Origin of the sequence: Shewanella sp. AS16, assembly GCF_021412365.1 — a bacterium.
In the GTDB taxonomy this organism is placed as follows: Bacteria; Pseudomonadota; Gammaproteobacteria; order Enterobacterales; family Shewanellaceae; genus Shewanella; species Shewanella salipaludis.
The window spans coordinates 114,371-162,777 of record NZ_JAKCLK010000007.1; the positions used below are offsets into that span (position 1 = coordinate 114,371).

At 55.7% G+C, this 48,407-nt stretch carries 44 protein-coding genes and 1 pseudogene (1 of these 45 cut by a window edge); 27 read left to right on the forward strand and 18 right to left on the reverse strand.

All coding sequences use genetic code 11. The features are described 5' to 3' along the window. Window positions 1–81: the end of a MerR family transcriptional regulator gene (locus tag LZP73_RS15650; protein ID WP_234235916.1), read on the forward strand. Its footprint begins 288 nt before the window's first position; 81 of the gene's 369 nt are visible here — the last part of the coding sequence; the start codon falls outside the window, past its left edge; the stop codon is at window positions 79–81. 482 nt (window positions 82–563) lie between these two features. On the opposite strand, the gene LZP73_RS15655 is transcribed toward LZP73_RS15650, so the two are convergent. The 5 genes from LZP73_RS15655 to LZP73_RS15675 all read right to left on the reverse strand — a co-directional run bounded on the left by LZP73_RS15655 (window position 564) and on the right by LZP73_RS15675 (window position 4,235). Next, window positions 564–995: a carboxymuconolactone decarboxylase family protein gene (locus LZP73_RS15655; RefSeq protein ID WP_234235917.1), complete on the reverse strand. Its 432-nt coding sequence runs from the start codon at window positions 993–995 to the stop codon at window positions 564–566. A 27-nt stretch (window positions 996–1,022) separates the two neighbouring features. Next, entirely contained in the window at window positions 1,023–1,643 is a 621-nt protein-coding gene (locus LZP73_RS15660) for an FMN-dependent NADH-azoreductase (protein ID WP_234235918.1), read from the reverse strand. Further along, window positions 1,640–2,086, reverse strand: a complete 447-nt coding sequence (locus LZP73_RS15665; RefSeq protein ID WP_234235919.1) for a GNAT family N-acetyltransferase — start codon at window positions 2,084–2,086, stop codon at window positions 1,640–1,642. Before LZP73_RS15665 ends, LZP73_RS15660 begins: the two co-directional genes overlap by 4 nt. Before the next feature lie 279 nt (window positions 2,087–2,365). Next, window positions 2,366–3,601, reverse strand: a complete 1,236-nt coding sequence (locus LZP73_RS15670) for a serine hydrolase domain-containing protein (protein WP_234235920.1) — start codon at window positions 3,599–3,601, stop codon at window positions 2,366–2,368. Between the two features lie 298 nt (window positions 3,602–3,899). Continuing rightward, a complete protein-coding gene (locus LZP73_RS15675) occupies window positions 3,900–4,235 on the reverse strand; it encodes a hypothetical protein (RefSeq protein WP_234235921.1) in 336 nt (111 codons plus the stop codon). Window positions 4,236–4,834: 599 nt separating this feature from the next. Here LZP73_RS15675 and LZP73_RS15680 point away from each other — a divergent pair. Continuing rightward, the gene (locus tag LZP73_RS15680) at window positions 4,835–5,182 is read left to right on the forward strand and encodes a hypothetical protein (protein ID WP_234235922.1); all 348 of its coding nucleotides are present in this window, start codon (window positions 4,835–4,837) and stop codon (window positions 5,180–5,182) included. Window positions 5,183–5,751: 569 nt separating this feature from the next. Here the strand turns inward: LZP73_RS15680 and LZP73_RS15685 are convergent. Beyond that, window positions 5,752–6,213: a hypothetical protein gene (locus tag LZP73_RS15685; RefSeq protein ID WP_234235923.1), complete on the reverse strand. Its 462-nt coding sequence runs from the start codon at window positions 6,211–6,213 to the stop codon at window positions 5,752–5,754. A 436-nt stretch (window positions 6,214–6,649) separates the two neighbouring features. On the opposite strand from LZP73_RS15685, the gene LZP73_RS15690 reads away from it, so the two are divergent. The 4 genes from LZP73_RS15690 to LZP73_RS15705 all read left to right on the forward strand — a co-directional run bounded on the left by LZP73_RS15690 (window position 6,650) and on the right by LZP73_RS15705 (window position 9,857). Next, window positions 6,650–7,174, forward strand: a complete 525-nt coding sequence (locus tag LZP73_RS15690; RefSeq protein WP_234235924.1) for a hypothetical protein — start codon at window positions 6,650–6,652, stop codon at window positions 7,172–7,174. Between the two features lie 168 nt (window positions 7,175–7,342). Continuing rightward, window positions 7,343–7,879, forward strand: a complete 537-nt coding sequence (locus LZP73_RS15695; RefSeq protein WP_234235925.1) for a GrpB family protein — start codon at window positions 7,343–7,345, stop codon at window positions 7,877–7,879. Window positions 7,880–8,145: 266 nt separating this feature from the next. Further along, window positions 8,146–8,826, forward strand: coding sequence for a hypothetical protein (locus LZP73_RS15700; RefSeq protein ID WP_234235926.1), 681 nt, complete (start codon window positions 8,146–8,148; stop codon window positions 8,824–8,826). 248 nt (window positions 8,827–9,074) lie between these two features. After that, window positions 9,075–9,857 (forward strand): TIGR01458 family HAD-type hydrolase, encoded by a 783-nt coding sequence (locus LZP73_RS15705; RefSeq protein WP_234235927.1) that lies wholly within the window; start codon window positions 9,075–9,077, stop codon window positions 9,855–9,857. A gap of 4 nt (window positions 9,858–9,861) precedes the next feature. Here the strand turns inward: LZP73_RS15705 and LZP73_RS15710 are convergent, their stop codons facing one another. After that, a complete protein-coding gene (locus tag LZP73_RS15710) occupies window positions 9,862–10,050 on the reverse strand; it encodes a hypothetical protein (RefSeq protein ID WP_234235928.1) in 189 nt (62 codons plus the stop codon). A gap of 70 nt (window positions 10,051–10,120) precedes the next feature. On the opposite strand from LZP73_RS15710, the gene LZP73_RS15715 reads away from it, so the two are divergent. After that, the gene (locus LZP73_RS15715; protein WP_234235929.1) at window positions 10,121–11,323 is read left to right on the forward strand and encodes a hypothetical protein; all 1,203 of its coding nucleotides are present in this window, start codon (window positions 10,121–10,123) and stop codon (window positions 11,321–11,323) included. Between the two features lie 177 nt (window positions 11,324–11,500). Here the strand turns inward: LZP73_RS15715 and LZP73_RS15720 are convergent, their stop codons facing one another. Further along, window positions 11,501–11,833 carry a DUF1840 domain-containing protein gene (locus LZP73_RS15720; RefSeq protein ID WP_326490359.1) on the reverse strand — a complete coding sequence of 111 codons (333 nt, stop codon included), beginning with the start codon at window positions 11,831–11,833 and terminating at the stop codon, window positions 11,501–11,503. Window positions 11,834–12,158: 325 nt separating this feature from the next. Here LZP73_RS15720 and LZP73_RS15725 point away from each other — a divergent pair, with 325 nt between their 5' ends. The 3 genes from LZP73_RS15725 to LZP73_RS15735 all read left to right on the forward strand — a co-directional run bounded on the left by LZP73_RS15725 (window position 12,159) and on the right by LZP73_RS15735 (window position 14,718). Then, window positions 12,159–13,646: a hypothetical protein gene (locus LZP73_RS15725; protein ID WP_234235930.1), complete on the forward strand. Its 1,488-nt coding sequence runs from the start codon at window positions 12,159–12,161 to the stop codon at window positions 13,644–13,646. 61 nt (window positions 13,647–13,707) lie between these two features. Then, window positions 13,708–13,947 (forward strand): RebB family R body protein, encoded by a 240-nt coding sequence (locus tag LZP73_RS15730; protein ID WP_234235931.1) that lies wholly within the window; start codon window positions 13,708–13,710, stop codon window positions 13,945–13,947. A gap of 81 nt (window positions 13,948–14,028) precedes the next feature. Beyond that, complete coding sequence (locus tag LZP73_RS15735; RefSeq protein ID WP_234235932.1) at window positions 14,029–14,718, forward strand: arginine N-succinyltransferase; 690 nt, start codon at window positions 14,029–14,031, stop codon at window positions 14,716–14,718. A gap of 54 nt (window positions 14,719–14,772) precedes the next feature. Here the strand turns inward: LZP73_RS15735 and pdxR are convergent, their stop codons facing one another. Beyond that, the gene (gene pdxR, locus LZP73_RS15740; RefSeq protein ID WP_234235933.1) at window positions 14,773–16,164 is read right to left on the reverse strand and encodes a MocR-like pyridoxine biosynthesis transcription factor PdxR; all 1,392 of its coding nucleotides are present in this window, start codon (window positions 16,162–16,164) and stop codon (window positions 14,773–14,775) included. Window positions 16,165–16,273: 109 nt separating this feature from the next. Here pdxR and LZP73_RS15745 point away from each other — a divergent pair, with 109 nt between their 5' ends. The 6 genes from LZP73_RS15745 (at window position 16,274) to LZP73_RS15770 (ending at window position 21,215) form a co-directional block, all read left to right on the forward strand. Then, on the forward strand, window positions 16,274–16,882 hold the full coding sequence (locus LZP73_RS15745; protein WP_234235934.1) for an FMN-dependent NADH-azoreductase: 609 nt from the start codon (window positions 16,274–16,276) through the stop codon (window positions 16,880–16,882). Window positions 16,883–16,917: 35 nt separating this feature from the next. Next, window positions 16,918–17,397, forward strand: a complete 480-nt coding sequence (locus tag LZP73_RS15750; RefSeq protein ID WP_234235935.1) for a carboxymuconolactone decarboxylase family protein — start codon at window positions 16,918–16,920, stop codon at window positions 17,395–17,397. A 95-nt stretch (window positions 17,398–17,492) separates the two neighbouring features. Beyond that, complete coding sequence (locus tag LZP73_RS15755) at window positions 17,493–18,410, forward strand: TlpA family protein disulfide reductase (RefSeq protein ID WP_234235936.1); 918 nt, start codon at window positions 17,493–17,495, stop codon at window positions 18,408–18,410. A gap of 253 nt (window positions 18,411–18,663) precedes the next feature. After that, window positions 18,664–19,098: a hypothetical protein gene (locus LZP73_RS15760; RefSeq protein WP_234235937.1), complete on the forward strand. Its 435-nt coding sequence runs from the start codon at window positions 18,664–18,666 to the stop codon at window positions 19,096–19,098. A 77-nt stretch (window positions 19,099–19,175) separates the two neighbouring features. Further along, window positions 19,176–20,516: an amidohydrolase gene (locus tag LZP73_RS15765; RefSeq protein WP_234235938.1), complete on the forward strand. Its 1,341-nt coding sequence runs from the start codon at window positions 19,176–19,178 to the stop codon at window positions 20,514–20,516. Between the two features lie 174 nt (window positions 20,517–20,690). Continuing rightward, on the forward strand, window positions 20,691–21,215 hold the full coding sequence (locus LZP73_RS15770; protein ID WP_234235939.1) for a DUF3087 family protein: 525 nt from the start codon (window positions 20,691–20,693) through the stop codon (window positions 21,213–21,215). 212 nt (window positions 21,216–21,427) lie between these two features. Here LZP73_RS15770 and fre read toward each other — a convergent pair whose 3' ends face one another. Continuing rightward, window positions 21,428–22,126, reverse strand: coding sequence for an NAD(P)H-flavin reductase (gene fre / locus LZP73_RS15775; RefSeq protein ID WP_234235940.1), 699 nt, complete (start codon window positions 22,124–22,126; stop codon window positions 21,428–21,430). 53 nt (window positions 22,127–22,179) lie between these two features. Then, window positions 22,180–23,661: a 4-hydroxy-3-polyprenylbenzoate decarboxylase gene (gene ubiD / locus LZP73_RS15780; RefSeq protein WP_234235941.1), complete on the reverse strand. Its 1,482-nt coding sequence runs from the start codon at window positions 23,659–23,661 to the stop codon at window positions 22,180–22,182. A 196-nt stretch (window positions 23,662–23,857) separates the two neighbouring features. Between ubiD and LZP73_RS15785 the strand changes: the two genes are divergently transcribed. Continuing rightward, complete coding sequence (locus LZP73_RS15785) at window positions 23,858–24,508, forward strand: hypothetical protein (RefSeq protein ID WP_234235942.1); 651 nt, start codon at window positions 23,858–23,860, stop codon at window positions 24,506–24,508. A gap of 9 nt (window positions 24,509–24,517) precedes the next feature. Here LZP73_RS15785 and LZP73_RS15790 read toward each other — a convergent pair whose 3' ends face one another. The 6 genes from LZP73_RS15790 to arfB form a co-directional block, all read right to left on the reverse strand. Then, window positions 24,518–25,348, reverse strand: coding sequence for a hydratase (locus tag LZP73_RS15790; protein WP_234235943.1), 831 nt, complete (start codon window positions 25,346–25,348; stop codon window positions 24,518–24,520). A gap of 49 nt (window positions 25,349–25,397) precedes the next feature. Further along, the gene (locus LZP73_RS15795) at window positions 25,398–26,063 is read right to left on the reverse strand and encodes an SDR family NAD(P)-dependent oxidoreductase (RefSeq protein WP_234235944.1); all 666 of its coding nucleotides are present in this window, start codon (window positions 26,061–26,063) and stop codon (window positions 25,398–25,400) included. Window positions 26,064–26,114: 51 nt separating this feature from the next. After that, window positions 26,115–27,467, reverse strand: coding sequence for an acetyl-CoA carboxylase biotin carboxylase subunit (gene accC, locus LZP73_RS15800; protein WP_234235945.1), 1,353 nt, complete (start codon window positions 27,465–27,467; stop codon window positions 26,115–26,117). 37 nt (window positions 27,468–27,504) lie between these two features. Further along, window positions 27,505–27,933, reverse strand: coding sequence for an acetyl-CoA carboxylase biotin carboxyl carrier protein (gene accB, locus LZP73_RS15805; protein WP_234235959.1), 429 nt, complete (start codon window positions 27,931–27,933; stop codon window positions 27,505–27,507). Between the two features lie 43 nt (window positions 27,934–27,976). After that, window positions 27,977–28,429 (reverse strand): type II 3-dehydroquinate dehydratase, encoded by a 453-nt coding sequence (aroQ, locus tag LZP73_RS15810; RefSeq protein WP_169565338.1) that lies wholly within the window; start codon window positions 28,427–28,429, stop codon window positions 27,977–27,979. A gap of 104 nt (window positions 28,430–28,533) precedes the next feature. Further along, the gene (gene arfB, locus LZP73_RS15815; RefSeq protein ID WP_169565398.1) at window positions 28,534–28,950 is read right to left on the reverse strand and encodes an alternative ribosome rescue aminoacyl-tRNA hydrolase ArfB; all 417 of its coding nucleotides are present in this window, start codon (window positions 28,948–28,950) and stop codon (window positions 28,534–28,536) included. A gap of 149 nt (window positions 28,951–29,099) precedes the next feature. Here arfB and LZP73_RS15820 point away from each other — a divergent pair, with 149 nt between their 5' ends. From LZP73_RS15820 to LZP73_RS15840, 5 genes are all read left to right on the forward strand, one after another. After that, on the forward strand, window positions 29,100–29,465 hold the full coding sequence (locus LZP73_RS15820) for an STAS/SEC14 domain-containing protein (RefSeq protein WP_234235947.1): 366 nt from the start codon (window positions 29,100–29,102) through the stop codon (window positions 29,463–29,465). A 93-nt stretch (window positions 29,466–29,558) separates the two neighbouring features. Further along, window positions 29,559–29,753 (forward strand): DUF3012 domain-containing protein, encoded by a 195-nt coding sequence (locus tag LZP73_RS15825; RefSeq protein WP_169565340.1) that lies wholly within the window; start codon window positions 29,559–29,561, stop codon window positions 29,751–29,753. Between the two features lie 90 nt (window positions 29,754–29,843). Next, window positions 29,844–30,221, forward strand: coding sequence for a hypothetical protein (locus LZP73_RS15830; RefSeq protein ID WP_234235960.1), 378 nt, complete (start codon window positions 29,844–29,846; stop codon window positions 30,219–30,221). A gap of 144 nt (window positions 30,222–30,365) precedes the next feature. Continuing rightward, window positions 30,366–31,478, forward strand: a complete 1,113-nt coding sequence (locus LZP73_RS15835) for an efflux RND transporter periplasmic adaptor subunit (protein ID WP_234235948.1) — start codon at window positions 30,366–30,368, stop codon at window positions 31,476–31,478. Between the two features lie 9 nt (window positions 31,479–31,487). Continuing rightward, entirely contained in the window at window positions 31,488–34,730 is a 3,243-nt protein-coding gene (locus tag LZP73_RS15840) for an efflux RND transporter permease subunit (RefSeq protein WP_234235949.1), read from the forward strand. Window positions 34,731–34,887: 157 nt separating this feature from the next. Here the strand turns inward: LZP73_RS15840 and LZP73_RS15845 are convergent, their stop codons facing one another. Further along, the gene (locus LZP73_RS15845) at window positions 34,888–35,448 is read right to left on the reverse strand and encodes a phosphatase domain-containing putative toxin (protein ID WP_234235950.1); all 561 of its coding nucleotides are present in this window, start codon (window positions 35,446–35,448) and stop codon (window positions 34,888–34,890) included. 84 nt (window positions 35,449–35,532) lie between these two features. On the opposite strand from LZP73_RS15845, the gene LZP73_RS15850 reads away from it, so the two are divergent. The 5 genes and pseudogenes from LZP73_RS15850 to LZP73_RS15870 all read left to right on the forward strand — a co-directional run. Further along, window positions 35,533–37,191 (forward strand): hypothetical protein, encoded by a 1,659-nt coding sequence (locus LZP73_RS15850; protein ID WP_234235951.1) that lies wholly within the window; start codon window positions 35,533–35,535, stop codon window positions 37,189–37,191. 247 nt (window positions 37,192–37,438) lie between these two features. Then, window positions 37,439–39,748: an isoamylase gene (locus LZP73_RS15855; RefSeq protein ID WP_234235952.1), complete on the forward strand. Its 2,310-nt coding sequence runs from the start codon at window positions 37,439–37,441 to the stop codon at window positions 39,746–39,748. 491 nt (window positions 39,749–40,239) lie between these two features. Then, entirely contained in the window at window positions 40,240–47,769 is a 7,530-nt protein-coding gene (locus tag LZP73_RS15860) for an RHS repeat-associated core domain-containing protein (protein ID WP_234235953.1), read from the forward strand. A gap of 8 nt (window positions 47,770–47,777) precedes the next feature. After that, on the forward strand, window positions 47,778–48,023 hold the full coding sequence (locus LZP73_RS15865) for a hypothetical protein (protein ID WP_234235954.1): 246 nt from the start codon (window positions 47,778–47,780) through the stop codon (window positions 48,021–48,023). Window positions 48,024–48,249: 226 nt separating this feature from the next. Continuing rightward, a pseudogene (locus tag LZP73_RS15870) lies at window positions 48,250–48,407 on the forward strand (transposase); the annotation flags it as partial.

Sequence of the window (48,407 nt, forward strand, 5' to 3'; positions counted from 1 at the left end):
GAGTTGGCATTGAAGGTGCTGCGTGCTGGCATTAACAATGCACTCGATAAAGTTGGTTTGCCGTGTGACGATGCTTTCTAAAGGCGTTGTTGAATAAAAAATGAAGAAAAATTAAGAAAAATGAAGAAAAATACAGGGTAAACATAACTTTTTGAACCGTATCTTCCTCGCCGTGCCGCTTGATTCTGGTCAAAGCCGCTCTCAGTCTTAAGCCTGGGGCGGCTCAATGTGGAGTTGAGCCGCCACTTATTGCTCCACTCATGAGCCAATCAGGCGCCATTCATGCTCCATCGATACGCGCCGTGTCTTGCCTGTGCTGATTTGCCTGTTGGGTGAGGGCTGTTTATTCGCTCAGGGCTGTTTGTTCGCTCAGGACTGTTTATTCGCTCAAGGCTGTCTATTCGCTCAAGGCTGTTTATTCGCTCAGGGCTGTCAGTTTACTGCCGAGTAGCTGGCTGCAAATGGCTTGGCGTATCCGGGGGGAGTTCGAATGAGCCACTTAACAAGTCGATGTTGATAGTTATGGTTAAATTCAAGGCTGTCCTAGCTGCTCTACCTAGCGCTTAGAGCTTCATACCCACCGCCAGCCGGTTAAAAGCATTCATCAAGGAGACTGCCAACGTCAGATCGGAAATCTCGACGTCGGAGAAGTGCGCTTTCAGAGGAGCGTACAGCTCGTCTGGCGCACCCTTCTCGCTGACGTAAGTGAGTACCTCGGCCCATGCAAGGGCAGCGCATTCACGAGCGTTAAACAGTTCGCTGACTCGCCAGCCTGCGAGGCAATCCAGCTTTTCTTGCGCCACCCCACACTCGCGCAGGGTCTGCGAATGCTTGCCCAGGCAAAATGAGCAGCCATTGATCTGCGAGACACGCAAATACACCAGTTCGAGTAATGGTAAGCCTAGCCGACTCTCGGCCAGCGCTGTGTTGGTGGCAAGCAGACCTTGATAGGCTGCAGGCGACAGAGATGAAAATGGCAGTCTGAGTTGGCTCATGGTGAAACTCCTGGGTAGAAAAAGTCATTAAGCGAAAACGAGGTTGTTGAACAGTGGCTCCGCTGACAATGCGATCCGGGCTTCTTCGACAGCGGCATGGACGACCTCTTCACCGAACACCAATCCCTGTAGATAGATGAACTGCAGGTCGAACAGGCCGAGGGTGTTAAACACCTGGCGCAGGTAAGGCGTTAGAAAATCGGGCTGGCGTGCCCGTTCGCCATGGTGAAAGCCGCCGGAACCCACCAATACATATACAGGTCGGTCCTTCAGCAGACCCACCTTGCCCTCTGGGCCGGAACTAAACGTCCGGTGAATACGCACGACATAGTCTATCCAGAGCTTAAGCGCGGCCGGAAGCGTGAAGTTGTGTATAGGAGTGGCAATGAGCAGGACATCGCTGCGATCCAACTCGTCGATCAGCCCTTCGGACACCTTGAACAGGGGTGAGTCGAATGGCGTGGTGGTGGTCAGAGCATGAGCATAGTCCATGCCCAGCGGTGGCAACGGATTCGCACCCAGATCGCGCTCAACCAGTTCGAGGTTTGGATAGCCTTGGCGCAGGGCGGTCACCAGTTCCAGTGCTAACAGGTTCGCATGGGAAACCTGCCCATGCGGGCTGGCATTGATCAACAGAACATTGTTCATGCCAGTTCCTCACCCTGAAGTTTCTGGGTGAAGTGCATACCACGGGCCAGCAACCCCTGACGAAAATAGAAGCGTTGGGCCAAGGGCTTATGCAGGCCGGTGTCCAAGACAAAGTGATCACATTGACGCTGCACAGCCTCATCACGCACTGCGCTCAACAGTCGTCCTCCCAAGCCGCTGCGTTGAAGATCCGGGCTCACGACCAGGTCATCGACGTAGATGAAACGTCCGTAGAGCAGGTTTTCCTGCTCGCGGTAACCCGCCAAGCCGACGATGCGGTCACCGTCCCACGCTGCGAGCAAACGGTAGTCTTGCTCGACCTGCCGAGCCAATTGCGCGACATAGACAGCCGAAGAGGTGATATGCGGCCGCAAGATACGCATTAGGTCGTAACTGGCCCCAAAGGCCTCTTCGCTATCGAGGTGTTGAAGTGTGTAAGGCATATCCGTCGTCTGCTAAAAAGAGATGGCCCACTTTAAAGCGGCGATGGCTTAAGCTGAAGGGCCAAAAAGTGCATAAATGACTAGGCCATGGGGACTCAAAATCGACGTTGAACGTCATGAGGCGCTATCACCCAAGGCGGCTCAATGTGGAGTTGAGCCGCCACTTATTGCTCCACTCATGAGTCAATCAGGCGCCATTCATGCTCCATCGATACGCGCCGTGTCCTGCCTGTGCGGACTTTCCCGTTTGTTGAGGACTGTTTATTCGCTCAGGGCTGTCTATTCGCTCAAGGCTGTCTGTTTACTGCCGAGTAGCTGGCTGCGAATGGCTTGGCGTATCCGGCTGTGAAGTTCGAAGACGCGGTTGATATCTTTGATATTCAGGGAGATGTTTTCCAGCATGACCAGATCCAGATGGTATTCGGGGTAGTGGAGTGACATGGACATATATCCAGGCAAGTAACCCGTGTGGCTGTACTCCACTATGCCATCGTCGCTGTTGATCCTGAGGCCATAGCCATAGCTCATATCCGGCCAGAGAAATTTAAATTTGATATGAGGGTGTGTCATGAGTTCATAGCTCTCTGGGCTGATAAGCTTTCCCGAGTGCAACTTATGCTGGAATGAGGCAAAAGTCGCTGCGGTTGCAATCAAGCCGCCGGCGGGGAGCAATGCTGCGTCAATGACCAGATCTGAAGGAGCCAGATTTGCCGAAGACAGGGCCGAAGGCGCCGGCACATCTGCTTCATCCAGGCCGACGGCGAGTGAAGCCAGTTTTCGTTGAAGGCTATCAAGACTGCCTGCTTGTGCATACAGTCCGTCTAGCTGGTTAGCCTGTGAAAATTGCGCAATCTGCTCGGCAAAGGGTAGTTGATTGACCTTTTCCAGTACCTGAGCCAACAGGGAATAGCCAAAGTTGGAGTATTCAAATCGACTCCCAGGGGCAAATTTATTGGCTTTGCCCAGTTCGTCGACGCCTGAGGTGTGGCTGAGAAGCTGATGCAGGGTAATTCTTTCATCATAGCGGTTGGGATTAAATGCAGTTGCACCTTGGTCCGCATTCGCCTCAATGCCATCGTCGAGCTTAGTTTTACCCGGTGTGGCATAGTCAAAGAGATAACTATTGAGTGAGCGACTCAAGTCGAGCTTGCCGGCGTCGACAGCCTGCAATATCAGGGTCGCTGTGATTTGTTTGGACAGGGATGCCATGACGAAGCTGGAATCTTTGCTGATCCCTTGGCCTTTTTGAAATTCGAGTAGGGGTGTGCCGTTCTCGAGCAAGATGACGCTGCCACTGAATGGCTGCAATGAATCATTTATCGCTGCTTTGATTGAGGCTTTGAGGTCTTGTGGTTTTGTGACCCTTTCAATGCTAGCTTTTTCTGGGGAGCTGCTGCTTTGTAACGCAGTGCTTGGTAACTTGGTGCTTGGTAACGAGGAGACATTGCCATAGCTATGACCGCTTGGTAATAACAAAAAACAGATCAGTACACTGGTGATTAGGCGAAGGCTCATGAGCTGTCCTTAACTTTATTCGCTATCGTGAAGGTAATTCTGTAAAGGTGCAAAGGGGCAAGCTTCTCGCACTCTATTCCGCGGGCAACCTATCTTTAGGGTTTGTAGTTGAATTGTAAAGGAAATTTTTCTCTAAAGCTGTGAGCGGTGAAACTGAGAATGAGCAGAACTTTCAGGGTGCAGCTGAACTATGGCTGTCGCACCCTCTTTCAAATCAACCGGGTCAATTTGAATTTTCCCTGTTCATTTACAGCAAAATCGCGGCCCGAAGGAGAGTCCATCGGGCCACTGACAGCTATTACTCGGCGACGCGTATCACCAGCTTGCCGAAGTTGTTACCCTGCAACAGGCCGATGAATGCCTCTGGGACCGACGCCAATCCGTCTGCTATATCTTCCCGATAGCGGATTTGACCCGATGCGATCCACGCCGCCATCTGGCGGTAAAATTCGGGGCGCTGATCGACGAATTCACGCTGAATAAAACCACGAATAAGCAGGCTGCGGCTGAGGACATCGCGCATGACGCCGTCCTTCGGTTCGGCGACGGGCGTGCTATCGATTTTGAAGTTTTCAAGTGTCGGTTTACCGTCAGGATGGCTTGCAAGAAGTATGCGTTGGTTACTTTCGTTCATGCTATGACCTTTCTACATCCCATTAAACAAAACGACCTTGGCTCGGCGACTATTGATAAGCCGCTAATTGCCGATTAATGCCGCGTCCACCGAACTCTATCACCTCAAATAATGTTCGGTCAGACCGAGTGAAAATATTATGAACAGCCAAAAATGAACATGAAAATTAATATGAATATCCATGATTAATCTAAGGTTTTAGCATTATTCTCTGTATCGGACTGGCTCGAAAAGAAACTGGACACCCGGCATCAATAGCTTGCCGTGGCAGCATACAAGGGCAACGGGACAGGCAGCTCTCAGGGAGCCATGCCTGTTCTGCCTTTTATTAAATGTGAAAAACGTGCGCGTTATTCTTGTTATATTTCAAAATTAGCAGTAAGGTCACACGGATAAACTAGGCTGATGATTTATGATAGGTTAGAGTCGTGAGCGTGCTCATTAATTTCCGGGCATGCGCCTTAGCGCCGAGCTACATTTTGATCTGTTTTATTTCACCAGCCAATACAGTTGCTTAACAATGTGCATTTTCAATGTTCCAATGAAGGGAACGCGCATGTACACTATACTGCTGTTATATTTTAAATTAGGAACCAAGAATGTTACATATTTCGAAATCTGTATTATCCTTCACCCTCTTAGTGTCTTCAACATCAGTGTTTGCTGATAGGATTAATGTTACGACAACTATAGATGCATTATACACATATTCAGAACAAGGTGCTTTTGATGGAGATGTAGCAATTAAAATATCTAATCCACCCGTTGGTTGTGAAGGTGGATTTTGGCTGAGGAGTGCAGATACAGCAGGGTATAAAAATATTACTTCTTTCTTGCTTTCAGCATATCATGCAAAATCAAAAGTTTCCTTAGGTGGTTTATCAAATGAAATATGGAAAGGGTCCGGTACAAATTACTGCCGTTTGGACCAAATATCATTAAATTAATATGTTAATTTATAGCGGGATTAACCATACAAGGGCAAAAACTGCGAGCTGTTCTTTTCGCTCCATTTTACCCCACTATTCTTAGCGTGGTAATTTTAGTGTTATTTCTAATCAAAGGATGTCGAGTGAAATACAAGATAATAGTCCCCACAATATTAACTTTAGGATTGATGTGTAATGTGGAAGCTGCCACGATATCTAATACTAATGTGTACTCAGTACAATCATATGCCAACGGAACTATCGGTATCGTAACAGACAAAAAACTACTAACCCCGCATCTTGTACAAGTACTGCTAAATATGTAATTTCAGGTACAGAGCAAGGTGTGAATTCAGTATTTAGTGTGTTTTTGACCGCAAAAGTATCTTCGAAAACTGTAACTATCTTTATTCATGATAGTTTATGCGCTTCAGGATACCCTATAATCACGAGTGTAGTTTTACTGTAAACATAACAAGTGACTGTGGTGTTCTGTCAAGCATACGAAAACGGGACAGACATCTCTCAGGGAGTGATGCCTGCCTTTCTATGCTGCGCGGTGTGAGTTTAATTCGTGCCTGGTGCTATTAGTTACAGGCGCACTTGGCGGATTGTTCGCAGGGCGGCGCCGCGGCGACGGCACAGACGCCACCTTTCTGACCCTGGGCGATACACCAGACATGGCAGTCGAAGGTATCAGGATGGCCAAGATCATCACTGTGGCTATGCAATTCATCCTTTCCCGGGTTGGATTCGACCAACAAGCCGCTGGGTAAGCAGGCTTCACCGAACATGCGACCGTTGGGCACGCCTTTTTCATCTGTGCCTATGTGGCAACCCGCGACACCCGGGGCAATCCCATCAGTGTCTTTCCACCAACTTCTTTGACCCTGAAGCCAATCGACGGGCTTAAATGCAAAGGTGCCTTTGGTGCCGGCCATTTCCCTGGCGCCGCTGGACGGTTCACCTATCTCGCCATGGGCGCGTACCTGACTTGCGAACAACAGGCAACAGGACACGAGTAAAACCAAGCCATTAATTTGTTTCATACTATCTCCTTATAGTCAGCGGGATTAAGCTTAGTCTCAGCGGCAGCTTCCGTCACTTTTTGTGCCCATGCCGAGCACCCACTGGCGATGAGGCGATCCTCTATGTGCCGTCTTTCTTTCGCTGGCCGCAGATTAATTCGCAATGGCTGGGTAAATTTGTCCTTTAGAGTGATGTGTACCGCGGTTGTTGCACACAGGAGAGCATTCAGCCCCGGGCTACTGCCGACAGCCTTTGAGGGCGCGACATAGAATATTGGGAACAGCTACCGCAAACGCCGCCACTACCCCTATAATTGGAATGAGAAACAACAGACTGGATTGCAAAGCATGCACTCCGGCGGTACGGATTAAAGCCAACTTGCTGGCACGGGGATACGCTTACGCTTATGTGGGCTTCTCCCGGCAGATACAGGGTTGACCTCAATGGATTATATGCGTGGATGACAAAAAATTTATGTTAAGTAGACTCCTCATTCTTTGTTTTATGTCGACATCGGTCTCAGCAGCTGTATCGGAAGATGGTAAGTTTGCTTCACTCATGGTGCAGGTTAATTTGACCAAATATGAACGTAAGAGTGGCTTATGTCATCAGCAGATGAGGAACTTTAAGCTTAGAGAAGAAGATAAAATACAACTTAAAGCTCTTCCTCATGAAGCCAGTGATGCTTTGGGTAAACTCCTTGATGATGCGCTTAATAGTTGCGCTCAACCAGAACTGTTTAATTTGTCAAAATCAATATTAGTACTGGAAGAGCAAAACAAACTTGATAATTCAACAGCCATAACCAGTCAGATAGAAGGGATCCGTAAACTTATTTTCTCAAAAAATATAATCGCGGAAGAACGTGCATATGATAACCTGCCAATAAGTCTAAAGGAAAAGTTGGAAAAAATTGAATTCTTAAAAAAGCCTTTCGATTTATTTGAGGTGATTGAACAGGCTTGGGATGCTCCCCAGTAAATAGTTAGAACAAGAGGTGTATTTTTTTGATTAAGTTAGCAATACAACAATTATTGCTAACCATTAAAATACGCCTATCAAGCTAAAACAGTACCGCGTGCACTGAAGCCGGCTACGCTCGGATGCTGCGGTGGCGCTACATGCTATAAATCAGCATTGGAGGCTCACTTGAGTCATCGCATCATCGAAGTCGTCGAGCATGATCCCGAATGGGCATCCAGGTTCGAGCAGGAAAAGCAGCTGTTACAAGCCGCCATAGGCGACTGTGCCCTCAAGATAGAGCATATAGGCAGTACGGCCGTCAGGGGGCTGGCTGCCAAGCCCGTGATCGATATCCTCATAGAGGTTGCCAACCTGGAGGAACTGGACCGCCACCAGGGGGCCATAGGATCCCTTGGTTATGTTGCACGGGGAGAGAATGGCATTGAGGGGCGTCGTTATTTTCAAAAAGGCGGGGAGCAACGCAGTCATCATCTCCATGCCTTCAGGCGTGGGGATGCGCATCTCATGCGCCACAGGGCCTTTCGAGACTATTTGATGGCACATCCTGATGTGGCCCAAGCGTATGGGACAATCAAACGAGTGGCTGCCATCGAATGTAAAAATGATATGACCGCCTATATGCAGCACAAGAATCGTTTTATTCAATATCACCAACAGCAAGCAATTGCATGCTATGACCCTATGGCTGGGGCGGATCTTTAACGCCGAATCCCTATGCGGAAAGCAGGTTTTATTTTTCAATAGATTGATAAATAATGAAAATGCCTTGATATCTTCATCTAATGCTCAGGAAAGGGCGCGGGGGAGTTCGATTAGGCTATGCTTCTCTTGAGCTGCAAACTGAGTGACACCAGGGGCAGCATTATCTCGGCAAGGTTTCTTCCTATGAGGCCTGCATAAGGATTTGGGCTAACCCGGTTTATGCCCGGCTGGCCCATAGATAACATTGAACTTTCAAGGATCCAGAAATGAGCATGCACTATAGAATCAACGTGACCAATAAGTCACCACAAATACAATCCTTCTTCTTCTTTCAGGCGCAGGGGCGCTATAAAGGCGATCCTACCGTCTATTCGAATTGCCTCTACCAGGCTTTACTACCACCCGGCCCTGGATCCGGTGCTGTACTCACGTTTGAGATAAATTCGCAGCCCTGCGCCGGAGCCCAAACACAAGTCAGCGCACCGACCCTGGGCCGCGCCTCCGGGAGTACTACAGCCTGTCAGCCGATTGATCTGGCCACAGCGTCGGGGGCCAACACCAATGACTGCACCTACCTGAGCGTCTCGCCACTGGGCTTAAGTACGCCAGAGCCGGCATCCGGGGTCCAAGCCGGGGCATTCCGTATCGTTGCGCCTGTCTATAATCCCAATAGTGTCGGCAATTTCAACATAGGCTTGGCAATGCAAGATACCGACGGCGGCCCGGCCATTATCTCGAACTTTGTGGTGGCACAACCTAATCAATCGATCGATTGTCAGCCTGTGTCGAGCTTCTACGTTCAGGTTGGCAATTATGCCCCGGGTCAAATATTCGACTTCGCCTCCGAGTCTATCTCAGCGGCAAGGTGCGACATGTCCATGGGGTATACCAGCTTCAATGTGGTCTACAATGTCGATGGCACTTGGGCAGTCATGCCCGCAAAGTAACCAACAGCCTTATCAGCTTACTCATGGTTCAACTTGCAGCCTGGTATCGATTCCCGATAGGCAAGTTGAGCCTGCGAGGCACTCGGTGCATGAATATTGGCGTGCAGCTCACTCGCTCCATCGACCTACCCCCCAGATTTAATACCGCCGCTGTGAGCCCCATTCCATGGCAGGTGCACGGGAGTTTAAACCTGCTTGGCCGGCGAGCCTATATACTCAAGAGACATGGGTTGTAGCGGGAGACGGGCATGTTCAAGGCGGTATTTGTTGATTTAAGCGGCGTGTTGTACGAAGGCAAGCGGGTGCTGCCGGGGGCGGTGGCAGCGGTGAACAGGCTGCAGCAAAGCCCATTGACAGTCAGGTTTGTCACTAATACCTCCAGAATGAACCGTGGGCAAATATTGCACGGATTGCAGGAGATGGGATTCAGCCTCGAATCTCGGCAGTTGTTTACGGCGCCGGATGCGGTCAAAGCGCTGGTTGAGGCCAACAACTGGCGTCCCTATTGTGTGGTACACAGCAACATCGAAGCCGAATTTTCGGCGTTGGACAGGCAAAATCCCAATGTGGTCATCATAGGGGATGCCGCCGAGGGCTTCAGCTATTCGAGCCTGGATCTCGCCTTCCAACTCTGCCAGGCCGGTGCGCCGTTAATTGGCATAGGTCGCAACCGTTATTTCAAGCTCGATGGCAGTTTACACTTGGATGCCGGCCCTTTTATCTATGCCATCGAATATGCCGCCTCGATCACTGCGCTGATAGTGGGAAAACCCTCCCCCGAGTTCTTCGCCCAGGTGATTGCCTCTACTTCGGCCAAGGCGAGCGAGATCTTGATGATAGGCGATGACATATTCGGCGATATCGAAGGCGCGATAAAAGCGGGAATGCAGGGATGTCTGGTTAAAACCGGCAAGTATCAGAGGGACGACGAAAGGTTAATTGGCGAACCTTGCCACTGTGTGGCTTCCATAGTGGAAGCCGTCGAATTGGCCCTCGGCGGGAGTTCACCGAAGCCAGTGTCGCATAGGTAGCGGCCTACAAGTGTGAGGCCTGTCCTTCTGCCATGAAGTCGAGGAAGGCCCTGACCCTGGCACTGCTCAGGCGCCGGCTGGCATGCAGCGCCCACACCTCCACCTCCTGGCCGGGCAAGCGGCCCCAGTCTGCCAGCCGGCCGCAATTCCGCAGGGCCTTGGGAAATTGGATGCTATGCTTGGATTTATCCATTTCGCGCCTTGTCCCTTGTTCCCAGTCCCTGAGGTTGCAGGCCAATGCGGCAACACGCTAAGGAGTCTCTATGCTCGACGCACGCACGGGTAAGCCATTATCGAGTGAGTCTGCAGAGGCCGCCGGGCTCTACCTGCAGGCAGTAGATCTCATCCTGGGATCTGAATCCGGCGCGGCCGCAGCCCTGGACCGGGCGCTCGAGCTGGACAAGGATTTTGCCATGGCCGCCGCGGCCCGCTATTACGTGGCGCTGGATGTCGGCGAGACAGATGCCGGGGTGTTTCGGGAATGGGCGGCACGGGCAGCATTGCAGGCAAGCGACTGGGAAGGTGAACATATAGAGGTGCTTATCGGCCTGATGGCGCCGACTGCGGCGGCCAGGGCAAGGGCGCTGAGCTACATAGAAACCATGCCTGGTGATCTGTTGGTGATATCCCAGCTGACGCGAAATATGTTTTTTTACGACGGTCCAGAGAAACTGCAAACAGTGCTGGCGGTATTCGAGTCCGTCGAAGCGACCTTAGCCCATGATTGGGCCTTCCTGGCGCGGCTGGGGTTTGCCGCCAGTGAAGCCGGACAGCGCCGGCGTGGGCGCGCGCTTATCGAGCGGGCCTTGGCTATTCGCCCCCAGGCACTCTACTCCATTCATGCGTTAGCGCACCTGCTCCATGATGAAGGCGCCGCCGCAGAGTCGGCGGCGCTGCTCTTGGACTGGCTCAAGCGCCATGAGGCCGGAGCCCGCAACGGGCAGATGTACGGCCATGTTCAATGGCACCTGGCCTTGTCCGAATGGCAGATGGGCGATCGCGACGCCGCCATGGCACGTTATCTGGCCTATTGTGCGCCGGCCACCACCACCTGTGGCCCCATTCTGACGCTGGCCGATTGCGGCGGTTTCCTGCTCAGGGATTACCTCAAGAGCGGCCAACCTAGGCCCCTGGGGAAGGATGTGCTGGATCACATAGAGACAGTCTGGAGCATGCTGGGCCATCCCTTCGTCGCACTCCATGTCGCCGCTCTCTATGCTTCCGCGGGCGATATCGCCGGACTCAAACGCTGTGAGGCTGGCATTGCTGCCGCAGCCGAAGGAGACAAGCTGGCTGTGTCACTCGCCCTGGTGTCTTCATTGCTGTATTACGTCAAGGGTGAGTATCTGCGCGCGGCGCAGACGCTGGCGGGCATTTCCCCCGGGGCGCGCATAGGTATCGGCGGCAGCAATGTCGAGCGCATACTGGTGGACTTGCTGGAGGCGAGTTGCCAGGCGCGCCGTTGAAAACTGTCTGGCCATTCAGAGCCAGAGCAAGCTTGGTTATGGCTTTGATTGTTAAGATGAGAGTCAGGGTTGTGATGGCTCGCAGCCATTGAGCCGTAGCAGAGTCCCGCCATGCCCTTGGGCGCGCTGTCGGCAATGTAGCTCTAGCTAAGTAAAAGCTGCTCAGGGTAAAAGTGGCTATTCCCACATCACGTTCGATGCCGACGCCGCGGCGGATTTCAGCAGTTCTATGAGCGGCAGCGCCCTATGCCTCAGACTCACCAGGGGTTCCTCGTCGTCTTCATCCGTTTCTGTCGGCGCCGGCGGAGCGCTCGGCTCATTTTCGATCGCCTTGGACAATCTTTGCAGCGCGGCGGGCACATCGGCCGCCAGTATTGCTCCCGGCACGGCGCCACTATGACCCATGATCTTCAAAAATGTGTGCGCTATGTCCCCAAACATGGTGATGTCTGAATAGTACTTAGTCTTGAAGGTGACCAGCATGTCGCGTTCCTCTTCTATGGGCCACATGGCCTAAGCCCGTGTGCCCAATCACTGTTTGTTGCTTTAGTTTCATTGTAGTCAGACGGGCGCCATTGTCGCTGGGCAGTGGCGCATGTCGGAGGAGAGCCTGTGGCGAGGATGCCCTGATGGTTACAGGTTTGGGTTAGCCATTTGAGCGAGGTTGATGCTGATGAACAGCCGTTTTTTATCCGGTCTCTGTTTGAGCGAAGGTCCCCCTATGCCAGGCGTATGTGCGCCGGCCTGTGAGGCGTAATGGAGTGTAATATCTGAAGTCGCATAAAAAGGTTAGGCTCTGGACTCAGGAAATAATCAGGATCCTATGGAGAGCCCCATGAGCAAAATCCATTTCGCCCTCGGTGCCGTGTCGGCATGTCTCTTGAGTCAGACCATAGCGGTAACTGTCTCGGCAAAAGAATTCATCCCCGCGAATGTAACGCACAGCTGCTATATAGCTAAAAGTGAGCTGGAGACCTGGTCCGGCGGCAAGGCGCTGCGGCCGGACAGTGTCTTTACCCCGGCAGACAGCGTGACATTTGATGATGCCACTGTGTGTGATTTTTACAAATGGTCATGGCAGATGTTTCTCTGGTTGACCTCGGCCGACAGCCGTTATGGCGCTGCCGAGGATCTGGTCTTCGATGGCCAGTTATTCTTCGATGTCGATGCAAACAGCGGTGAGGTCTTCGTGCAGGATTCGGATGTCGGCCTGCTGCGCGGCGGCAAGAGTGTCAGCACAGAACAGGCGGGCTCTCCCAGCGGAGTATTGCTGGCACAGGACGGTTCTCTGGTGTATTACACAGTGCATATCAACAATGTGTACGACGCCATGACCCGGCTGCAGGCCAAATACGCCTCCGGCCCGGCTTCCGCCAGCGGCGCGCTGTTCAACGAATTCCCCACTACCCAGAAGCAATTGGATGCCCTCGCCGCCGCGGCCGGGGTGGCAGCTTTTGCCGAAGGTCAGGCCTTGACCATGGAAACAAAGGTCTCCTGGGTCGAAATAGACAAGCGTGATAAAGACAAATATCTCACCATGATGGCCTCTATCCCGGATTACCGGAAAAGCGCGGCTAAACCCGACGACATCTGGACCTGGGACGGCAAAACCCAGAGACAGGCGCTGTTGGGGCTGGTTGGTTTCCATGTGGTCTCGCCGGTCAAGGGCCACCCCGAGCTGGTATGGGCCACGTTCGAGCACAGCGACAATTCCCCCAACAATGGTTTCTATTACACCCCCACGGACTCAGGCACGCCCGTGCTCTACTCCTCTTTCAACGACCAAGGCACCCTGGATAATGCCATGACCTTTTTCGCCAAGGGAGGCGCCCAAGGCGCGGCCAACAGCCAAATGGCCAGCCAATGCAGCCAGGATAGCGCGCACAAGTACAAGGTCGCCGCCTGTATCCAGGCCGAAGCCGGTGAAAACATAGCCCCAAGCGACACCTTTCGCGAATACGCCTGGGGCAGCTCGCCTGGGCTCGACGGACTGAACAACAACAACAACGACGTCTTGTCTGCCAATCTTGGGGTGCAGCAGAATCTGGCCAAAGGCGATGTGCGCAAAAACTATTCGCTGATAGGCGGTATCTGGACCAACGACGGCAGCATTCCTACCTACAGCAATGCACTCTATGATCCCCATCTGCGCGGCTCTGTGCATCTGGCCAACTCGACCCTGGAAACCTATACCCAGAGCGATAACTGCTTCAGCTGTCATGCCCTGTCCGATTCATCCGATATCGCTTATCCCGCCAATCCAGGGACAAATATCAGCCACATCTATGGTGAGATAGTGGACTATTACCAGAGCCGGCCCTGAGCCAAGGGCCCAGGGGCGTTACAAAAAGCGCGTTATTCAACCATGAATAGAGGAAGAGACCATGCCCGTTAATGTTAATTCACAAATTACAGATTCAGTCACTCAGGTAAATACCAAGGTTTTAGGTGAGACCCCGGCAATGGCCATGGGTAATCTGATGCTGGGCACGAGTCAGGCCCTTGGCTGTGATAGGCAATATCAGGGGCTGGCCCCGCCATCCGCCATCGCAGGGAGCTTGCCTGAGGACATAAGTCTGCCTGAGGAAGGGAGTCTGCCTGAGGTGAAAGTGTCGAAGCCCTAGGCCAGGCAATGAAGTCTTTGCCTTTACAGCGCCGGCCACAGTACCATTCAGTCAAGAAGCAGACTGAATAGAGGCGAGCCAATGCGGCAATTTCCTTCCAATCCGGGCCAGGTACAATCCAGACAAGGTGGTTTCAGTGGCGTGCAGTTGTTGCTGATGCTGTTGCTGACGGTGTTGCTCAGCGTCGGGGCGAGCTTTTTCGTTATCCGCACCTACATCTTTCCGGCGCCGCTGACGCCCGTGACCCTGAGCACCAAGGAGCAGCAACGGTTGGAGCATAAGCTGAGTCGATTGGGTTGGCAGGGGGATACAGGCCCGCGCGTCGCAGCCAATGCCGAAGAGGATTTTGCGCCCGAGGCCTACAGTGAATCGGATGCCGCCCGCCGGGTGACCTTCAGCGAGAAGGAGGTCAATGCCATGATAGGCCGCAGCCCAGATTTCGCCCACAGGGTCGCCATCGACTTTGCCGATAACCTCGCCAGCGCCAAGATTTTGCTGCCTATCCCTCAGGATTTCCCCATCATGGCGGGGCAGATCTTGCGGGTCAATGCCGGCCTGGACATACATCTGGATCGGAACCGCCGTCCCGTGGTGGCCCTGGTGGGGGTCAGCCTGATGGGGGTACCCATTCCCAATGCCTGGCTGGGCAACATGAAAAACGTCAACCTGGTCAGCGAGTTCGGCGATCGCGGTTTCTGGAATACCTTTGCCGATGGTGTCGATGACCTGCAGATCCGCGACGGCGAGCTGTATATCAAGCTGCGCCGGTAGGCCAGGGTCAAGAGCAAGACAGATACGGTCTGGCCACAGCCGAGCCACAGCGCGCTAGGCCGTCGCCAGCAACGCCATGGTTTCCCGGTAGGGCAGGGAGACGAGCCGCACCGCTTCCTGCTCCGAGGGCACATTGGTATAGCCCATGATTAAGCCGTAGCGGCGGCTGGTGCCGGTATACCAGGCCGATAAGGGGAACACCATCAGCCTATGTGCCTGCCAGAGGTTGGCGAGCCTGTCATCCTGGGTGCCTTGCTTCAGGTAGGCGATGATGTGCATGCCGCCATCCGTCTGCTCAAATTCAAACAGATCCGGGTAGACCCGCTGCAGGGCGTGATACAGCATCATCCTCCTGGCCTGGTACAGGGAGCGCATGGTTTTCAGGTGTTTGAAGAAATGCCCGTCGGACAAAAAGGCGGTCAGTATCTTCTGTGGCAACAGCGGCTGGCCGGTTTCCACTATCTCGCCTGTCTCGGTAAATTTGCCTACCAGACTCTTGGGGAGCACCAGATAACTGACGCGTATCGATGGCATTATGGTCTTGCTGAAGGTGCCGACATAGATGACCCGCTCCTGGGTATCCAGGCTTTTCAGCGCCGGCTGCACCTTGCGAGTGTAATGAAACTCGCCGTCATAGTCGTCTTCAAGGATCCAGGCGTTCTCGCTCTGGGCCCACTGCAACAAGCGGTTGCGCCGCGGCAGTGACAGGGTGACGGCCAGCGGGCTGTGATGGGACGGGGTGGTAATCACCAAGCGGGCATCGGCGTGATGGCGCAGCAGGAAGTCGACATCCAGCCCCTGGTCATCCACGGGCACATAGTGCAGGTTCTGCACCAGGCGTTTTAGCAGTTTCTGACCGAAGAAATAGCCGGGTTCTTCGAACAGCACCTTGTCCCTGGCGCCTGTCATGGCCTGGAGGATCAGCGCCAAGCTGTGTTTGTAACCACTGGTGATGAATACCTGTGCGGCGCTGCAGTTCAGGCCGCGGGAAATATTGACGTAATTGGCTATGGCTTCGCGCAGCGGCCCATAGCCCATGACAGGCGGGTTCATCATCTCTTCCGGGCGCATGGCACGTATCGCCTTGCCCGACAGCAGCAACCACTTCTTATGGGGAAAGGCGTCCAGCGCCGGAATGCCCAGCCGCAGGAAACCTGGGTTATCCCTCAGCTCGAGCAGCTCTTGCAGCTGCGGATCCTCCAGTGGTTGCGGCGCCTCTGGCGACGTTTTCCTGAACTTGAGATCCGGGTTGACCAGGGTGCCCCTGGCGCCGCGGCTGACCAGATACCCCTCGCCAATCAGAATGTCGTATGCCGCCTCCACGGTTTTCTTGGCTACCCCGAGATCCTGTGCCAGCACCCGGATAGAGGGCACCTTCTCGCCCGGTTTCAGACTTCCCGACAGAATGCTCTGGGTATAACGCTGGTATATGTCTTTATAGCCCACGCCTATGTCCTACCTTTTTTTCGCTTTTTTGTATCTTTTTAATATGGCATAGAAGCCTAGACTGGGCCACATAAACACAAGGCGCCGGCGCGGCGCACCGGAGTCGAGTATGAAACTGTTGCACCTTAGCGTCAGCCCGAATCTCGAAGGCTCATCCTCGAGAAAGGTCGCGGCCCGACTGCTAGCGCGATTGGCGGGCGCTTACCCCAGGCTGGAGGAAACCCTGTTGGATCTGTCGCAGCAGCCATTGCCGCATCTGGATGAGCTGACCACCAGTGCCTTTCTGACCCCGGTGGCACAACGCACGCCGGCGCAGCAACAGGCGGTGCAACTGTCCGATCTCATGGTCGACATGCTGCTGGACTGTGAGCTGCTGTTGCTGTCTTCACCCATGTGGAACCTGGGGTTGCCGTCGGTGTTGAAGGCCTGGTTCGATCATATTACCCGTGCCGGTCGCACCTTCGGCTTCACCGACCAGGGTATCAAGGTGGGACTGGTGCCGAACAAGAAGGTGTATCTGGTGGTCTCCAGTGGCGGTGTGTTCTCCAGCGGCCCCTGGGCACAGGATGACTGCTTCACCCCCTATGTCAGAAAGGCATTGGCCTACATAGGGATCACAGATCTGACCGTCATCCGGGTCGACGGTACCCATGACCCGCTCACCCGTGACACAGCCCTGTCGAAGGCGTTAGAGGCAGTAGATTCACTCAATTTATAAATGTTTTTTCACATGTACCAGCAGAGGATAAGACCATGAGCAACAGACTGAACCATTTCGTTACCGCCCCCAAGCTGACTCAGGCTCTGAGCGACGCCTCCATGGCAGGTTACAAGACCTCGATCGACCCGCTGATCAAGAGCCTGATAGACATCCGTGCCTCGCAGCTGAACGGCTGTGCCTTCTGTCTGGACATGCATGTGAAACAGGCAAAGATAAAAGGCGAGCGTGAATTGCGCCTGTATCATCTGGCCATCTGGCGTGAGTCGCCGCTGTTTACCGCCAAAGAGAAAGCGGCACTGGCGCTGACCGAGGCGCTGACCAAGCTGTCTGAAACAGGCGTCAGCGATGAGTTGTATCGTTCGACGCTGGCGCATTTCTCCGAAGTGGAGATCTCCGAGCTATGCTACCTGATAGGCATCATCAATATGTGGAACCGGCTGCAGCTAGTGTCGCTGGCGGAACCCGGCTCGGCGGATGCGGCCTTCGGTCTGGCCAAGGCAGATCTTAACTAGACTGATCTTAACCGGACTGGGGTAACAGTGGCAGGAATAACGACCCCAGGGGCGTTTTTCTGTTGCATCAAGTTGTTTTAACGAGAGGGAAAGTGATGATATTGAATCGATTATGCCTAGCTGTGTTGCTGCTGTTGTGCCTGTCTGTGCAGGCGAAGCCGCTGGATTACCTTGAGGTGCAACTGGGACAGTTAGACAGTAAGGACACTGTCAGCCTCGCCGACCTGGGTACAGGCAAGCCCACCTACATCAAGCTGTGGGCGACCTGGTGCCAGCCCTGTATGGCGCAGATGCCGCACTTCGAGGCGTTGCAGCAAGAGTTCAAGGATAAGCTGAACTTTGTCGCGGTCAATATCAACATCAATGAGAGCCGGGCACAGATAGATGAGGTGATCGCGCGCTATAAGCTGAGCATGCCAGTGTTGCTGGACAACGAGGGCCAGCTGGCGCAGGCGCTGGGGCTGGTGGGTACGCCCTACAGCGTGCTGGTTAACGGCGACGGTGAGCTGGTGTATACCAGCCACGAGTCCGATGCCAATCTCGAGCGCTTCCTCGGCATGCTGGCCAAGGGCCAGAAGCTGCACCCAGCCGCCACTGAGGCCATGGATGAAGCACAGCAACAGGCCCTGTTGGCTCCCTGGCTGCAGGGCGAGCGGTTGCTGTTCTTCACCGCCACCTGGTGCGACTGGTACCTGCTCGACACCAGACCCGAGATGGCGAAGCAATGCAAGCAGGCACAGGCTGGCTTGAACGGCTTGCAGCAACGGCTGGCCAACAGGTCCTGGCATGGTTTCGTCAATCACCTCTGGACCGACGGGCAGGCGTTGTCCGAGTTCAACCAACTCTATGCCATGCAAGTTCCCTTCAGTGTCGACAGCGGCGGGGTCTTGTTCACCGAGTTCAACATCAGGAGCATTCCGACGCTGCTCAGGTTAAAGGACGGCAAGGTCACGGCCCGCATCAGCGACTTCAGCGATCCCGAGGCCGTGATCAGGCAGTTGTCTGCCGAGTAAAGGCCTGGCCTGGAAGCGGGGGAAACAGGGTTAAAGCAGCATGGCCAAGTGACATCAAAATAACCTGGCCATGCCTATCGACTCTTGTTAGCCGGCATGCTGAGGCGCAGTTGTTTTTATACTGCCGGCCTTTCGCTGCCAACCAAGGTCTTTATTTATAAGTCAATTGTGTTTTTTTCGGACGAGGCATAACGTATGCTTGGTTTTAATGGCACAGATAAGTGACTTAGGGATGACAATGAATATACAGGGAATGAGACAGAATCTTGCTGTAACTACCGGCCGCACTACAGAAGCGAAGCAACAGCATGACATGGCGGGTCAATACGTTGAAGCCGGCGTCGGTGCAAAACCGCCAAGCTCGGGCAACCAGGCCAAAGTGAGCATCGACATGCACAACATATCGGCCAATGAATACAATGAACTGGTCAGATCCGGGATCACTGACTTGCCCGTGCCACTGGTGCTTCCCGGTGGACGTGTGCAGCTGGATGGTCAGCAATCGGAGATGGGCGAGGTCAAGACGGATTATATTGCCCAGATAACCCAGTCGATAGAATTTAAAAAAAGTATCGGAGATATCAGTGGCGTCGACTTCTTGATGAAGCGGCTGGCACAGGTCGAGGAGCTTCATGGCAAGGAATATACCCCCACCCAGGCCGGCACGGGCATAGATCAACTCGCCTGATCTAGTCAAAGCATGAGTCGCTTGCTTGTTAAGCCGGCTGTTGAACACCATTCGCTATTGAGAACAGGAAGATCCCCATGAGACTGACAAAAACCGCCGCACTGGCCCTGCCGTTTATCCTGGCAACGACCCCCTGGCTGACGTTCAACAGCCAGGCCGGCGAGCTCGATGCGTCTGTGACCCAGGCACTGCCGGCGCTGGAGCGGCTCTATCTGGACCTGCATCAACATCCCGAGCTGTCTTACCGGGAACAGGCCACGGGCAAGCGCATGGCCGGGGAGCTGAAGCAGCTGGGGTTTGAGGTGACAGAAGAGTTCGGCGGCCATGGGGTGGTGGGGATCTTCAACAACGGCGCCGGACCCGTGGTAATGATCCGTGCCGATATCGATGCCTTGCCTGTGACGGAGGAGACGGGCAAGCCCTATGCCTCGACCGTCACCGCTCTGGATGCCGACAACAAGCGCGTCGGCGTCATGCATGCCTGTGGCCACGACATACACATGACCAGTCTGATAGGCACGGCCCAGCAGTTGCTCAAGCATAGGGCGCAGTGGCAGGGCACCCTGATGCTGGTGGCCCAGCCCGCCGAGGAAGTGGGCGGCGGCGCCAAGGCCATGCTCAAGCAGGGGCTGTTCAGCCGTTTTCCTACGCCGGACCAGATACTGGGGCTGCATGTGAGTGCCGCCATTCCCGCCGGCAAGGTGGGCATAGTCTCGGGTTACGCCCTGGCCAACGTCGACTCGGTCGACATCAGCATCAAAGGCAAGGGCGGCCATGGCGCCTACCCCCAGCTCACCATAGATCCCGTGGTGCTCGCCGCCCGTACCGTGTTGGCGCTGCAGACCATTGCCAGCCGCGAGGTGTCGCCGCTGGAGCCCAATGTGGTGACTGTCGGCTCGATTCACGGCGGCGCCAAGCACAATATCATTTCCGATGAGGTCAAGTTGCAGCTCACCCTGCGCTCCTACAACCCCAAGGTGCGCGAACAGCAGATTGCCGCGATAAAACGCATCAGCAGGGGGATAGCCATCAGCGCCGGCCTGCCCGAGGAATTGATGCCTGTCGTCTATGTGCATGAGGATGAGACCATTCCCTCGACCTACAACGATCCCCTGCTGGCCGCCAGGGTCAAGGCCAGTATCGAGGCCGAGCTGGGCGCAGCCCAGGTGCTGGAGGTGCCGCCCGTGATGGCGGGGGAAGACTTCGGCCTCTACGGCCGTACCCAGGAGCAGCTGCCTATCACCCTTTTCTGGCTCGGCGGGGTCGCACCTGCGGCCTATGCGGCCAGCCAGGCCTCGGGTGAGAGCCTGCCCTCGCTGCATTCGAGCAAGTTCGCCCCGGATTACCCGCTCACCATAAGCACAGGGGTGCGCGCCATGAGCCGTAGCGCCATGGACCTGTTCAACGCCGCCCGTTAGCGACTGCACAGTGCCCTGCAAGGGGCGGCAGCTAAGACCCGTTGCGGCGAAATTGGGCGCTGGGTCACTGTGGCTGTGATGCTTGCCCCGGCGCTATAGGGTACACTGCCGGGCTTGAGCCAGCCGCTATCCCGGCGGCGTGTTTTTGTCCGTCAGCGAACCGAGAGCCGTAACATGAAATTGATATCGATAGATAAACAGCTGTATCGCAAGCGCACCAATAGGCTGCTGTTGGGGCTGGTGGCGAGCCTGAGCCTCTTGTCGCTCTCCTTTGGTGCCGCCCTTATCGCCGCCTTCGGCGCCGCGCCGGTCGCGGGCGAGCCGACCGGCAATTTCCACTGGAATTTGCTCGGGGTGATACTGGCGCTGCTGTTGCTCTCTTGTGTGCTGCACGGCCAGAGGAAACGCCCCTGGCTGAAGGAAGTCTATTATGTTTGGCAACTCAAGCAGTTGCATAACCGGATTTACCGCAAGTTGGCCAAGATCAAGCTCGCCGCCGCCAGACAGCAACCGCAGGCACTGATCATCCTCAGCTTCTACTATGCCAGCCTGAAACAGGTCTATCTGCTGGATAACAACACCCTGACACTCTCGACCCTGGAGCGGGACATGGCGACCCTGGCCGAGCTGATAAGGCAGCAGGACAGTGAAGTGTCGCCGGCCCTGTTTGAAGTCGGGATGCTGAAGTCTATCGGCTAGCGCCCGGGAGAGACGCCCGGCCATCCTCTGGCAAGTGGCTGGAGAGCCAAATTCTGCGCTGAGCATGCGCCCCGAGAATCCGCAGCTCTGGGCATTTACAGCGCTGCTGCTTTGGAACGCCATGGCGACGGCGGCTGAAAAACAACCCCGGCATAGACCGGGGTTTATTTTTGCCTGTCGCTGGCCGAAGAGCCGCTTGCAGCCCCGGGCTGCTATTTGATGAAGGCGAAGGCATCGCCATAGAGATGGGCTTCTTCGACGCCCATCTGGCGGAACATTTCCCTGGCGGCACCTACCATGTCGAAGCGGCCGGCGATATAGATGTCATAGCCGCTGAGGCCGATGAAGTCCTGCTTGAGTTGCGTCAGCAGGTTGGCCGTCTTGCCTTGCCATTCTTCGGAAGCCTGCTCGACCACAGGCACGAAATGCAGCCAAGGGTGGGCCTCATGCCAGTCGCGAGCCAGGCTCTCGTAATACATGGCATCTTGGGTGCGGCAACCCCAGTAGAGCAAGGTTTCTACCTTCTGCCCCAGGGCTATTTGCTGCTCGACCAGGCTCTTGATATAGGAGAAGCCTGTGCCGCCGGCGATCATCAGCCTGGGTCTGTGGCTGTCACTGCGCAGGAAAGCCTCGCCGCCCGGGGCTTCTATGTCGATATGGCTGCTATTCTGCAGGCGTTCGACCACCTGCATAGGGTAGCTCTCGTTGACGGCGGCGCCTATGTGCAGCTCCAGGGTATCCAGGTTGGGGGCAGAGGCGATAGAGAAGGGGCGCTTGTCATTTTCTCCCATGACGATGCATAGATATTGTCCCGCCTGGAAGTCGAGCGGGGTTTCGGGCTTAAGGATCACCCGGTAGACGGCGTCATTAAAGGGGGTAACTTTCTCAATCTGGCAACGTATGCTATTCATCTAACTTCCTTTTCACCTCTGTACTAAGCTTGCACTCTCTTAAGATAACGGGATTATAGGGTAGGGCTCTCGTCTATGCCTAATTGATCCCAAATCGCATCGATTTTTTGCTTAACCGCCTCATCCATGACTATGGTGGTGCCCCACTCGCGGTTGGTTTCGCCCTGCCACTTGTTGGTGGCATCCAGGCCCATCTTGGAGCCCAGCCCCGCCACGGGTGAGGCGAAGTCCAGATAGTCTATCGGGGTGTTGTCTATCATCACTGTATCCCGGCTCGGATCCATGCGGGTGGTGATGGCCCAGATCACGTCCTGCCAATCGCGACAGTTGACGTCCTCATCGACCACCACGATAAACTTGGTGTACATGAACTGGCGCAGGAAGGACCAGGCGCCCATCATGATCCGCTTGGCGTGCCCTGGGTACTGCTTGCGGATGGAGATCACCGCCATCCTGTAGGAGCAGCCCTCGGGTGGCAGGTAGAAGTCGACTATCTCGGGATATTGCTTGCGCAATATGGGCACGAACACTTCGTTGAGCGCCACCCCCAGCATGGCGGGTTCATCGGGCGGCCTGCCTGTGTAGGTGCTGTGGTAGATGGCATCTTTCCTGTGACTTATGTGGGTCACGGTAAACACGGGGAACTTGTCTGTCTCGTTGTAATAGCCTGTGTGATCCCCATAGGGGCCTTCCTCGGCCATTTCATCCGGATCTATGTAGCCTTCGAGAATGATCTCGCTGGTGGCCGGCACTGCGAGATCGCAGCTCAGCGCCTTGCAGACCTCGGTGCGTTCGCCCCTGAGCAGGCCGGCGAAGGCATATTCGCTCATGGAGTCCGGCACCGGGGTCACGGCGCCGAGAATGGTGACAGGATCGGCGCCCAGCGCCACCACCACTGGGTAACGCTCGCCCGGGTGCTGTTGCTTGAAGTCGGCAAAGTCCAGCGCCCCGCCCCTGTGGGACAACCAGCGCATGATGAGTTTATTCTTGCCGAGCAACTGTTGGCGATAGATGCCCAGATTCTGCCGCTTCTGCCGCGGTCCCTGGGTGATGGTCAGGCCCCAGGTAACCAAGGGGGCCACATCGCCGGGCCAGCAATGCTGGATCGGCAGCCGGGTGAGATCCACCTCATCGCCCGTCTTGACCACTTGCTGGCAAGGGGGATTGCGTACCGTCTTCACCGGCATGTTCAGTGCCTGTTTGAACAGAGGCAGCTTGGTAAAGGCATCCTTGAAGCCGCGCGGCGGCTCAGGCTCTTTCAGGAATGCCAGCAGTTCGCCCACTTCCCGCAGCGCCATGGGATCTTCCTTGCCCAGCGCCATGGCGACCCGCTTGGGGGTGCCGAACAGGTTGACCAACACGGGCATATCATGGCCCTTGGGATTTTCAAACAGCAAGGCGGGACCGCCGGCGCGCAGCACCCGATCTGCTATCTCTGTCATTTCCAGGTGAGGATCGACCGGATAGGCGATACGTCTCAGCTGACCATTGGCCTCCAGATGCTCGATAAAGCCGCGTAAATCCTTAAAGCTCATGGGGAAATAGCCTCTGTGATGAAAATCCATGAATGGCGCGCACTATAACATTATTCCCATTAAGGGTTAACCTATTCGCCTGTTCCCGCGCTTGGCCCAAAGGCCTGGGCGCCGCCCATGCCTTTGGCACGCGGGCGGGTTATACTCAAAATATGGGTTCCTGAAGTGTATGCCAAGCTGGGCAGGGCGGAGGCAGATGATGGCGAATGACGGTAAGGGTCTGTGGCTGAGCCTGGGTTTTTGCGCCTTGGTGCTGCCCTTGGCCGTAGAGGCCGGGTCACAGCAGGGCGCGCATCCAGGCAGTCAACATAAGCCAGGTCAACACCAGGCAAGTCAGCATCAGCCTGGACAGGGGCATAAGTGGCGCAGTCAACAAGGGCGGCAAGATCCGCAGCACCTGAGCCATGGGGATAGACACAGTGGGCACGGGCGGCACTTTGACTCCCACAGGCGACACGCCTGGTACCCCTGGGGCTTGGGTTGGAATAGCGGCTTGGGTTTGGGCTTGGGTTGGAATAGCGGCTGGGGCTGGGATGTCGGCTTGGGGTGGAATAGCGGCTGGGGATGGAATGCCGGCTTGGGCTGGCATGATGCCTGGGGCTACCCTTATTCAGGGATTGCTTTGTCTGTCCCCCTCAACTATGGCATGGCGCGGCCCGAGCCGGGTGCCGCGCCCAGGGCCCTGCCTGCGCGGGTGACCACCGGGGTGCAGCAGGCGCCGCCCGGCCTGAAGCGTTTGCCCGACAACGCCAGGGTGATACAGCAAGATGGCCACACCCTGTATGAGTGGCAGGGGGTGAGCTACCGTTTCGACTGGCAGACCCAGACCTACCAAAGCGTTAAATGAGCCGGCTTGTCAGCGAGTTCTGGTGGTGAAGCTCAGCTCGAAGCTGCCAAGTTCGCCGTAGCTCAGCCGCAGCCGGGTATCGAGCGGCAGCGCCAGTACCCCGGCGTAGGAGCCGGTGATCACCCTCTGTCCCGCCTGCAGGCCTATGCCCCTGGCCGACAAGAAGTTCACCAGCCAATAGAGCCCGGCCCTGGGATCCCCGTTGGGGTGCCTGGCGGCCTGGGTCCGTATGCCGGCGGCGTCCCCCTTGGCTGCATCGACACAGGCAACACCGAGTTCGAAGCGACCGAGAATCAGCCCGGCGGCGTCATTCAGCCTGGGTCCCAGCCAGAGCCCCTGGTTGACCAGGCCATCGGCCAGGGCGTCGAAGAAACCGGCTTGCACCGGATTTTGATAACGGCTCTGGATAAGCTCGAGTGCCAGCCGGGTCTCGGCTATGGCGGCATCTATCTCGGCCTCTGTATAGGGCTCAGGCCTGGGCGGCAGCTCGTGTCCCAGGATGAAGGCCAGTTCCGGCTCGACCCGCGCCAGCCCCTCGGCCGATGGCCAGAGTGGGCATGACTCGCCGCTGTGGCAGCTGCCGGCATAGATTGGGGCGACGACAGTCTTCAGCTGCATGGCATCATCCGTGCTCGGCAGCAGGCATTTCCAGCCGGCTATGGCATCCGAGTGTTCCCTGGCGTAGATGTCGGCCACGGCCTGCTGGATGGCGAAGCCGGAGTCGAAATCTTTCGGCCTCAAATGGGGCGGCAGCAGGGGGCCCGTGCTCCCCGAGTTGCGTCTGGCGGCGAGTATCCGGGCGGCCTCTGCCACCTCGGCTGTGTGAATGGCTTGTGACACTGAGTGCTCCTGAAAAAGCTGTGGGATTGCGGGATGAAAGGTGCTGGTATCAGCCCCGGCTGATGCCTATGTCCGAGATGTAGCCATGCTCGCTGCTCTGCAGCGCCTGTTTGAGCATGGTGGCGGCTTCGTCGGCGCTCATGAAGCCCGAGGTATCCAGGCTCTTGCCGCTGGTTTCCCAGAATTCGGTCGCCATGCCACCCGGATAGACGGCGATGAGCTTCATTGGGCTGCCCTTGAGTTCCAGGCGCATGGATTCGATGAAACCGCGTACCGCCCACTTGGCGGCGCAATAGGTAGATTCGCCCGCCTTGGCGACCTGGGCCGCCGTCGACATGACAACGACCAGCTTGAGCTGCTGCTCCTTATAACGCTGAACCAGCGCCTGGATCAGCAAGATGGTCGAGGTGACATTGTTGTCCAGTAAGGCTCGAATGGCATCTGGAGTTTGACTCTCGAGCGGCCCGAAATAGCCGCTGCCGGCACAGTGGATCACTGTCTTGGGGGGACGGGCCAGACCATCGAGCAGATCGCCAACCTGCACAGGATCTGTCAGCTCGGCGGCCTTGGCCTGTGTGCCGGCCGACAGCCCGTCGGCGACCCGGCGCAGACGTTCCCGGTTGCGCCCCGTGATGACGACCGCCTGGCCATCCTGGTCATAGTGCCTGGCCAATGCCGCACCCAGGCCACTGCTGGCTCCTGTGATTAATATCATGCTGTTTTCCTTGTTGATTATCCTGCATGCCGCGTGCCCAGCCCGCAGGTTCTAGCGGCTGGCCTCGAGCCCGAGCATGTGTTCCAAATAGTGAATGTTGCAGCCGCCGGCGATGAAGTTGTCATCCCGCATTATCTCCTGCTGCAGTCCTATGTTGGTTGCTATGCCGGTGATTTTCAGCTCGCTCAGTGCCTGGCGCATCTTGGCCAGGGCACTGGCCCTGTCGTCGCCATGGCAGATGAGCTTGCCGATCAGCGAGTCATAATGGGGCGGCACCCGGTAACCCGCATACAGCTGTGAGTCCCAACGTACCCCGTTGCCGCCCGGGGCATTGAAGCTGCGGATCTGCCCGGGGGAGGGCAAAAAGCTGTGTCCCGCTTCGGCGTTGATCCTGCATTCAATCGCATGGCCGCGGATCTGTATGTCCGCCTGGCTGAGGCTCAGCGGCTCGCCCGAGGCTATCCTGAGTTGTTGCTTGAGCAGATCCACCCCGGTGATCATCTCGGTCAGCGGATGCTCGACCTGAATGCGGGTATTGACCTCGATAAAATAAAATTCCCCATCCTGGTAGAGGAATTCGAAGGTGCCCACGCCGCGGTAGCCAACCTCCAGGCAGGCCCGGACGCAGCGCTCGCCCAGGTCGCGGCGTTGCCGCTCATCTATGCCGGGGGCCGGCGCCTCCTCTGTGACCTTCTGCTGCTGTCTCTGCATGGAGCAATCGCGCTCGCCCAGGTAGATGGCCTTGCCCTGGCCATCGGCCAGCAGCTGGAACTCGATATGCCGCGGTTGCTGCAGAAATTTTTCCATGTAGACGACCGGGTTGTTGAAGGCCGCCGCAGCCTCGGCTTGGGTCAGTGCTATCGCCTGCAACAGCTCGGCTTCTTCCCATACCTGGCGCATGCCCTTGCCACCGCCGCCCCCTGCGGCCTTGATGATGACCGGATAGCCCAGGCGGCGGGCCAGCGCCAAATTGGCCTCGGCGTCGGTACCCAGGGCAGCGTCCGAGCCGGGCAGCGTCGGCACGCCGGCTTGCCTCATCAGCGCCAGGGCCGAGACCTTGTCGCCCAGCAGGCGTATGACCTCACTGCCTGGGCCTATGAAGTTGAGGCCGCAGCGCTCGACCAGCTCGGCGAAGTCGGCATCTTCGGCCAGGAAGCCGTAACCCGGATGTATGGCATCGGCGCCACTGAGATCTGCGACCGAGATGATGGCATTTGCCTTGAGGTAACTGTCTTTGGCGGCCGGCGGACCTATGCAGTAGCTTTCGTCCGCCAGGGCCACATGCGGCAGCGTCTTGTCGGCGCTGGAGTAGAGGGCGACCGTCTGTATCCCCAGCTCGCGGCAGGCTCGCAGAATACGCAGTGCGATTTCGCCGCGGTTGGCTATCACCACTTTCTTCAGCATGGACTCAGCCTCCTCCCCGGCCGGCATTCGGCCCGGGTTATTCCAGGATGAACAGGGGTTGGTCGAACTCGACCGCTTCGCCGCTCTGCACCAGTATCGCCTTGACCGTGCCGGCGGCGTCGGCCTGGATCTGATTCATCATCTTCATCGCCTCTATTATGCCCAGGGTGTCACCCTTGCCGACCTTCTGGCCCACTTCGACGAATGCCTTGGCCTCTGGGCTCGGCGCCAGGTGGAAGGTGCCGACCATGGGTGCCAGCACCCTGTGGCCGGATGGCATGGGCGTCGCAGGCCGGCGTTGCTCGTCCGCCTCCTCCTTGCCGTCCTTGTCGCCTGTGACCGCTACCGGCTTGAGGCCATTGCCGCTGCGGATCCGAATCGAGTCTTCGCCTTCGGTGATCTCCAGCTCGGCAATGCCGGATTCCTGTACCAATTCTATGAGTTTCTTTACTTTACGTATGTCCATCGTCATCGATGCTTTCCTTGTGCGGCAAAATGCCTGCCTGCTTTCAGGCCGGCGCTTGGGTCTTGAGATGGGCCAGTGCCGCATCCAGCGCATACTGGTAGCCCCTGGCGCCCAGGCCACAGATCACTCCTATTGCCTTGTCGGAGAAATAGGAGTGCTGCCGGAATGGCTCGCGGGCATGCACATTCGACAGATGCACTTCTATGAAGGGCAGGGCGACGCCGAGCAAGGCATCTCTCAGGGCTACGCTGGTGTGGGTGAAGGCCGCCGGATTGATGATCACGAAATCGGCCTGGGTAGCATGAATGGCGTCGATCAACTCATGCTCGGCATTGGACTGGATATGTTCCAGGCTGGCACCGGCCGCCGTCGCCGCCTGTTGCAGTTCGGCCACTATCTGCGCCAGGGTGTGATGGCCATAATGGCCCGGCTCGCGGCGCCCGAGCAGGTTGAGATTGGGGCCGTTGACTAAGAGTATCTTGGCTTGGCTATTCATGTTCGATTTCCTTTCAAAACCTATTCGTTGGCTGATGTGGCGCTGTCTTTGATTGCCACAAGACCCGCCCCTCTGTCGCGTCCCGGACTCAGTGCCGCTGGCCTTCAGTCATGGGATTTCTGTTGGCGCATGGCCTTGGTGGCCCCTCTTTGCTTCTTGCTCTCCAGTCGTCTGAGCTGGCTGCCGCGGGTCGCCTTGGTGGCGAGGCGTTTCTTTTGCACTTCGCCGACGCTGGCCACCAGGGCGATAAATTGCTCCAGCGCCGTCTGGCGGTTGGCATCCTGGCTGCGACTGGCCTGGCATTTGATGATGATCTTGCCGCTCTTGGTGATCCTGTGATCTGCCTTCTGCAGCAGCCGGGTCTGGTAAAACTCGGGCAGAGACGAGCCCTTGATATCGAAGATCAGCTGGGCGGCGGTGGAGACCTTGTTCAGGTGCTGGCCACCGGCACCGCTGGAGCGGATGAATTGCCACTCTATCTCATTGTCCTGAATTTCTACCCGGTTGGAGATTTTTATCATGGTCATCTTAAACACTTTTTTCGGTTAACTGCTATCGGGTGCTGCTGGATGATTTATGCTTATGACCCGAAGGCGAATTTGCTATCATCCGCCAAGGGTTGCTTATGTCTCTGAACGGCACGGCCAATTTTCCGATAGGGAGTCGCCCTATGTTATGCCAAATCCCGGATATTGCTAAGGGAGTTATCAGTCTTTTTGCCAGTGGTCGCCTTTCCGCCGCGGATTACCGCAGCCGCTTGCTGCCTGCCATCAAGGGCTATCGTGAGCATTGGGGCCAGGTCTGCCTCTACATAGAGGCGGATGTGTTGCTCGAGGGCTGGGAGCTGCAATCGCTGAGCGGTTGTGGTGAAGTCCAGCTGCCCGACTTCGATGTCCTGGTGTTTGTCGGAGGTCCGGACTGGGTCGGTAATGCGGTGCGTTTGCTCGGGCCTTTCATTCAGGCCGAGGTCGCCTGGTTCCCGTTGGAGCAGAAAAATCTGGCCTTGAGCTGGCTTGCCAAGCGATCCCGGGTATAGTTTTTCATTCAAGGATGTTATTTTATGGCTGGCGCATCCGGCCCCATTTTATTTTTCAGCTATTGATAGGCTACCAAGCCATGAGGATTTTTTATGAGATTATTTAACCTGGTTTCCGGCGCCCGGCTGGGCACTGCGGCACTGGCCCTGACCCTGGTTGCCGGCCTGAGCGCCTGCGCTCCCGAAGTGGGCAGCGATGCCTGGTGTAAACAGATGAAGGAAAAGCCGTCCGGTGACTGGACGACCAATGAAGCCAAAGATTACGCCAAACACTGCGTCTTTAAATAATTCACCCGCATCATGCGCTGCCGGTGGCGGTGCATAGATGCCAGGAGGGGCTGTTTGCCAAGGCTGTTTTCGAGGTCATTTCATTCCAGCATCAGCATGCTGCTGCTCGCCCTTGTGCTGCTGCAATTTGCCGGCGCCAATCTGGGCGCGCATCAACTGCATCCTGGAAATGCCCGGGAAGAGGCCGACAACCACCCTCATCTTCAGTTCAGTGTCCTGGCGGACGGTAAAGCTATCGCCCTTGCCGGCCAGGCTGCTAACCATGAGCCCGGCAATGAGGCCACTGCACAGACAGCTACCCAGGTGTACGATCTCTGCCTCGACTGCCAGTGTCATGGCGGTCATGTGACCCTGGTGTCTGCGCCGGCCCTGGCCTTGAGCCAAGTCCCCCTGGATAACCCCAACGCCAGGGTTGAAGCTTACTTACCCCCGGACGCGAGTCCGAGTTACCGCCCTCCCATCGTCTGAGTTTTCATTTCCACGTTTTTCGGCAGGCATTCCCGCCGACATTTCTGTCGTTACTCGCCATGAATGTCCGGACTGGGCCAGCTTTGTTGCCCAGTTCCCCGCGGCCGCCTGTCATCACCCAGAATTGAATTTTTAGGATATGCGATGAAATACCTTATTCTCGTCGGCGGCTTGCTGACATTTCCCGCGCTGGCGGCACAAGAACACGCAGATGCCGGGCCAGCAACCGCCCATGCGGCAGCGAATGATGAACAACCCCATGCCCTGGTGCTCTCGGCGCAGCAACGTGAACTCGCCGGCATCAGGGTGCAGGTGTTGGCGCCCAGGGCATTCAGCCTGGACAAGGTTGCCGGCGTTACCCTGGTGGCCGACAGGGACGCCACCCTGACCCTGGCGCCCCAGTTGGAGGTGCGGGTGTTGGCGCGCCATGTGGTGCCTGGCCAGGAGGTGAAGGCGGGCGCGCCTCTGCTGACCCTGGGTGGGACCGCAGTGGCGCAGGCGCAGGCCGATTATATCAACGCCGCCGCCGAGTGGGACAGGATACGCCGCATGGCCGAAGGGGCCGTCAGTGCCAGCCAGCGGATGCAGACCCGGGTCGATGCCGAACTGAAGCGGGCCATACTCGAGGCGCTCAAGATGACGCCGGCACAGATAGCCGCGCTGGCGCTATCCCCCGAAAGCATAGGCCAATACCTGTTGTTGGCGCCGATAAGCGGCAGGGTGCAGCAGGACAAGGCCGTTTTGGGGCAGGTCAGTGCCGCGGGCAATGCCCTGCTGCAGCTGACAGATGAGTCCAGGCTCTGGGCCGAGGCACAGCTGAGCGCCAGCCAGGCGGCCGATCTCAGGATAGGCACCCAGGCGCTGCTCAGGGTGGGCGACGCCAGCCTGACGGCCAAGATCATCGGCCGCTCCCATGAGCTGGACAGCCTCACCCGCACCGAGGCCGTGCTGCTGAGTCTGGCCAACGCCGGCCACGGCCTGCATGCCGGGCAGTTCGGCGAGCTGTATTTGCCGGGGGCCGAACGCGAGGGCCTGGTGTTGCCGGATGCGGCCCTGACCCGGGGCGGCGATGGCGACTGGCAAGTCTTCATAGAGACGGCCGAAGGCTTCGAAGCGCTCGAGGTCGAGGTGCTGCAACGCCAGAGGGGGATGAATCTGGTGACCGGCCTGCCGTCGGGCAGCAGGGTGGTCATGGCCGGCGCCTTCCTGTTGGCGTCCGAACTGGCCAAGGCCGGTTTCAGCGTACATAACCACTAGGAGGCGGCCATGTTGCATCAAATCATAGCGGTCGCCATCCGCCAGCGTCTGCTGGTGCTGCTGGCATTGGTTGCCATAGGGCTGGGTTGCGGTTTCATCTTGCCCAGGCTCAATCTGGATGCCTTCCCCGATGTCACCAATGTGCAGGTGACGGTCAACACGGCCGCCGAAGGCCTGGCGGCCGAGGAAGTGGAGAAGCTCATCAGTTACCCGGTAGAGTCGGCCATGTATGCCTTGCCGGCCGTGACCGAGGTGCGCTCCCTGTCGCGCACCGGCCTGTCGATAGTGACTGTGGTGTTCGCCGAAGGCACAGACATCTACTTCGCCCGTCAGCAGGTGTTCGAGCAGCTGGCGAATGCCAGGGAGATGATCCCCCGGGGACTCGGGGTGCCAGAGATAGGCCCAAATACCTCTGGCCTGGGGCAGATCTACCAGTACATACTCAGAGCCGCGCCCGGGTCGGGAATAGATGCGGCCCAGCTGCGCAGCCTGAACGATTACCTGGTGAAGCTCATTCTCATGCCCGTGTCCGGGGTGACGGATGTCCTGTCGTTCGGCGGCGAGGTGCGCCAATACCAGGTGCGGGTCGATCCCAACAGACTGCGCAGTTACGATCTGACCCTGGCCCAGGTGACTGAGGCCTTGCAGAGCAATAACCGCAACGCCGGCGGCTGGTTCATGACCCAGGGCCAGGAACAGCTGGTCGTGCGCGGCTATGGCCTCTTGCCCGCCGGTCAGGCAGGGCTGGATGCCATAGCCCAGACTCCCCTGACTCAGGTGGCCGGCACCCCCATAAGGGTTGACGATGTCGCCCGGGTGGAATTCGGCAGCGAGATCCGGGTCGGCGCCGTGACCATGACCCGGCGCGATGGGGCCGGTGCGCCCCAACAACTGGGGGAGGTGGTCGCCGGCGTGGTGCTCAAGCGGATGGGGGCCAATACCAAGGCCAGCATAGAAGATATAGACGCCAGAGTCGCCATGATAACAGCGGCCTTGCCCCAGGGGGTGTCGTTCGAGGTCTTTTACGACCAGGCCCGGCTGGTGGAGCAGGCGGTGGCGACGGTGCGCGATGCCCTGTTGCTGGCCTTCGTGTTTATCATAGTCATACTGGCCTTGTTCCTGCTCAATATCCGCGCCACCCTCCTGGTGCTCCTGTCCATCCCCGTCTCCATAGGCCTGGCCCTGATGCTGATGGCCTATTTCGGCATGTCGGCGAACCTCATGTCACTCGGTGGCCTGGCGGTCGCCATCGGCATGCTGGTCGATGGCTCAGTGGTCATGGTGGAGAATATCTTCAAGCACCTGACGTCGCCAACCGGGCCAAGGCCAAGCCGTGATTCCCAGGATTCCGGCGTCGTCATGGACGTCCTGTCGGCGGCGAGGGAGGTCTGCAGCCCCATCTTCTTCGCCACCGCCATCATAATACTGGTGTTCGCCCCCCTGTTCGCCCTTGAAGGGGTCGAAGGCAAGCTATTCCAGCCCATGGCCGTCAGCATAATACTGGCGATGATATCCGCGCTGCTGGTGGCCCTGATTGCTGTCCCTGCCCTGGCCGTGTACCTGTTTCAACCCGGCCGTTTTGTGGGTGCCGTGGTGGCAAGGGAGAGTCCGCTGTTGAGGCCGCTGGAACTGGGTTATCGCCGCCTGCTGAGCCTGACCCTGGCCAAGCCCAGGCTGGTGAGCCTGGTTGCACTGGTCGCCTTCGTCGGCGCCATGGCGCTGGTGCCGCGTCTGGGCACTGAGTTTGTTCCCGAGCTCGAGGAAGGCACCATTAACCTGAGAGTCACCCTGGCGCCGACCGCGAGCCTCGACACCTCGCTCGAGGTGGCACCCAAGCTGGAGGCCCTGCTGCTGGAATTTCCCGAGGTGGAGTATGCCCTGAGCCGCATAGGCGCGCCGGAACTTGGGGGCGATCCCGAACCTGTGAGCAACATAGAGATCTACCTGGGCCTCAAGCCGCTCGCCGACTGGCAATCGGCCAAGAGTCGGCTCGCGTTGCAGCGGCTGATGGAGGAGAAACTGAGCATTTTCCCCGGATTACTCTTCACCTTCTCCCAGCCGATCGCAACCCGGGTCGATGAATTGCTGTCCGGGGTCAAGGCCCAGCTGGCGATCAAGCTCTTCGGTCCGGATCTGGCGCTGCTGTCACAGAAGGGGCAGCGGCTGACCGAGCTGGTCAGGGGAATTGCCGGAGCCGTCGATGTGTCCCTGGAACAAGTCAGCGGCGAGGCCCAGCTGGTGATCCGCCCCAGGCGTGAATTGCTCGCCCGCTACGGCATCAGCGTGGATCAGCTGATGAATCTGGTCAGCCAGGGCATAGGCGGGGCGAGCGCCGGCCAGGTGATAGAGGGCAACGCCAGGTATGATATCAATGTGCGCCTGGCGGCCGATTATCGCAGCGCCCCGGATGTGTTGCAGGACCTGCTGCTGACGGGGGCCAAGGGCGCGAGTGTCAGACTGGGTGACGTGGCCAGCGTGGCGGTGGAGATGGCGCCGCCCAACATCCGCCGCGACGATGTGCAGCGCCGGGTGGTGGTACAGGCCAATGTCGCCGGCCGCGACATGGGCTCTGTGGTGCAGGACATCTATGCCCTGCTGCCCGAGCTTGAGCTGCCTGCGGGTTATACCCTTATGGTTGGTGGCCAGTATGAGAATCAGCTGCGGGCGCAGCAAAAACTGCTGTTGCTGGTGCCCGTCTCAATCGGCTTGATCGCCCTCCTGCTGTATTTCTCCTTCGGCTCGCTCAAACAGGTGGGCCTCATCATGGCCAATGTTCCCCTGGCCCTGATAGGGGGCGTGCTCGCCCTGTATGGCAGCGGCACTTACCTGTCTGTGCCCAGCGCCATAGGCTTCATCACCCTGTTCGGGGTGGCGGTGCTGAATGGGGTGGTGCTGGTGGATGCGATCAACCAGCGCCGGCGCAGCGGCGAAGCCCTGGTTGTCAGCGTATATGAAGGCACGGTCGGGCGGCTGCGGCCTGTGTTGATGACGGCACTGACCTCGGCATTGGGGTTGCTCCCCATCCTGGTGTCTTCCGGGGTGGGCAGTGAGATCCAGCAGCCCCTGGCCGTGGTGATCCTGGGTGGCCTGCTCAGCTCGACCGCCCTGACCCTGCTGGTGTTGCCAACCTTGTACCTCAGGCTCTATCGCGGCGCGCAGCATGAGCACGCGGCCGAGCCTGAACTTAAACAAGAGCTTAAACAAGAGCTTAAGCCAGGAGCTAAGCAAGAACCGGCAGCCGTCCAGGCCTGAGTCTCAAGCCGGCATTGAACCGAGCGAACCGGAAGCAGAAAAGGAGCCCAGGCTCCTTTTCTCTTGCCTGACAGGCGAGGGAGCCGCTTCTGCCGATCACAGGCACAACTCAGGCCATTCATGTGCTCGATAGCTGAGACAGGTGTTTTGAGCGCTATCAGAGCCGTTCCAGGGTGTCGACCAGGTTCGAGTAGATCGAATGGAAGCCATAGCCGCCATGGAGCAACTCATCTATGGCCACCTGCTTGCTCCAGCCCTGTTTCAGGATGCGATAGGCGGCGACTACGGCGCCGGTTCGGTCCGAACCATGCCAGCAGTGGACCAGGACAGGGCCATCCAGACTGTCTATCAGGGCAACGGCCTGGCGTAATTGTGTGGTGCTGATGTCGCCGGCATCCATCGCCAGTTTATGGAGTGTCAGCCCGCTGCCTTGGGCGGGTTTGGCATCCGAGTGATAATTTCTCAGGTTCAGTACGTGTTTGATGCCCAGGCGCTGCAATTGTTGAAAGCCGGCGACGGTAGGCTGGGCGCATCTCAGCAGTTTGTCATCCACGGTGAAACAATTTTCCAGCGCTGTCATAGGCAGAGGCTGCGCCCATTGCTGTGGTCGGTACTGAGGTGCAATGGCCTGGGTGCTGCATGCGTCCAGTATCAGACAGGACACCAGGCCGAACAGGAGACCGCAAAGCCGATGCCGAGATGCCAAGATATTGATCAAAATAAGGATCCTAAGAGGCCAATGCTATTTACCTCGGCTCACTGGCCTGGGTATACTCCTGTGTTAAATTAAAGTTAATTGGCTATGAAATCAATGATTATCAATACAGGCTCCCCTCGACTGGGCGCCATTTTGTTCAGTACGCTGTTGGTATGCTCGATAGCCGGCTGCGCCAGCAAGGGCAAGCAGCCCAAGGCGATGCCACCCGCGCCGAGCTTTGGGCCGCCCAAGATCATCCAGATGCGGGATATAGGGGCCATAGCTCCGACGGGAAATAGCGTCGCCGACATGGCTTCGGACGGTAACATCTACCCGGGAGAATGGCTCGCCATCGAGGGGAAATTCATAGCCGAGAGCCAATTTCAAATAGATGGCCAGACCCTGGTGCCTGCACGCCTTACGGCCAAGGCTATGTTGGTGCGGGTGCCCGCCGGCTTGTCACCGGTCAAGTTGCATAAGCTGGTGCTGACCAATGCACATGGCACAGCTACGAGAGAGTTCCATACCAGGCACTATATTGCCGCCACAGACACAGACGAGAACCGACTGCATTTTTTGCGCACAGATCCCGCCACCAAGGGCTACATAGAGATGGACAGCGCCTACGAGATGGAATTGACGCAGAAGCGGGCGCTGTTGTCGCAGATTTCCCCCAGCCATGGTTTTCTCTACTCCTTCGGCATAATCTCGAGAGAAAAAGTCTCGAGGGAAAAAGCTGCGACGGAAACAGGCATGGCTTACAAGGTGTCGTTGCAGACGATTCATCTGGCGGCTGCCGGTATGCCGGCGGTCATAGACGAGACTGAAATAGCCCTGTCCTCGCAGCCGACCTCGGTCAGCATGGACGATAAAGGGCGCCTGGTGTTGCTCGGCGCCCGGGATCTGGTGTTTATCGATGTCAGTGAAGAAACCCATCCCAAGATCATGGCCAAACTTGCCTTGCCTGCGACCAGCGGCAAGGAGCTGTATATGGATGCCTTATTCCTGAACCAGGGCAAGCATCTTGCCCTGATGGAGACGACCCAGAACCGGCTGCTGATCTATGACATAGCAGATCTGGCTCGGCCTGCGTTAGTGGCACAGCAACGAGTGTATCCCAAGGCAGATATGCCCCTGTTGGTGGATATTCTGGCCGATCCCGCTCAGTCCAATCGCTTCTGGGTACTGGCCGGTGCCAATCTGCGGATCTTGGACGAACAGCTGCAAGACCTCTATAGCCGGGTAATGGATGGCTCTCAGGCCGATGAGGCGCATGAGGTGTCGGAGCAGCTCATCGCCTTCGAATTCAAGGACGGTGCGCTTATCCCGGGGAAAACCATAGACTTGCCGGAAAATTTCGTGCCCTTCTTCGGCATATCCGGCCCGGATAAGCGCCTATATGTGTCGGGTTTTAACGGTGAATTTTTGGATTTCAAAACCCTGACCCTGGACATGGGCCTGGTGAAAAATATGTTCTTGAGCCTGGTTAACACAGTGCAGTTCGGTCGCATTCTGGCGATCGATCCCAAGTCGGGGCAGATACAAAATCAGGCGCAGGGCCTGGGGCTCTACTACCATCTCGACTATATGCCGGATCTTGGCCCCGTATATGCCCTGTATAAGCTCTCGGGGAAGATGTTTGCGCCCTTCGTCAAGGTCAAATGGGGCATAGGTGTCAGCAGCAGGGGCACCTTCTCGATCCGCGATGGCAGTGCTAATTCCATCTTTCCTCCCTATTCCGTCGGCTATATCAGCCTGCAATAAACCCAGCCCGATCTGCACGCGGGATAACTTAAGCCCGCCAGCCGAATCATCGCAATTTGCCTTGATTCGGCTGCGCCCGTGCGCCTAGCACAGGCGTATGAATCTATTGTGATTTCTTCAGGAACTATCCTTGTTTTCCTGCGCGTACTTCCCGATCCCTGTGTATGAATACGTATGCAGTAGATTGTGGTTGTTTATTTTTTGTTAAACATTGGGCCCAGGTAATCCACAACAAGAGATAATAATAATGCCTGCCTTTACCCCTGAGTTTTGTGTCCGCCTCTGCCTGGCACTGTCCCTGATGTTGGTTTCATGGACAGGTTCTGCCGCCATCAACTCCCATGCGCTGGGGGCGAGTTACAGCCAAGATTTGCAACGCATAGATTTCAACCTCTATTCGGCCAAGGCCAGCCGCATCGAGCTGGCGCTGTTCAACCAGGCCAGCGGTCAGGCCGAGGTCGCCACCTATCTGCTCAGCAAGGATGCGCAAAACATCTGGTCGATTTCCCTGCCGGTGGCGCAGCTGGACCCGCGCTTGAGTGGCACCCTCTACTACGGCTATAGGGCCTGGGGCCCCAATTGGCCCTATCAGGCCGGTTGGCAGAGGGGCAGTCTGACGGGTTATATAAGTGATGTGGATGCCGATGGCAACCGCTTCAATCCCAATAAGTTATTGTCGGATCCCTATGCCAGGGAAATCAGCCATGATCCGGCCAATCCTGTCTGGCAGGACGGCACAGTCTACGCCAGCGGCGCCTTTCGCCAGTTGGACAGCACCTTGGTCGCGCCCAAGGGGATAATACTCCCGCCGGACAGCCAGAGCGTCGGGGTGAAGCCTGCCAGGGCCTTGAAAGACGACATAGTCTACGAGGTCAATGTGCGCGGCCTGACCATGGAGGATCAGGCCATCGCCGCCCAGTATCGCGGAACCTACAAGGGCGCGGCGCTCAAGGCGGATTATCTGGCGAGCCTTGGGGTCACGACCGTGGAGTTCCTGCCGGTGCAGGAGACCCAGAACGATACCAACGATCTGGACCCCACTTCGACCCAAGGGGATAACTACTGGGGTTACATGACCTTGAACTATTTCGCGCCGGACAGACGCTACGCCAGCGACAAGTCCGCCGGCGGCCCGACCCGGGAGTTCAAGGCCATGGTGAAGGCCTTCCATGATCGCGGCATCAAGGTGATGATCGATGTGGTCTATAACCACACGGGGGAAGGCGGAGCCTGGTATGCCGGCGACAGCAGCACCTATAACCTGTACTCCTGGCGCGGGCTGGATAACAGCAGCTACTATTCCCTGACTGCCGACAAACAGCATTCCTGGGATAACACCGGCGTCGGCGGCAACTACAACACGGTCAACCCAGTGGCCCAGGATCTTATCGTCGATTCTCTGGCCTACTGGAGCAATGACCTGGGGGTCGACGGCTTTCGTTTCGACCTGGCCTCCGTCTTGGGCAACACCTGTGAGCATGGTTGTTTCAACTTCGACAAGATGGCCGAAAACAATGCCCTGAACCGCATCATAGCCGAATTCACCGAGCGGCCGTCGAGCGGCGGTGCCGGCATAGACTTCATCGCCGAGCCCTGGGCCATAGGCGGCAACTCCTATCAGGTGGGCGGCTTCCCTGCCGGTTGGTCCGAGTGGAATGGCCTGTATCGCGACACCATACGCAAGGAGCAGAACCAACTGGGGCTGGAGGCCGTTACCCTGGGTCAGCTGGCCGACAAGCTCAGCGGTTCGGCCAGCCTGTATCAGGACGATGGTCGCAAGCCGGGCAATTCGGTCAACTTCCTCGTCGCCCACGATGGCTTTACCTTGAAGGATCTCTATTCCTGCAACGACAAGAATAACCTCCAGCCCTGGCCCTATGGCGAGTCGGATGGCGGCGACGACAATAACCACAGCTGGGATCAGGGCTGGGTCAACCAGGCTCAGCAGCAGCGCAAGGCTGCCCGCAACGGTTTCGCCCTGTTGATGCTCAGCGCCGGTACCCCCATGATGACGGGCGGCGACGAATACCTGCGTTCGCTGCAGTGCAACAATAACCCCTACAACCTGGATTCCGAGGCCAACTGGCTGAACTTCAACTGGAACTCAGATCAAGCCAACTTCAATACGTTCGTTAAACGTTTGCTGGCCTTCAGGAAAGCCCATCCGGCGCTGCGTCCGGCCGACTTCTATCTGTCTTCCGACACCAATGCCAATGTGATGGAGCAGTTGCGCTGGTTCATGCCCAATGGCGCCGTGGCCGATGGCAACTACTTCAACGATGCCAACAACCATGCCATCGCCTATCGCATCGACGGCAGCGAATTCGGTGACAGCGCCTCCGCCATCTATGTCGCCTATAACGGTTGGTCGGATACGGTTAACTTCAGCCTGCCTTGGCCGGGCAATGGCAAGCAGTGGTACCGGGTGACAGATACCTCAAACTGGAATGAAGGCGCCGACACAGTCAGGGCGGCCGGCAGCGAAGACTATGTCGGCGGTGAATACAGCAACTATGGCCTCAATGGCCAGGCACTGCTGTTGCTGATCGCCAAATAACCTTAAATAACGTTAGAGTCTCGGCACTGAAGTGCCATGCATTACACTCCGGCTGCAGACTTGAAGGCGGATTGCCTGCTAAGAAAACCACCGCTCATCGCGGTGGTTTTTTGTGGTGCCATCGGCAACTGTTGGTTGTAGATTGTGCTGATGTGACTTGTTTTCATTGCAGAATGCAAGCCCGTATCCATATATTGGTCTTTAAGCGATTTCTCAATTGAAAATGAAAATTATCTGTGGGAATTATCTTTTCTGCATGCCAAGGCACTTTCCATGGGGCTGTATTGTCTAGGTTATAAATGGCGAGGGGCCTGTGCCGACGATGAAATTCAGCTGGTACCATAGACTCGGCCGCAATGTATTTATACCGATTTGTAAGTTTAATTTTTTTGCTGTGTATCTTGTATTTCAGTATTTACTAAAAAAGTGTTATATTTTCGCAGCTTTCAAATAGTGTAATGGAAATTATTCTGAAATTAAGGATGAGTGGAATGTTCAGATTTTTTGCCCCGTTTGCCATATTTTTTTCCTTGTGGGCGCTATCGGCCCCATCATACGCTATTGACTCCGGCGGCATAGAGAAACATTACCTTGGAGCAGGTAAATTTTCACTCAGCATTTACAATCCCTACATAGCATCTCTTAGTGTTCAAGGCTGCGCCTATCCAGATCAACTTAGCAGCAAATCGATGACTGAAGTAACAGGGGTAGCCGAAGCGACTGCCGAGCCTTCATATGTAATCGATTGCGGCACAACTACTAAATGGTTTCGAAGCAAAGTCATATCGGGGATTTCCCCTTTACCAGGTGAGCAGATAGCCGCTTCAACCAATACAGTGGAGCAAGGCATCTTGCCCATAGGTGACTACTCATACCGGTACCAAAAATGTACGGCTTCAGGTTATTGTGATAAATATTCCGAGCCGCTGTCTGTTAAGATACAGTCACCCAGTGCACCGGCTCAGTTGAATATCCAAACACCCTCTTTTTCGAGTATAGAATTGAGTTGGGAGCTGCCTCAATGGCTCTCACTTAATAATCAGGATAGCATTGTAGAACAAAGCTATAATGGTGCCACTTGGACTAAGATATATTCAGGGAATCACACCAGTCTTACTGTACCGACAGGCGTAGGTGAGTATCAATACAGAGTAAAAACATGCAGCTTTGGTGCATGCAGCACTTTCTTGACATCAGATAAGATAGCCAGAAGTGGCGGCACCATTGAGAAGCTTGATTACCAGGTATATCAGGATGCCAGCGGCAACATCTACTTAGTTCGTCCGCCACAGTTTATTCCAATTGCAGGTGAAATATTTATCCCCATTTTTATTGCCGATAAAGGCAATGTGATCATTGTGGTCAAAAATGGCACAATCTGGTCTATATCAGAGATAAGCTACGACCAGTTTTTGACTCGCAATGCCAGTCGTCTCAGTCGAGCCGCAGTGCGTTATCAAAACATCTTCGGGAGTGATGCAGAAGATATAGTGATTTCTCTCGATGGTAATTTCAAAAACAGCTTTGTTTTAAATGATATCAGTGCGACTACCCATGATGTTCGCGAGCAGGATGTCAGTTTGGCCCCTTGGCTGCAAAAAGTTGTTGGATTCGTCGTTGAGGATGCCGGCGGCAGTGATATTGCGCCAACTGAGAATGTTGATTTGGCTGCCGCAGCACTCAAAGGCGCTGCAGGCGTTTCCGGCGGCCAGGCAAGTTACCAGATCCCCATCGATTTACCACCTGGACGTAACGGCGTCCAGCCAACTGTGTCACTCAGCTATAACTCTCAGAACGGCAATGGCATTGTCGGCGTGGGCTGGGCACTCAATGCCGGTTCGGCCATTAGCCGCTGTGCCGCTACCTATGCCCAGGATGGCTTTACCCGTGCAGTGACCTTCGATGCTGCCAGTGACAGACTCTGCCTCGATGGCCAGCGCTTGATGGCTGTATCTGGTACTTATGGTGCCAGCGGCACCGTGTATCGCACCGAGATGGATTCCTTTGTTAAGGTGGTTCAAAGCGGCGGTATCAACTCGGCTACGGCCAGTTTTACCGTCTATAAACCCGATGGTAACAGCGCAACTTATGGCACCGAATCCAACAGCCGCTTCGCGCCTTCTGGACTGACGACAGTGTTGAGCTGGAAGGTGGCTCAGGAGTCCTTCTCAAACGGTGCCAACACCATTGACTATGAATACGATGATTCGATTGCAGGCGAGCATTTGCTGAGTAGGATCTATTACACAGGCACAGCGACTAATGCGGGTGACCGGAGGGTAGAATTTGGATATCTGGCCCGTCCTGATGCACGTCAAAATTATACACTCGGTGGTAAATTACTGACGAGCCGCAGATTGGACTCCATAACGACGTTTGTTGGCAGCACTCGGTCCGTATCGCTTTATAAGTTAGTCTATCAGCCGAGCAAAGCCAGTAAACGCAGCTTGTTAAAAAGTGTACAAGAGTGTGGTTTCAATCAAAATGTCGAGCAATGCAGTCCAGCCACAGAGTTCGAATGGCAGAACACTCAACACTTCGCGGCGCCCGAACCATTGAAATTTGGTGGGCAAGAAATATATGCAGACGTTCGAAATATAGAACGAATACTGCCGTATGGCGATGTCGATGGCGATGGTAGTGTGGATTTCCCCGGCTATATGGTCGATGCCGAACAGAACATCACAGGTACTAATAGTTTGTCCCTCAATAATACCTGCCGTTATATTGTCGAGACTTTCCGCTATGACTGTTTCCAAACCGATTTTGATATGGATGGCAAGATAGATCCCTTCAGATTTCAAAACGGGTATGTCGAAATTCAATATTCCACTAAAGGCGCTGTTTATACGCGCACCGCAGTTCCTTTCGTTCCGGGAACATCAAGAAGCCATCCCGGTGATCAGATGACTACTATCCAAGATATAGATGGTGATGGCTGGCCAGATATGGTGATAAATAGATATAACGCCGGCCATGCGCAGTTGGAAGTCTATCTGCATTCACAGAATATCAATACGCCTTATCGAAATGCAGAGGTCATCTATAATTTTGCCAACAGGAAAATCGGGGATACGCAGACACCGACAGAATATGCAGAATTTGCCAATGACTTCGATGGTAATGGCTTGGCTGATCTGTTGATAATCAGCAAAGATGGAAACATTCGTTCACGGTTGCCGATGGGACAGCCGCGACTGATCAAACTCAATAAGAGTACTCCGGGTCAGTTAAATTTTTACGATAATGATGCTCCAAAAAGTCAACTGCTTAATAGTGATGGTTTGTTTTCGTTTTTCAGCTATTTCATGGATATCAATGGTGATGGTTTGACCGACGTCTTGGGGTGGAATAATGATAAACTATCGGTGAGGGTCAACTTAGGGAATGGTCAGTTTGCCGGCTGGGATGATTTAGCAAACGATGGCATGTTGGCGAGCGCTTCAATTAATATTGATATAGTCTCTGGTGGAGAGGGGGTGGATATATCCTATCCTAGGTATTTCAGAAGCCTCCAGAGCATAGATATCAATAATGACGGCATCAACGAGTTGTTGATGCCGGGACAGAGAGTCGTTGTGGGTTGCACTAGGAAAACCGCTACTACTTCTACCTGCGGCGATAACATCTATTCTTATTGGTCCCATGAAGTGGTCGACGCCGAAAAATACGATGATTCCGTTTATCGCTACGATGCCATCTACTTTGAGTTGCAGGGCGATGGCAGTTACCGGGCTAGAAAGGCAGCTACTGACATCATAGCACCAGCGACCCAGTTGGCCTTTATCGACGCTTTCGGTGACGGTAACCTGGATGTTATTTTCAATTATGGGCCCCACAACGGTCTTAATAGTATCCAGTCTCCTGTGCCTTCAGAGTTTGGCAGTCATTACGGCGCCTATATAGTACGCAACTATGGTGCAGGCAATGGTGGAACGCCCGGCGATTATCAACCGGTGGACTATTTGCGGTCCGCTACAGATGGGCTGGGTAATATGAACCAATGGCATTATCGTCCGCTGTCCAGCGGTGACGGGAGTGCGGATCAGAGTGCCATGTACACCCCGGATTATAAGAGTGTGAGTGGTGGTTATGTCCATTTTGCCTCCAGCATGTATGTGGTGCAGTCTTTCGAGCAAAGCAATGGTCAAGGCGGAGGCAACGAAACTCAATATGCCTATAAAGATGCCATGTATCACCTGCAAGGCCGGGGGTTCACCGGCTTCAAGGAAATGTATGAGAAAGATATAAATCGCAATAAATTGATGCACAGCGTATTTAAAGAGCAGAAATTCCCCTATGTGAATCTCCTCGAGTCGCAGACCGTCACAGTTGCCGGCGTTGAAACATCCCAGACGGTTAACACCTGGGCCAATAACCCACAGCATTCGGTGGCTGGTGTTTATCACAATATTCTCACCAATTCGGTGCAGCAGAACTGGGATCTCGATGGTACTGAAATGTCCAAGGTGGAGCAGACTATCGTGCCTGAGGACGTGGATAAATGGGGTAACATCAAGAAGCAGAGCCGCACTGTCACCGACTATATCGATGGCCTAGCCAACAGCTACACGAGTACGGTCGAGACTGAGTTTGCCGCGAGTGAGGCAAACTGGTGGTTGCGTAAGTTCAACTGGGTAAAAACCAGCACTGCGGCGGCCGTGCGGGGTTGGAGCAATGATCCGGCCGGTACGACAGATGTAGCACAATGGCAAAAGCAAACCGTGGATAGTTGGGACTCGGTGCATAAACGCCCTACCAGCATCACAGTCAGCGCCAGCAACAGCAGTTGTTCGCGACTTGAGGAGACAGGGTTCAACGCATACGGCTTGCCTGACTCAATCAAGGTGACGGGGCAATATCTTAATGATAAGGGAGAGTGTGCCAACTTGGCTGCCCGCCAGACCGCCTTCAGCTATACCAAAGGCGGCACCAGTGCCGAGGCAGACGGTTATCTGCCTTACGAGGTCACCAACGCCAAGGGCCATGTGACTAAAACCGAATATGACATGGGTTTTGGTTTGCCGACCAAGGTCACTGCGCCCAACAGCATGGTGACAGCAACCCAATATGACGCCATTGGCCGTCCTGTGCAGGTTAAGCAGACCGGCAGCCCGACCCACTACCTGCGGTACTTGCTGGCCAGTGATGGCGACAATGCGCCTCAGGATAATGCCAATATCGCCGCAGTGATGACCCGCACTACAGGTGCCGGCATGCCGGAAACTGAGCAGTATTTTGATGGCCGGGGCCGTTTGCTGCGCAGCGCCACCCAGGGCTTCGATGGCGGTTATCAGTATCAGGATAAGCATTACGATGCGCTTGGGCGGTTAATCCGGGAGTCCATCCCCTATGGCAATGGCACAGCTGCCGAGTATACCGAGTTCGGTGACTTCGACGCCCTGGACAGACCGGGCCGGCGCAGCATCCCCAATGGCAAGTCGGGCGGACTCGAGTCGCGCTACAGCTACAGCGGCCTGAAGACGGATATCAGCGTCGAGGGCCGCACCATGTCGCGTACCTACGGCAGCCAGGGCTGGCTGTATGAGACCGTCGATGCCAAGAACGGCAGTAACCGTTTCGCTTACGACGCCGCCGGTCGCCCATTGGTGATCCGCGATGCCAACACTCATGACATCAAGGCCAGCTACAACGGCTTCGGCCATAAGACCAAGGTTATTGACCCCAATCAGGGCACAACGAGCTTCGGCTATAACACCTTGGGTGAGATTGACAGGCAAACCGACGCCAACGGCGTGGTGCAGACTTACGTGTACGACACCCTGGGCCGCATTACCTCCAAAGTCACTACAGGCGGCAATGCGCCCGGTACGGCGAGCTTTCTCTGGGATAGCCTCAAGAAGGGCCTGCTCAGCTCAGAAACAGAAAACGGCGTGACCCGCAGTTATGGCTATACTGCCGCGCTGCAACTGAGCCAGACCAAAGTCACTGTCGGCACTGTGAGCAACACGGTCAAGCACCAATACGACGGTTTCTATGGTCGCCCCAAGGCGCTGGAGTACCCCAACGGGCTGACGCTGCAATACACCTATAACGATTATGGCTACCTGAACGCAACCAGCAATGCCGCATCGGGCTATGTCTATCGCGAGATCAGCACCATGGATGAGGCGGGTCATATCACGGGTGCCAAGTTGGCCAACAACATTATGACCGAGTCGCGAGTCTATAATCCGGAAGGCACCATGGCCAGTGTCGAGGTGGATGCTCCTTTGGGGCGCATCCACGGTCATTATTATGATACTTATGATGCCTTCATGAATTTGCGCAACGAGCGTAACGGCATTACGGGGCTTGAGAAAAGCTATGCTTATGACGACCTCAATCGCCTGAGTCAATACAGCTTCAGCAACAGTGGCTTTGCCTTGTACGATACCAGTTCACCCTTCGCAGCGACGGTAAACTACGACTATGACAAGGTTGGCAACTTACTGAAGAAAACCGACTACAGCGCCAACAGCAGTAACGCCTACCGTTATGGCGGTGTGGCCTGCGCCGCAGGCAGTAACGCCGGCCCCAACGCCGTCTGTCAACTGGATAAGCTGAGCGGCAGCACTGTCAGCTTCCAATATGACAAGCGCGGCAACCTGCGCCTGGGTGATGGCTTGAGCATGACCTATAATGCCATGGATAAACCCTTGAGCATCACAGGCCGGGGCCCTGGCAACAGCACTGTGACAGCTTTTGTCTACGGCAGCGATAACATGCGCGCCAAGCAAACCAGGACAGTATCTGGCAGCACCACCACGACCTACTATGTCGATAAATACTATGAAGTCGACAATGATGGTTCCTGGAGAGCCTACCTGGATGATGTTGCTGTGCTCAGCTACACGCCGCAGCGCAGTCACCTGCTGCAGTTTACCCTGAGAGACAGGCTTGGCAGCGCCACCACCCTGGCGGATCAAAACGGCAATATCGCCAGCCAGCGCTACTTCGACCCCTTCGGCCGCACCGCGACCAGCAGTAAAGTGGGCGCGCTGGGTGATTTGCTCGACACCAACAAAAACCGCCGTGGTTTCACCGACCACGAGCACCTGAACGAACAACAGCTGATCCATATGAACGGTCGGGTGTACGATTATAACCTGGGTAGGTTCATGAGTGTGGATCCCTTCATCCAGAGCCCCACCTCGACCCAGAGCGTGAATCCTTACTCCTACATAATGAACAACCCGCTGGCGGGCACAGATCCGACTGGGTACTGCTCTACTGGAACTCACATCAAAGGGGGAGATGCTATTGGCTGTTCAGTTGCCTTTGATGCGGGCAGTGGCGGTTCTGGTAAGAAAAAGTCAGAAGCTAAACCAACCAGTAATGGTGCCCCTCAAGTGCAGCAAAAGCTGCCAGCAAACTTACAAACCAGTGAGCTGAATGGGCTCACTCAAAATGCCAACAAGTGGGACAATGCTACTTCCACCGAGCAAGTTCTTGAGCTTGGGCAAGGCTTGATTGAGGATTATCACTCTGTCGTTGGAGGCGGCGGAACCAATGACGTTCCATCTATACGCAGTGCCGAGTCAAGTGCACAAAAGGCGTGGGATAAGGCCAAGGGCTTCGTCCAATCTGTCGCGGGCGAAGTTGCATTTGGCGTGAAAGCCGTTTACAACGGTATTTCCGAGGATTACCGGTCTGGTGGAGTTCTTGGGGTAGTTATCGGAGCTACGGGAGGTTCTACAGAACAAAGCTTTTTTGAGCAAGTGAATTCTGACTATGCTTCGACGAGTATTGTATTCGGGCCACTAAAAAATCTAGATAAAACACTGACAAGCCTTGCTGTCGGCGGTGCTATGGCACAGAGGTATGGTGGGTATTCTTTCGGAAAACTTATTTTGAAAGGGCCAGCACCACATCTCGGTACCTATGGGGCATCTGCTCGGTTGGCAGCGGGGACTACCGCGGTCAATTCCGTATTGATAACTGGGTCGTATGAGGGCGGCAATTATGTCGGTTCCCTTTTAAGGACGACAATTAACAGAACAGCCAGATTGTTCGAATAAGGTTTTATATGAGTTATTTTATTGAAAAAAATCAGGTGCAAAAGATTAAAACATTTTATCGAGTGTTTTGTTTTTTCATCTGTCTATGCTCGCTTCTGGGGTTGTTTGGTGCCCTTGCGTTCGGAACTAGAGAAAACTTGGTGGGCGGGTTGGTTGCGGCATTAGTGCCAGCTCTGTTGCTTTATATTTGTCTTCCTATCGTTTTCTCAGGGTATCCGCCGAAATTTTTGATGTGGACTTTGGGCAAGAAATAAATCCCATATGCCATTTACAATGGCAAATAGGGCTGGAAAATTGGCTGGCATAGGCTAACAAAGAGATAGAACCGGCATAACTCTTTTTGCCAATCAGCCCCATTTCCTTGGGGCTTTTTCTTGCCTGAAACAAGCAATTAGCAGCAATTAGGGCCACCCACAGTAAATGGTGAGATTCAGCGGTCTCTTCTAAACTGAGATAAATTGTCGATGCTGGAGTCTTGTCATGCCGCGCCCTCGAAGAACTCAAATAAGTGTTGAAGACACGCCCTATTACCACTGCTGTAGCCGGGTGGTGCGGCGCGCCTTCCTGTGCGGTGATGATGCCTATTCGGGGAAGAACTATGACCATCGCCGGGGCTGGGTAGAGTCACTGCTCTTTGA

What these genes read in the sequence shown, in the direction of transcription:
- aroQ (WP_169565338.1), bottom strand. Translation starts at nt 28,429, where the DNA reads ATGAATAGCCAAGCCAAGATACTCTTAGTCAACGGCCCCAATCTCAAC.
- LZP73_RS15865 (WP_234235954.1), top strand. Translation starts at nt 47,778, where the DNA reads ATGAGTTATTTTATTGAAAAAAATCAGGTGCAAAAGATTAAAACATTT.
- ubiD (WP_234235941.1), bottom strand. Translation starts at nt 23,661, where the DNA reads ATGAGCTTTAAGGATTTACGCGGCTTTATCGAGCATCTGGAGGCCAAT.
- LZP73_RS15735 (WP_234235932.1), top strand. Translation starts at nt 14,029, where the DNA reads ATGCGGCAATTTCCTTCCAATCCGGGCCAGGTACAATCCAGACAAGGT.
- accC (WP_234235945.1), bottom strand. Translation starts at nt 27,467, where the DNA reads ATGCTGAAGAAAGTGGTGATAGCCAACCGCGGCGAAATCGCACTGCGT.
- arfB (WP_169565398.1), bottom strand. Translation starts at nt 28,950, where the DNA reads ATGATAAAAATCTCCAACCGGGTAGAAATTCAGGACAATGAGATAGAG.
- LZP73_RS15850 (WP_234235951.1), top strand. Translation starts at nt 35,533, where the DNA reads ATGAAATCAATGATTATCAATACAGGCTCCCCTCGACTGGGCGCCATT.
- LZP73_RS15700 (WP_234235926.1), top strand. Translation starts at nt 8,146, where the DNA reads ATGAGCATGCACTATAGAATCAACGTGACCAATAAGTCACCACAAATA.
- LZP73_RS15840 (WP_234235949.1), top strand. Translation starts at nt 31,488, where the DNA reads ATGTTGCATCAAATCATAGCGGTCGCCATCCGCCAGCGTCTGCTGGTG.
- LZP73_RS15660 (WP_234235918.1), bottom strand. Translation starts at nt 1,643, where the DNA reads ATGAACAATGTTCTGTTGATCAATGCCAGCCCGCATGGGCAGGTTTCC.
- LZP73_RS15675 (WP_234235921.1), bottom strand. Translation starts at nt 4,235, where the DNA reads ATGAACGAAAGTAACCAACGCATACTTCTTGCAAGCCATCCTGACGGT.
- LZP73_RS15715 (WP_234235929.1), top strand. Translation starts at nt 10,121, where the DNA reads ATGCTCGACGCACGCACGGGTAAGCCATTATCGAGTGAGTCTGCAGAG.
- LZP73_RS15685 (WP_234235923.1), bottom strand. Translation starts at nt 6,213, where the DNA reads ATGAAACAAATTAATGGCTTGGTTTTACTCGTGTCCTGTTGCCTGTTG.
- LZP73_RS15835 (WP_234235948.1), top strand. Translation starts at nt 30,366, where the DNA reads ATGAAATACCTTATTCTCGTCGGCGGCTTGCTGACATTTCCCGCGCTG.
- LZP73_RS15825 (WP_169565340.1), top strand. Translation starts at nt 29,559, where the DNA reads ATGAGATTATTTAACCTGGTTTCCGGCGCCCGGCTGGGCACTGCGGCA.
- LZP73_RS15755 (WP_234235936.1), top strand. Translation starts at nt 17,493, where the DNA reads ATGATATTGAATCGATTATGCCTAGCTGTGTTGCTGCTGTTGTGCCTG.
- LZP73_RS15655 (WP_234235917.1), bottom strand. Translation starts at nt 995, where the DNA reads ATGAGCCAACTCAGACTGCCATTTTCATCTCTGTCGCCTGCAGCCTAT.
- LZP73_RS15705 (WP_234235927.1), top strand. Translation starts at nt 9,075, where the DNA reads ATGTTCAAGGCGGTATTTGTTGATTTAAGCGGCGTGTTGTACGAAGGC.
- LZP73_RS15765 (WP_234235938.1), top strand. Translation starts at nt 19,176, where the DNA reads ATGAGACTGACAAAAACCGCCGCACTGGCCCTGCCGTTTATCCTGGCA.
- LZP73_RS15710 (WP_234235928.1), bottom strand. Translation starts at nt 10,050, where the DNA reads ATGGATAAATCCAAGCATAGCATCCAATTTCCCAAGGCCCTGCGGAAT.
- LZP73_RS15770 (WP_234235939.1), top strand. Translation starts at nt 20,691, where the DNA reads ATGAAATTGATATCGATAGATAAACAGCTGTATCGCAAGCGCACCAAT.
- LZP73_RS15795 (WP_234235944.1), bottom strand. Translation starts at nt 26,063, where the DNA reads ATGATATTAATCACAGGAGCCAGCAGTGGCCTGGGTGCGGCATTGGCC.
- LZP73_RS15670 (WP_234235920.1), bottom strand. Translation starts at nt 3,601, where the DNA reads ATGAGCCTTCGCCTAATCACCAGTGTACTGATCTGTTTTTTGTTATTA.
- LZP73_RS15665 (WP_234235919.1), bottom strand. Translation starts at nt 2,086, where the DNA reads ATGCCTTACACACTTCAACACCTCGATAGCGAAGAGGCCTTTGGGGCC.
- LZP73_RS15760 (WP_234235937.1), top strand. Translation starts at nt 18,664, where the DNA reads ATGAGACAGAATCTTGCTGTAACTACCGGCCGCACTACAGAAGCGAAG.
- LZP73_RS15860 (WP_234235953.1), top strand. Translation starts at nt 40,240, where the DNA reads ATGTTCAGATTTTTTGCCCCGTTTGCCATATTTTTTTCCTTGTGGGCG.
- accB (WP_234235959.1), bottom strand. Translation starts at nt 27,933, where the DNA reads ATGGACATACGTAAAGTAAAGAAACTCATAGAATTGGTACAGGAATCC.
- LZP73_RS15820 (WP_234235947.1), top strand. Translation starts at nt 29,100, where the DNA reads ATGTTATGCCAAATCCCGGATATTGCTAAGGGAGTTATCAGTCTTTTT.
- LZP73_RS15720 (WP_326490359.1), bottom strand. Translation starts at nt 11,833, where the DNA reads ATGTGGCCCATAGAAGAGGAACGCGACATGCTGGTCACCTTCAAGACT.
- fre (WP_234235940.1), bottom strand. Translation starts at nt 22,126, where the DNA reads ATGAATAGCATACGTTGCCAGATTGAGAAAGTTACCCCCTTTAATGAC.
- LZP73_RS15730 (WP_234235931.1), top strand. Translation starts at nt 13,708, where the DNA reads ATGCCCGTTAATGTTAATTCACAAATTACAGATTCAGTCACTCAGGTA.
- LZP73_RS15745 (WP_234235934.1), top strand. Translation starts at nt 16,274, where the DNA reads ATGAAACTGTTGCACCTTAGCGTCAGCCCGAATCTCGAAGGCTCATCC.
- LZP73_RS15855 (WP_234235952.1), top strand. Translation starts at nt 37,439, where the DNA reads ATGCCTGCCTTTACCCCTGAGTTTTGTGTCCGCCTCTGCCTGGCACTG.
- LZP73_RS15750 (WP_234235935.1), top strand. Translation starts at nt 16,918, where the DNA reads ATGAGCAACAGACTGAACCATTTCGTTACCGCCCCCAAGCTGACTCAG.
- LZP73_RS15725 (WP_234235930.1), top strand. Translation starts at nt 12,159, where the DNA reads ATGAGCAAAATCCATTTCGCCCTCGGTGCCGTGTCGGCATGTCTCTTG.
- LZP73_RS15680 (WP_234235922.1), top strand. Translation starts at nt 4,835, where the DNA reads ATGTTACATATTTCGAAATCTGTATTATCCTTCACCCTCTTAGTGTCT.
- LZP73_RS15785 (WP_234235942.1), top strand. Translation starts at nt 23,858, where the DNA reads ATGATGGCGAATGACGGTAAGGGTCTGTGGCTGAGCCTGGGTTTTTGC.